Annotated in this window: 47 protein-coding genes and 1 pseudogene; 13 read left to right on the forward strand and 35 right to left on the reverse strand. The window is 72.8% G+C overall.

Annotated elements, in window-relative coordinates; genetic code table 11:
• The 8 genes and pseudogenes from AC1DQC_RS16360 to AC1DQC_RS16395 form a co-directional block, all read right to left on the reverse strand.
• Positions 1-259, reverse strand: a pseudogene (locus tag AC1DQC_RS16360) (anti-sigma factor); the annotation flags it as partial.
• The gene (gene sigK / locus AC1DQC_RS16365) at positions 256-831 is read right to left on the reverse strand and encodes an ECF RNA polymerase sigma factor SigK (RefSeq protein WP_477052297.1); all 576 of its coding nucleotides are present in this window, start codon (positions 829-831) and stop codon (positions 256-258) included. The pseudogene AC1DQC_RS16360 and the gene sigK, both read right to left, overlap by 4 nt.
• A gap of 196 nt (positions 832-1,027) precedes the next feature.
• Entirely contained in the window at positions 1,028-1,216 is a 189-nt protein-coding gene (locus AC1DQC_RS16370; RefSeq protein WP_477052298.1) for a hypothetical protein, read from the reverse strand.
• 1 nt (position 1,217) lies between these two features.
• A complete protein-coding gene (locus AC1DQC_RS16375) occupies positions 1,218-1,877 on the reverse strand; it encodes an ArsR/SmtB family transcription factor (protein WP_477052299.1) in 660 nt (219 codons plus the stop codon).
• Positions 1,878-1,996: 119 nt separating this feature from the next.
• Positions 1,997-2,167 (reverse strand): CsbD family protein, encoded by a 171-nt coding sequence (locus tag AC1DQC_RS16380; RefSeq protein ID WP_477052300.1) that lies wholly within the window; start codon positions 2,165-2,167, stop codon positions 1,997-1,999.
• 36 nt (positions 2,168-2,203) lie between these two features.
• Positions 2,204-2,650, reverse strand: a complete 447-nt coding sequence (locus tag AC1DQC_RS16385; protein ID WP_477052301.1) for an SRPBCC family protein — start codon at positions 2,648-2,650, stop codon at positions 2,204-2,206.
• Positions 2,643-3,233, reverse strand: a complete 591-nt coding sequence (locus AC1DQC_RS16390; RefSeq protein WP_477052302.1) for a DinB family protein — start codon at positions 3,231-3,233, stop codon at positions 2,643-2,645. The genes AC1DQC_RS16385 and AC1DQC_RS16390 overlap by 8 nt, the downstream gene beginning before the upstream one ends.
• 69 nt (positions 3,234-3,302) lie before the next feature.
• Positions 3,303-3,896 (reverse strand): 1-acyl-sn-glycerol-3-phosphate acyltransferase, encoded by a 594-nt coding sequence (locus AC1DQC_RS16395; protein WP_477052303.1) that lies wholly within the window; start codon positions 3,894-3,896, stop codon positions 3,303-3,305.
• 345 nt (positions 3,897-4,241) lie between these two features.
• Between AC1DQC_RS16395 and AC1DQC_RS16400 the strand changes: the two genes are divergently transcribed.
• Positions 4,242-7,583 (forward strand): discoidin domain-containing protein, encoded by a 3,342-nt coding sequence (locus AC1DQC_RS16400; protein ID WP_477052304.1) that lies wholly within the window; start codon positions 4,242-4,244, stop codon positions 7,581-7,583.
• On the opposite strand, the gene AC1DQC_RS16405 is transcribed toward AC1DQC_RS16400, so the two are convergent.
• The 4 genes from AC1DQC_RS16405 to AC1DQC_RS16420 all read right to left on the reverse strand — a co-directional run bounded on the left by AC1DQC_RS16405 (position 7,570) and on the right by AC1DQC_RS16420 (position 11,737).
• Positions 7,570-8,802, reverse strand: coding sequence for an NAD(P)/FAD-dependent oxidoreductase (locus AC1DQC_RS16405; RefSeq protein WP_477052305.1), 1,233 nt, complete (start codon positions 8,800-8,802; stop codon positions 7,570-7,572). The two genes, AC1DQC_RS16400 and AC1DQC_RS16405, sit on opposite strands and share 14 nt — an antisense overlap.
• Positions 8,799-9,830: a semialdehyde dehydrogenase gene (locus AC1DQC_RS16410; RefSeq protein ID WP_477052306.1), complete on the reverse strand. Its 1,032-nt coding sequence runs from the start codon at positions 9,828-9,830 to the stop codon at positions 8,799-8,801. The genes AC1DQC_RS16405 and AC1DQC_RS16410 overlap by 4 nt, the downstream gene beginning before the upstream one ends.
• A gap of 81 nt (positions 9,831-9,911) precedes the next feature.
• A complete protein-coding gene (locus tag AC1DQC_RS16415; RefSeq protein ID WP_477052307.1) occupies positions 9,912-10,769 on the reverse strand; it encodes an NAD-dependent epimerase/dehydratase family protein in 858 nt (285 codons plus the stop codon).
• Complete coding sequence (locus AC1DQC_RS16420; protein ID WP_477052308.1) at positions 10,766-11,737, reverse strand: aldo/keto reductase; 972 nt, start codon at positions 11,735-11,737, stop codon at positions 10,766-10,768. The genes AC1DQC_RS16415 and AC1DQC_RS16420 overlap by 4 nt, the downstream gene beginning before the upstream one ends.
• An 84-nt stretch (positions 11,738-11,821) precedes the next feature.
• Here AC1DQC_RS16420 and AC1DQC_RS16425 point away from each other — a divergent pair, with 84 nt between their 5' ends.
• Both AC1DQC_RS16425 and AC1DQC_RS16430 read left to right on the forward strand, forming a co-directional pair.
• Complete coding sequence (locus AC1DQC_RS16425) at positions 11,822-13,390, forward strand: AbgT family transporter (protein ID WP_477052309.1); 1,569 nt, start codon at positions 11,822-11,824, stop codon at positions 13,388-13,390.
• Between the two features lie 7 nt (positions 13,391-13,397).
• Entirely contained in the window at positions 13,398-14,144 is a 747-nt protein-coding gene (locus AC1DQC_RS16430; protein WP_477052310.1) for a potassium channel family protein, read from the forward strand.
• Here AC1DQC_RS16430 and AC1DQC_RS16435 read toward each other — a convergent pair.
• From AC1DQC_RS16435 to AC1DQC_RS16470, 8 genes are read right to left on the reverse strand one after another with little or no spacing between them, the layout of a single operon-like run.
• Complete coding sequence (locus tag AC1DQC_RS16435) at positions 14,104-15,627, reverse strand: outer membrane protein assembly factor BamB family protein (protein ID WP_477052311.1); 1,524 nt, start codon at positions 15,625-15,627, stop codon at positions 14,104-14,106. The two genes, AC1DQC_RS16430 and AC1DQC_RS16435, sit on opposite strands and share 41 nt — an antisense overlap.
• A 9-nt stretch (positions 15,628-15,636) precedes the next feature.
• Positions 15,637-16,554, reverse strand: coding sequence for a cation efflux transmembrane domain-containing protein (locus AC1DQC_RS16440; RefSeq protein ID WP_477052312.1), 918 nt, complete (start codon positions 16,552-16,554; stop codon positions 15,637-15,639).
• Positions 16,555-16,561: 7 nt separating this feature from the next.
• Positions 16,562-18,043: a leucyl aminopeptidase gene (locus AC1DQC_RS16445; protein WP_477052313.1), complete on the reverse strand. Its 1,482-nt coding sequence runs from the start codon at positions 18,041-18,043 to the stop codon at positions 16,562-16,564.
• 11 nt (positions 18,044-18,054) lie between these two features.
• Positions 18,055-19,854, reverse strand: coding sequence for an SLC13 family permease (locus AC1DQC_RS16450; RefSeq protein WP_477052314.1), 1,800 nt, complete (start codon positions 19,852-19,854; stop codon positions 18,055-18,057).
• Between the two features lie 9 nt (positions 19,855-19,863).
• Positions 19,864-20,514: a DUF4386 domain-containing protein gene (locus tag AC1DQC_RS16455; RefSeq protein WP_477052315.1), complete on the reverse strand. Its 651-nt coding sequence runs from the start codon at positions 20,512-20,514 to the stop codon at positions 19,864-19,866.
• Positions 20,515-20,554: 40 nt separating this feature from the next.
• On the reverse strand, positions 20,555-20,770 hold the full coding sequence (locus AC1DQC_RS16460) for a helix-turn-helix transcriptional regulator (protein ID WP_477052316.1): 216 nt from the start codon (positions 20,768-20,770) through the stop codon (positions 20,555-20,557).
• Complete coding sequence (locus tag AC1DQC_RS16465) at positions 20,764-21,192, reverse strand: hypothetical protein (protein WP_477052317.1); 429 nt, start codon at positions 21,190-21,192, stop codon at positions 20,764-20,766. Before AC1DQC_RS16465 ends, AC1DQC_RS16460 begins: the two co-directional genes overlap by 7 nt.
• Positions 21,193-21,200: 8 nt before the next feature.
• Entirely contained in the window at positions 21,201-22,193 is a 993-nt protein-coding gene (locus AC1DQC_RS16470) for an NAD(P)-dependent alcohol dehydrogenase (protein WP_477052318.1), read from the reverse strand.
• Between the two features lie 92 nt (positions 22,194-22,285).
• Between AC1DQC_RS16470 and AC1DQC_RS16475 the strand changes: the two genes are divergently transcribed.
• Positions 22,286-22,792, forward strand: a complete 507-nt coding sequence (locus tag AC1DQC_RS16475) for a P-loop nucleotide/nucleoside kinase family protein (RefSeq protein WP_477052319.1) — start codon at positions 22,286-22,288, stop codon at positions 22,790-22,792.
• Here the strand turns inward: AC1DQC_RS16475 and AC1DQC_RS16480 are convergent, their stop codons facing one another.
• The 5 genes from AC1DQC_RS16480 to AC1DQC_RS16500 form a co-directional block, all read right to left on the reverse strand.
• The gene (locus AC1DQC_RS16480; protein WP_477052320.1) at positions 22,793-23,743 is read right to left on the reverse strand and encodes an LLM class flavin-dependent oxidoreductase; all 951 of its coding nucleotides are present in this window, start codon (positions 23,741-23,743) and stop codon (positions 22,793-22,795) included.
• 37 nt (positions 23,744-23,780) lie between these two features.
• Entirely contained in the window at positions 23,781-25,763 is a 1,983-nt protein-coding gene (locus AC1DQC_RS16485) for a penicillin-binding transpeptidase domain-containing protein (RefSeq protein ID WP_477052321.1), read from the reverse strand.
• 124 nt (positions 25,764-25,887) lie between these two features.
• Positions 25,888-27,204, reverse strand: coding sequence for an FAD-binding oxidoreductase (locus AC1DQC_RS16490; RefSeq protein ID WP_477052322.1), 1,317 nt, complete (start codon positions 27,202-27,204; stop codon positions 25,888-25,890).
• 92 nt (positions 27,205-27,296) lie between these two features.
• Positions 27,297-27,818 (reverse strand): TetR/AcrR family transcriptional regulator, encoded by a 522-nt coding sequence (locus AC1DQC_RS16495; protein ID WP_477052323.1) that lies wholly within the window; start codon positions 27,816-27,818, stop codon positions 27,297-27,299.
• Entirely contained in the window at positions 27,815-28,732 is a 918-nt protein-coding gene (locus AC1DQC_RS16500) for an SDR family oxidoreductase (RefSeq protein ID WP_477052324.1), read from the reverse strand. The genes AC1DQC_RS16495 and AC1DQC_RS16500 overlap by 4 nt, the downstream gene beginning before the upstream one ends.
• 86 nt (positions 28,733-28,818) lie before the next feature.
• Here AC1DQC_RS16500 and AC1DQC_RS16505 point away from each other — a divergent pair, with 86 nt between their 5' ends.
• Genes AC1DQC_RS16505 through AC1DQC_RS16525 form a run of 5 tightly spaced genes read left to right on the forward strand, consistent with a single transcriptional unit; the run spans position 28,819 to position 32,157 of the window.
• On the forward strand, positions 28,819-29,655 hold the full coding sequence (locus tag AC1DQC_RS16505; RefSeq protein WP_477052325.1) for an aldo/keto reductase: 837 nt from the start codon (positions 28,819-28,821) through the stop codon (positions 29,653-29,655).
• Between the two features lie 45 nt (positions 29,656-29,700).
• On the forward strand, positions 29,701-30,093 hold the full coding sequence (locus AC1DQC_RS16510) for a YciI family protein (protein ID WP_477052326.1): 393 nt from the start codon (positions 29,701-29,703) through the stop codon (positions 30,091-30,093).
• Positions 30,090-31,286, forward strand: a complete 1,197-nt coding sequence (locus tag AC1DQC_RS16515; RefSeq protein ID WP_477052327.1) for an RNA polymerase sigma factor — start codon at positions 30,090-30,092, stop codon at positions 31,284-31,286. Before AC1DQC_RS16510 ends, AC1DQC_RS16515 begins: the two co-directional genes overlap by 4 nt.
• A 41-nt stretch (positions 31,287-31,327) precedes the next feature.
• Positions 31,328-31,645, forward strand: coding sequence for an ArsR/SmtB family transcription factor (locus AC1DQC_RS16520; protein WP_477052328.1), 318 nt, complete (start codon positions 31,328-31,330; stop codon positions 31,643-31,645).
• Entirely contained in the window at positions 31,642-32,157 is a 516-nt protein-coding gene (locus AC1DQC_RS16525) for an SRPBCC family protein (protein ID WP_477052329.1), read from the forward strand. Before AC1DQC_RS16520 ends, AC1DQC_RS16525 begins: the two co-directional genes overlap by 4 nt.
• On the opposite strand, the gene AC1DQC_RS16530 is transcribed toward AC1DQC_RS16525, so the two are convergent.
• Entirely contained in the window at positions 32,120-32,761 is a 642-nt protein-coding gene (locus AC1DQC_RS16530; RefSeq protein ID WP_477052330.1) for a GNAT family N-acetyltransferase, read from the reverse strand. The two genes, AC1DQC_RS16525 and AC1DQC_RS16530, sit on opposite strands and share 38 nt — an antisense overlap.
• Positions 32,762-32,789: 28 nt before the next feature.
• Here AC1DQC_RS16530 and AC1DQC_RS16535 point away from each other — a divergent pair, with 28 nt between their 5' ends.
• A complete protein-coding gene (locus AC1DQC_RS16535) occupies positions 32,790-33,164 on the forward strand; it encodes a DUF5655 domain-containing protein (protein WP_477052331.1) in 375 nt (124 codons plus the stop codon).
• A gap of 3 nt (positions 33,165-33,167) precedes the next feature.
• On the opposite strand, the gene AC1DQC_RS16540 is transcribed toward AC1DQC_RS16535, so the two are convergent.
• Both AC1DQC_RS16540 and AC1DQC_RS16545 read right to left on the reverse strand, forming a co-directional pair.
• Positions 33,168-34,409, reverse strand: a complete 1,242-nt coding sequence (locus AC1DQC_RS16540; protein ID WP_477052332.1) for an RNA polymerase sigma factor — start codon at positions 34,407-34,409, stop codon at positions 33,168-33,170.
• 15 nt (positions 34,410-34,424) lie between these two features.
• The gene (locus tag AC1DQC_RS16545) at positions 34,425-34,856 is read right to left on the reverse strand and encodes a YciI family protein (protein ID WP_477052333.1); all 432 of its coding nucleotides are present in this window, start codon (positions 34,854-34,856) and stop codon (positions 34,425-34,427) included.
• 134 nt (positions 34,857-34,990) lie between these two features.
• Here AC1DQC_RS16545 and AC1DQC_RS16550 point away from each other — a divergent pair, with 134 nt between their 5' ends.
• On the forward strand, positions 34,991-35,641 hold the full coding sequence (locus AC1DQC_RS16550; protein WP_477052334.1) for a class I SAM-dependent methyltransferase: 651 nt from the start codon (positions 34,991-34,993) through the stop codon (positions 35,639-35,641).
• Positions 35,642-35,697: 56 nt separating this feature from the next.
• Here the strand turns inward: AC1DQC_RS16550 and AC1DQC_RS16555 are convergent, their stop codons facing one another.
• The 4 genes from AC1DQC_RS16555 to AC1DQC_RS16570 form a co-directional block, all read right to left on the reverse strand.
• Positions 35,698-37,578, reverse strand: a complete 1,881-nt coding sequence (locus AC1DQC_RS16555; protein ID WP_477052335.1) for an adenylyl cyclase — start codon at positions 37,576-37,578, stop codon at positions 35,698-35,700.
• 160 nt (positions 37,579-37,738) lie between these two features.
• The gene (locus tag AC1DQC_RS16560) at positions 37,739-38,236 is read right to left on the reverse strand and encodes a hypothetical protein (protein ID WP_477052336.1); all 498 of its coding nucleotides are present in this window, start codon (positions 38,234-38,236) and stop codon (positions 37,739-37,741) included.
• A gap of 61 nt (positions 38,237-38,297) precedes the next feature.
• Positions 38,298-38,789 (reverse strand): SRPBCC family protein, encoded by a 492-nt coding sequence (locus tag AC1DQC_RS16565; protein WP_477052337.1) that lies wholly within the window; start codon positions 38,787-38,789, stop codon positions 38,298-38,300.
• Complete coding sequence (locus AC1DQC_RS16570) at positions 38,782-39,153, reverse strand: ArsR/SmtB family transcription factor (RefSeq protein WP_477052338.1); 372 nt, start codon at positions 39,151-39,153, stop codon at positions 38,782-38,784. The genes AC1DQC_RS16565 and AC1DQC_RS16570 overlap by 8 nt, the downstream gene beginning before the upstream one ends.
• A gap of 112 nt (positions 39,154-39,265) precedes the next feature.
• Between AC1DQC_RS16570 and AC1DQC_RS16575 the strand changes: the two genes are divergently transcribed.
• A complete protein-coding gene (locus AC1DQC_RS16575) occupies positions 39,266-39,676 on the forward strand; it encodes a DUF6855 family protein (RefSeq protein WP_477052339.1) in 411 nt (136 codons plus the stop codon).
• 4 nt (positions 39,677-39,680) lie between these two features.
• Here AC1DQC_RS16575 and AC1DQC_RS16580 read toward each other — a convergent pair whose 3' ends face one another.
• The gene (locus AC1DQC_RS16580) at positions 39,681-40,967 is read right to left on the reverse strand and encodes an MFS transporter (protein WP_477052340.1); all 1,287 of its coding nucleotides are present in this window, start codon (positions 40,965-40,967) and stop codon (positions 39,681-39,683) included.
• A 139-nt stretch (positions 40,968-41,106) separates the two neighbouring features.
• Between AC1DQC_RS16580 and AC1DQC_RS16585 the strand changes: the two genes are divergently transcribed.
• Positions 41,107-41,583: a hypothetical protein gene (locus AC1DQC_RS16585; protein ID WP_477052341.1), complete on the forward strand. Its 477-nt coding sequence runs from the start codon at positions 41,107-41,109 to the stop codon at positions 41,581-41,583.
• Between the two features lie 78 nt (positions 41,584-41,661).
• On the opposite strand, the gene AC1DQC_RS16590 is transcribed toward AC1DQC_RS16585, so the two are convergent.
• Complete coding sequence (locus tag AC1DQC_RS16590; protein WP_477052342.1) at positions 41,662-42,075, reverse strand: DUF3224 domain-containing protein; 414 nt, start codon at positions 42,073-42,075, stop codon at positions 41,662-41,664.
• A 206-nt stretch (positions 42,076-42,281) separates the two neighbouring features.
• Positions 42,282-42,944: HNH endonuclease signature motif containing protein (locus tag AC1DQC_RS16595; protein WP_477052343.1), on the reverse strand; the 663-nt coding region annotated here is incomplete at its 5' end.

Raw genomic sequence — 42,944 nt, forward strand, 5'->3', positions numbered from 1 at the left:
GCAGGGCGTGGCGAGGGCCGACCTGCGGGGTCACGGCCGCCGCGGCGAGCACGGAGGCGCGCAGCGCGGCGGGCGGCTCGCCCGCGACGGCGTCGCCGAGGGTGGCCGCCACGGCGGTGAGCTGAGCCAGCTCGGCGGCGGCGGACGGATCGGTCGCCACCAGCTGCTCGACGAGCACGCGCTCGTCGGGGTCGACCGCGTCGAGCGCGTACGCGCCGAGGAGCGCGCGGACGTCGTCGTCGGGGGACGGCGTGGTCATGCGATCACCCCCAAGCAGTCGCGCAGGCGGAGCAGGCCGTCACGGATCCGCGACTTCACGGTCGGCAGCGGCGCGGCGAGCTGGTCGGCCACCTCACGGTAGGTCCGGCCGCCGTAGTAGGCGAGGACCACGGCCTGCTTCTGGGTAGGGGTCAGGGAGCCGAGGCAGTCGCGGACGCGCACCTGCTCGAGGGCGGCCTCGACCTCGTCGGCGACGACGTCGAACTCGCGCTCCGTGCTCTCGTCGAGCACGCGCTGGTCGCGGTCCCGCTGGGCCTGGACGGCGCGGACGCGGTCGATGGCGCGTCGGTGGGCGAGCGTCAGGGCCCAGGTGCGCGCGGACCCGCGGCTCGCGTCGAACCGGGCGGCGGTGCGCCAGACCTCGACCCAGACCTCCTGCGCGACCTCGGCGGCGTGGTCCGGGTCGCGCAGCACGCCGAGGCAGGTGCCGAAGACGCCGCGGCCGAGGAGGTCGTAGAGCTGCGCGAACGCGGAGTCGTCGCCCTGCGCGACCTCGCCCAGGAGCAACTCGGCGGAGCGGGGCGCGTCGGCCTGGTCCGGTCGTCGCTCCACGCGGGCCAGTGTGCCCCACCGGACCGCCGCCCGCCGCTCGGCGGGCACGCGTCGGGTCGGCGCGGGGTGCCTGGGCAGGCGCGCCGGGTGCGTCGACAGCAGTACCGGGGACATCGGGTCCGTCGTCCGTCGTGGGGATGGGGCACCCAGGGTTCGACGCCGCCGCCCGAGCGGATGGCTCGGACGGCGGACCGGATCAGCGACGCAGCGCGGCGGCGGCGTCCAGGTGCGCGTCGCGGCGGTGCTCGTGCGCACGGCGCTCGGCGTGCTGCCAGGCCTCGACCGGTGCGACCACCGGGCGGGCGAAGCGGGCGCGGGACGAGCGGAGCACGAGTCGGGGGACGGGGATGCGCACGGTGCGCACGTCGTACGTCAGCGCGACCATGTCACGCCTCCTCGGATGCGATGGGAGAGCTCGGGTGGGGGGCGCCGTCAGGCGCCTCCGGACCTGGTGCGGGATCGACGTGCAGATCGGGGTGCGAGGTGGCGAACCAGCGCATGAGGAGCGCGCCGGCCGGGCGCGACGCGGCGTCACGGGTCCGGGCGACGAAGGGCATGAGGAGCGCGCCGACGGCGTCGAGCAGGTGTTCCGTCTCCTGGGGCGTGGCCCAGAAGGTGTCCTTGGTCATCGACGTCGGCAGCGGGGTGCCCGCCAGCTCGTCGGCGCGCTCGGCCCGCTCGCGCAGGTACCGCACGAAGCCGTCGGCCTCCTGGCGGACCGTCACCTCGGCGAGCTCGACGACCGCACGCACCGACCCCGGCACCGACTCGTCGGGGACGAACTGGGTGCGGTCGGCGCTCGGCCGCCACGGCCGCTCGCGTCCGCGGGGCTCGCCAGGCTCGATGAACCCGTAGCGCGCCAGCAGGCGCAGGTGGAACGAGCAGTTGGCCACCGACTCGCCGGTGTGCTTGGCGCACTGCGTGGCGGTGGCCTCGCCGACGTCCTCCAGGTAGTCGAGCAACGCGAGCCGCAGCGGGTGGGCCAGCGCGCGGATGCGCTCCGGGTCGCTACGGCCCGTGCGGCTGGTGTCCTCCTGCGTGCTCATGACTCGACTGTAGGACACGCAACGACCGTTGCGCAAGAGTTGTTGCGAAAGAGGTGTTGCGAACGACGAAGGCCCCCACCGCCATGGTGGGGGCCTTCGTGTCGTACGGAGGGGCTAGATCACTTGAATGCGTCCTTCACGTTCTCGCCGGCCTGCTTGATGTTCGCGCTGGCCTGATCTGCCTTGCCCTCTGCTTCGAGACGCTCGTCGTCGGAAACCTTGCCGGCCGATTCCTTGACCTTGCCCTTGGCTTCTTCCGCAGCGTTGCTGATCTTGTCGTCGAGACCCATCAGAATCACTCCTCTCGGGTTGGCAACACCTCGACGCTATGACGACGAGCCCTGCTCCGCATCCGGAGCGACCGCGTCGCGGAGTGCGCCGAGCACCTGCTCCCAGTTCGCCGTCGCGTGCGACGCCTCCTCCGCCGAGCCGTTGCCGTCCTGCTCGAGCGTCACGGTGGTCGACCCGTCGCGCTCGTCGAACGTGAAGGTCAGGTGGTGGTAGTTCTCGGGCACGTCCGGCTGCCCGCTCAGCGGCGAGTAGTGGGTGTACCGCAGCCGGCGCGGGCGGTCGACCTCGAGGATCTCGCCGTGGTCCTGGAACGGCTTGCCGTCCCACTCCCCGTCGAAGGTGATCGGCACGCCGACCACGTACGTGCTGGTCACGCGCGCGCCCATCATCCAGGTGGCCTCGGGGTCGACCAGCGTGTCCCAGACGGTCTCGGCAGCGGCCGGGATCTCGACGGACGCACGGGCGACGTGGTTCTCAGACATGAGCGCCTCCTCGGACGCGGTAGAGGTCGGTGAGCGTGAAGATCTCCGACCCGTGGTGGATGAGCTCTCGGTTGACGTGCTGGACCAGGTGCGCGAACGGCGCCTGCGCGTCGATCTCGGTCGCCTGGCTGAACCCGACGGTGAAGATGTCGTCGTCGGACATCTCGGCGAGGCCCTGCCGCCACCGGTCGGCGCTGCGCGCCAGCTCCGCGACGGCTGGGCCGACCTCGCCCGAGTACGTGAGCGTCGGCCTCCGGGCCCGGTGCTCGCCGAACGTCCAGTCCCACCGCTCCGTCAGCACCTCGGTCAGGTGCGCGACCAGCCACGCGATGGTGCGCGGGCCGGGGAAGTCACCCGACGGGGGCCACTCGACCACCCACTCGCCCGCGCCGAACGTGCGAGCCGCGGTCGACTCGGACCGCCGCCGGACGGTGAGCGCACCGGGCCCCGGCTCCCACGCGAACTCCTCCTGGGTCACGGTGTCGAGCCGCCGTCGCAGCTCCCACCAGGAGAACTCGAGCTGCCCGCGCACCACCGCACGCGGCGTCGGGACGCTCAGGAGCGACCAGTCGAACTCGTCCATCGGGCTCCTCCGGTGCGGGGGGCGTGCCGGTCCCTCCGACCGTAGCCACGACCGCACACGGCCGCCCGGTCAGGCGGCCGGGCGCTCCGCCTCGGGCATCTCCTCGCGCAGCCGGGGCTCCGTGCGCCGCGCGGGCGCGAACCCGGCCTTGTCGGCGTAGAAGGCGCGCACCACGTCCATGTCGGCCGCGACGTCGCCGGTCAGGCGCAGGGTCGGTCCGAGGCCCGTCGTCATGGTGGTGCGGTCGACGTACCCCAGCGTGACCGGCAGGTCCGTGGCGCGCGCGATGCGGTAGAAGCCCGACTTCCAGCCGGCGCCGCTGCGCGTGCCCTCAGGCGTCACGACGAGGTAGAAGCGGTCGCCGCCGTGGATGCGCGCGACGATCTCGTCGACCAGCCCGGCCGGGTCGCGACGGTCGACAGGGATGCCGCCGAGCGCCCGCATCACCGGGCCGGCCGGCCCCGTGAACAGCTGGTGCTTGCCGAGCCAGCGGATCTTCAGGTCGGCCTCGCCGGAGATCGCCAGCATCAGGATGAAGTCCCAGTTGGACGTGTGGGGGGCGCCGATGAGCAGCCCGGCGCCGTCCACGGGCACGCGCTCCGTCTGCAGGGTCCAGCGGCTCAGGCGCCAGTAGGCGCGGGCCAGCGTGCGTCGGAGGCTCACCCGTGGACGGTACCCGACCGCCGACCTCAGCCCCGTGCGCGGTCCCAGTCATACCCGGCTGTGCCGCTTTGTCGCCTGCTCTTGACTCTGCCCGCAACGGTTCGTAATGTCTCGTTTTGCACTCGCAAGAACTCGACACAGATACGCACAAAGACGTGTGTCTAGTCGCAAACACTCGAACGTCCCCGCTGCACCGCGGCAGCGGAACTGCTGTTCGCCGCGCTCGCGCCGGCGGGGCACCGACGCCCCGCGGCCGGTCCGGTTCCCGTGCGTCCAGCGTCGGGCGCGCAGGTCCCCCGGTCCGAGCACCGACCCCGCCTCCGGGTGGGAGAACGAGGACGACCCATGAGAAGGAACGCCAGGCTCGCCGTCGTGGCACTCGCCACGACGGCGCTCGTCGCACCGCTCGGCCTCGCGCTCGTCGCGCAGGGTGCCGCGGCCGCGGCGCCGAACCTCGCCGCGGGCAAGCCCGCCACCGCCAGCAGCACCGCCGACGTCTACGGCGCCGGCAACATCACGGACGGCAACTCCTCGACGTACTGGGAGTCCACCAACAACCAGTTCCCGCAGTGGGTCCAGGTCGATCTCGGCAGCGCCGCCACGGTCACCGACCTCACGCTCAAGCTGCCGACGGGCGCGTGGGGCGCCCGGACCGAGACACTCACGGTGCAGGGCTCGACCAACGGCTCGACCTTCACGACGCTCAAGGCCTCCGCGGGGTACACGTTCGACCCGGCGAGCGCGAACACCGTGAACGTCGACGTCACCGACACCTCGGTGCGCTACGTCCGCCTGAGCGTCACCGCGAACACCGGCTGGCCCGCCGGGCAGCTCTCGGAGCTCGAGGTGCACGGCAGCACCACGCCCGACCCCACACCGACCACCACGACGCCGCCCCCGGTCAGCGGCCAGAACCTCGCGCTGTCCCGTCCGATCGTGGCGTCGTCGACCGAGTGGACCTACGCGGCGACCAACGCCGTCGACGGGTCGCTGACCAGCTACTGGGAGGGCGCCGGCGGTCAGTACCCGAGCAACCTCACGGTCACGCTGGCGTCGGCGAGCCAGCTGTCGGCGGTGACGGTCAAGCTCAACCCCGACCCGGCGTGGGGCAACCGCACGCAGACGTTCGAGGTGCAGGGCCGCACGGGCACGGGCGCGTTCACCACGCTCGCGTCGTCGGCGGCCCGCGCCTTCAGCCCGTCCACCGGCAACAGCGTCACCGTCCCCGTGAGCGGCACCGCGAGCGACGTCCGCGTCGTCTTCACGGGCAACACCGGCGCCGGCAACGGGCAGGTCGCCGAGCTCCAGGTGTTCGGCACGCCCGCGCCGAACCCCGACCTCACGGTCACGGGGGTCACCGGCACGGCGAACGCCACGGAGTCCACCGCGATCACGCTCACCGCCACCGTGAAGAACATCGGCACCTCCGCGTCGGCCGCCACGTCGGTCGCGTTCCAGGTCGACGGCCAGACCGCCGTCAACGCGTCGGTCGGTGCCCTCGGCGCCGGCGCCACCACCACGGTGACCGCGAGCATCGGCGCGAAGGCCGCCGGCTCGTACACCATCGGCGCGACGGCCGACCCCGCCAACACCGTGGTCGAGCAGAGCGAGTCGAACAACGCGTACAGCAACCCGACCAAGCTGGTCGTCACGCCGGTCGCGTCCTCCGACCTGGTTCCGGTGGTCAGCTGGAGCCCGGGCAACCCGGCCGCCGGCGCGGTCGTCACCTTCACCGGCGCGGTCGCCAACAACGGCAACATCGCGACGTCGACGGCGGCCCACGGCCTGACGGTCACGGTCAAGGACTCGACCACCGGCACCGTGGTGAAGACCTTCACCGGCTCGGTGAGCGGCGCGATCGCCGCGGGCGCCACCAGCGCCTCCGTGACCCTGGGCACCTGGACGGCCGGCAACGGCACGTACGACGTGTCGAGCGCGGTCGGCGCGGACTCCACCGAGGTGCCAGGCAAGCAGGCCAACAACGTGGTGACCGGCGGGATCTTCGTCGGCCGCGGCGCGCACCTGCCGTTCGACATGTACGAGGCCGAGGACGGTCGGACCGGTGGCGGAGCCACGTTGATCGGCCCGAACCGGACGGTCGGCGACCTCGCCGGCGAGGCGTCCGGCCGCCGCGCCGCCACGCTGAGCGCCACGGGCTCCTACGTCGAGTGGACGACGAAGAACCCGACGAACACGCTGGTCACGCGCTTCTCCATCCCGGACAGCGCGGCGGGCACGGGACAGTCGGGCAGCATCGACGTCTTCGTCAACGGCACCTACCTCAAGCGCCTCGACCTGACGTCGAAGTTCGCGTGGCTGTACGGAAACGAGACCAACCCCGGCAACCAGCCGGACAGCTCGCCGCGGCACATCTACGACGAGGCGAACACGCTGCTGGGCACCACGGTGCCGGCGGGCGCGACGATCCGTCTGCAGCGCACGGCCAGCAACCCCCAGCCGGTGACGATCGACTTCATCAACACCGAGCTGGCCACGGCCAACCCGAATCCCAACCCGGCCCAGTACGTGCAGCCCGCCGGCTTCACGCACCAGGACGTGCAGAACGCGCTCGACAAGGCGCGCATGGACGCCACGGGCACGATCAAGGGCGTCTACCTGCCCGCAGGTGAGTACTCCACGTCGAGCAAGTTCCAGGTGTACGGCAAGGCGGTCGACATCGTCGGCGCCGGGCCGTGGTTCACGCGCTTCTCCGCCCCGTCCGGGCAGGAGAACACCGACGTCGGGTTCCGCGCGGAGGCGTCGGCCAACGGCTCCAAGTTCCGTGGGTTCGCGTACTTCGGCAACTACACCAGCCGCATCGACGGTCCGGGCAAGGTGCTCGACTTCACCAACGTCTCGAACATGACGGTGGACGACCTCTGGGTCGAGCACATGATCTGCATGTTCTGGGCGTCCAACATGGACAACAGCACCATCACCAACTCGCGCATCCGGAACACGTTCGCCGACGGCATCAACATGACCAACGGCAGCGCCAACAACCGGGTGGCCAACATCGAGGCGCGCGGCACGGGTGACGACTCGTTCGCCCTGTTCGCGGCCACCGACGCAGGCGGCACCGGCCAGACCGGCAACGTCTACGAGAACCTGACGTCGCTGGTCACCTGGCGCGCCGCGGGCCTGGCGGTCTACGGCGGGTACGGGAACACGTTCCGCAACATCTACATCGCGGACACCCTCGTGTACTCCGGCATCACGATCAGCTCGCTCGACTTCGGCTATCCGATGGACGAGTTCGGCTCGGCCTCGCCGACGGTGTTCCAGAACATCTCGATCGTGCGGGCCGGCGGGCACTTCTGGGGCAACCAGACGTTCCCCGCGATCTGGGTGTTCTCCGCGTCGAAGAAGTTCCAGGGCATCCGGGTGAGCGACGTCGACATCGTCGACCCGACCTACTCGGGAATCATGTTCCAGACGAACTACGTCGGCAGCCAGCCGCAGAACCCCATCACCGACACGACCTTCACCAACGTGTCGATCAGCGGAGCCCGCAAGAGCGGCGACGCCTGGGACGCGAAGTCCGGGTTCGGCATCTGGGTCAACGAGCAGCCCGAGTCGGGTCAGGGACCCGCCGTGGGCTCGGCGACCTTCACCAACCTGCGCCTGAGCAACAACGCGCAGGACATCAAGAACACCACGTCCACCTTCACCATCAACCGGAGCTAGCGGGCTCCCCCAGTCGCCCGGGCCTTCCCTCGAGGCCCGGGCCGACGACGGCGGGCGGTCGGTGTGCGGTCCCGACCGTCCGTCGTCGTGCCCCCTGCCGGGAACGCCGGACCAGCTCCCCGGGCACCCGCAGGGCGCGAGCCCGTGACGGCATGAAGCGCACGAAGAACCCGACCCGCATGAGCCACGCGACCCACCCCGTGAGCGGGATCCCGTACAGGTCCGCGACGCCCCGGCCCACGCCGAACGACGCCGCCTGACCCAGCCCGAGGTACCGGAAGGGCCGACCCGCCCGCCCCGAGAGGGAGCGAGCGACGTTGCGTCCGACGTGGTCGCCCGCCTTGATCGCCCAGAGCGCGTTGGCCGTGACCGTCAGGCCGGTGCGCGGGTGCGCGACGCGGGCCGCGTCGCCGGCGGACCACACGTCGGGCGCGACGAGCAGGGCGCGGGTGGTGACCAGCCGACCGCGGTCGTCGCGCGGGAGGGTCTCCAGGCCGGGCAGGGCGACCGCGCGCTGCCCGGTGGTCGCGAGGACTACCCGGGTACCGACCACGGACCCGTCCGAGAGGGTCACCGACTCGTCGTCGGCCGCGACCACCCGCAGGCCCGTGCGGACGTCGACCCCGAGCCGCTCGAGCTCGGCGACGCACCGCGCCGCCAGCCGCGAGGGCAGCGCGGGGACGACCCGGTCGGCCGACTGGACCAGGACGACGTGCGGCGTGCGGGCCGCGAGCGCGGCGGCCAGCTCGACGCCCGCGAGGCCGCCGCCGACCACCACCACCGGACCGTCGACCACGCGCACGTGCTGGAGCAGGTCCGCCAGGTCGCCCGGCCCTCGCAGGGTGAGGGCGCGGCCGTCCAGGCCATCGAGCGGTTCGCGCGCGCCGGTGCCCACGACGAGCGCGTCGTAGCCGATCCGGTGCTCGGCGTCGTCCGTCGCGTAGTGCACCCGGCGCGCCGCCAGGTCGACCCGCGTGACCCGGGCGTGCACCACGCGGGCACGCGGCAGGGCCTCGGTCAGCGGCGTCTGCATCAGCTCCAGGGGCAGCAGCCCGGCCACGACCTCGCCGGTGAACCCGTGGAAGTTGTGCACGGTGTCGGCGCTGAGCACGACGATCTCGACCTCGCCCCGGTCCAGCTCGCCGCGGAGCCGCCGGGCCAGCGCGCCGTACGCGTGCAGCGTGACGTACCCGCCGCCGAGCAGGACGACGCGCTTCACCGCGCGCCGACCAGCGGCCGGCCGAAGCTCGCGGGGAGCGCCGCCCCGAACCCGTGCGCGGCGAACCGCCGCGCGAGCCCGCGCACGTGCTCCACCTGGTCGAGCGTCGGCACGCCGATCGAGAAGTGCCCCGTGTGACCGGCGAGCCCGAGCAGGAAGGTCTCCGCGAAGCACGCGTACGCCTGGCCGCGCGGCAGACCGATGTCGGCACCCTTCAGCGTCATGCCCGGGATCGAGACGACGCCGCCGTCGACCAGCGTGACGTCGGGCCGCGCGTCCGCCAGGTCGGGCGAGGTGTTGCGCGGCTGGGTCGCGTCGAGCACCAGCGCCCCGGGGGCCAGGTGCTCGGCGCCCAGGAGCGCGTCGCTCGACGCCGTCAGCAGCACCACGGCGTCGCAGCCGCGCACGTCGTGCAGGTCCGTCGACGTGCTCGTCCGAACCCGTCCCCCCACCTCCGCCGCGAGGGCGGCCAGCCGCGGGGCGCCGCGCGCGACGAGCAGCAGCGAGTCCACCGACCCGGCCCGGGCGAGCAGGCGGACCAGCGTGGTCCCGACGGACCCTGTCGCTCCCACGATCGCCACGCGCCGCTCGGGGGCGTCGTCGAGCAGCGCCAGCAGCTGGTCCTCGACGATCGCCGCCGTGTACGCGTTGCCGTTGGTGACGCCGATGTCCGTGCGGCCCCGCAGCGTCGCGCCGCCGGCCGTGACGGTCGCCGTCAGCGCGCCGAGCCCCACGACCCCCGCGCCGAKCCGCGCCGCGTGGTCGATCGCCTGCCCGACCCGGGCGCGGCCCTCGTGCGGCAGCCCGAGCAGGTGCTTCGCCCCGAACGGCACGAGCACCACGTGGCCCACGGGCTCGCGGTCCAGGTCGACGCGCGACATCGCGTACGGCCGCAGCGGCAGCTTCCGGACGGCCGCGTCGACGAGCCCCTCCGGCACGTGCCCGAGCGGGCGCCAGATGCGGGCGAGGTCGTCGGCGATCCGGGAGCGCGGGTGGACGAGGAACGCGAACGGTGCGGCGGTGCTCATCGGTGGCTCCCTGGCTCGTGGTCTGCCCCGAAGGGGCGCCGGGGGAGCCGGGAGATACCGCGCGTGCCGGGTGAGGTGGGGTTATACCTCGTCGCGCCAGCTGTGCTGCGGGTCGTAGCCGAGCAGGCGACGGGCCTTGTCGATGGACAGGAGCGTCTCGCGGCCCTCGATCGGACGGCGGACCGGGACGTCCGGGAAGTACTCGGCGACGAGCTCGGCCGACGGGCGCTCCAGGACGGTGTCGGGGGACGCGACGATGAACGCCTCGAACCCGGTCAGGTCGCTCTCGAGCGCGAGCCGGACCGCCAGGGCGCCGTCGCGCGCGTCGATGTAGCCCCAGAGGTTCCAGATCCGGCTGCGCGGGTCGTCCGCGAAGCCCGGGAAGGCGACGTAGTCGGCGACGTCCATGACGTTGGAGAACCGCAGCCCGATGAGCTTGAGCGACGGGTCCCAGCGCGTGAAGTGCCGCGCCATCTCCTCCTCGACCGCCTTGCCCAGCGAGTAGGTGCTCTCCGGGCGGACCGCGTACTCCTCGTCGACCGGCACGTACGGCGGGGGCGTCTCGAACGGCAGCCCGAGGACCGTCTCGCTCGACGCCCAGACGACGTTCGTGATGCCCGCCCGGCGCGCCGCGCTGAACACGTGGTGGGTGGACACGACGTTGTTGGCGAACGTCGCGCCGCTCGGGCGCAGGCCCGGCGCGGGGATCGCCGCGAGGTGGACCACCGCGTCGACGCCGTCGTACCGGTCGTCGATGCCCGTCAGCGCCTCTGTCACCTGGCCCAGGTCGGTGAGGTCGACGCGGCTGAACACCGCCCGCTGCCCGGCCGGGGGCAGCGCGGTGTCGACGTTCACGACGTCGTACCCGTGCTCGGCGAGGTCCTGCACGACCGCGCGCCCGAGCTTGCCGGAACCGCCGGTGACCACCACGCGGCTCATGACGCGTCCACCCAGGTGTGCTCCGGGGGAAGCAGCGCTTCCAGCGCCGGCCAGATCGCGTCCGGCAGGGGCTCCGACGCGAGATCGAGGGTGCGGGCCACGCGCCCCGGGCGGCTCATGCCGACGATGGTCGACGCGATCCGCGGGTCCCGCAGCGAGAACTGCAGGGCCGCGGTGCCCAGGTCGGTGTGGAAGTCGGAGCACACCCGGCGCATGGCCTCGACCGCGGCCAGGGTCTCGGGCGGCGCCGGGCGGTACCCGTACGTCGTCGGCCCGCCGGCCTGGAACGCCAGGATCCCGCCGCCGTAGACGGCTGCGTTGAGGATGCCCATCCCCTGCCGGACGGCCTCGTCGAGCAGCGGACCGGCGCTGCGGTCCACCAGCGTCCAGCGGTTGTGCACCAGCAGGACGTCGAAGACGCCGAGGTCGAGGTACTTCGCGATCTCCTGCACCTGTCCGCCGGCCAGGCCGATCGCACCGACCTCACCCGCCTCCTTGAGCCGGACCAGCGCCTCGACGGGTCCGCCGGGCGCGGACATCTCGGCGAAGTCGAACGACTCGGGATCGTGCAGGTGGACGAGCGGGAGGTGGTCGATGCCGAGCCGCTCGCGGCTCTCGGCCACCGACGCCCGCACGCGGTCGGCCGAGTAGTCGCGCCCCGACGGGTCGACCTTCGTCGCGATGACGACGTCCTCGGGCACCCCGCCGGCCTCCGCGAGCGCCGCGCCGATGCGCCGCTCGCTCTCGCCGTCGCTGTAGCCGTTCGAGGTGTCGATGAACCGGATCGGGCTGTCCAGCGCGGCCAGGACCGTCGCGACGCCCTCGTCGGCGGGGACGTCGCGGCCGAACAGGGCCGGCATGCTGCCGAGCGGTCCCCCGCCGAGACAGACCGCGGAGACCCGCAGGCCCGTCGGGCCGAGGTCGCGGAGCCAACCGGGCTGGCCTGGTGCGTAGTCGGGCTGCTTCATCTCGCCATCCCACCACGGGTGCGCCCGAGATGTCGGCTCGTTCGCTAGCGTCGAGCCAGGAGCGGTTCGAGCCAGGGAGCGCGCATGAGTCAGGCCGAGGTCGTCGCCAAGCCGTCACCGCTGCAGCGGGTGCTCGACGGGATCGAGCGGGTGGGCAACAAGGTGCCGCACCCGGTGATCATCTTCCTGATCCTCATCGCGTTCATCATGGTGCTCTCCGCCCTCTTCCAGGCGGCCGGCAGCACGGTGACGTTCGAGCAGGCGCAGATCGGGGCCGAGGAGCCGGTCACCGTCACGGTCGCCGCGCAGAGCCTCCTCGACGCCGACGGGCTCCGGTTCGTGTTCACCTCGCCGGTGGCCAACTTCAACAACTTCGGCGTCGTCGGCGTCATCGTCGTCGCCATGATCGGCGTGGGCATGGCCGAGGAGGTCGGCCTGATCGCGTCGTTCATCAAGCGGCTGGTCAAGGTCACGCCGCCGCGCGCGATCACGTTCATCATCGTGCTGCTGGGCGTCCTGTCCTCCATCGCCACCGACGCCGGCTACCTCGTGCTCATCCCGCTGTCCGCCGCGGTGTTCCTCTCCCTCGGCCGGCACCCCCTGGCGGGCCTCGCGGCGGCGTTCGCCGGCGTCGGCGGCGGGTTCGCAGTGAACATGCTGATCACGCCCGTCGACGGGATGCTCGCGGAGATCACCAACGAGGCGATCGCCGACCCGTCGCAGCACGTCTCGATCACCGGCAACCTCTACTTCGGCATCGTCTCGACCTTGCTGGTCACCGTCGTGGTCACGCTGCTCACGGAGAAGTTCGTCGAGCCCCGGCTGGGCGCCTACCACCCGTCGGAGGGGCCGGAGACTGCCGACGAACCGCCGTCGGGCGAGCTCAGCGCCGAKGAGAAGAACGKCCTGCGGTGGGCGTTCTGGGGATTCCTCGGCACCACCGCCGTGGTCCTCGCGCTCTCGCTGCCGCCGAACGCCCTGCTGCGCAACCCCGAGACCGGCAGCCTGATCGAGGACTCCCCGCTGCTGAACTCGATCATCTTCCTGATCCTCGTGTACTTCTTCGTGATGGGGGTCTGCTACGGCAAGGGCGCCGGCACCGTGAAGGGCTCGATGGACGTCATCAACCCGATGGTCAAGACCATCTCCGGGCTGTCCGGCCTGATCTTCCTGCTGCTGGTGATCAGCCAGTTCATCGCCTACTTCAACTACTCGAACCTGGGCACCATCGCCGCGGTCAACATGGCCGACGCCCTCGAGGCCGCCAACCTGAGCACCGTCTGGCTCATCCTCGGGCTCATCGCGATGACCGCCGTCATCGACATCTTCATCGGCGGCGTCGTGCCCAAGTGGGCCATCTTCGCGCCCGTGTTCGTGCCCCTGTTCATCCAGCTCGGCATCTCCCCCGACCTGGCCATGGCCGCCTACCGCGTCGGCGACTCGCCGGTGAACGTGGCCACCCCGCTCATGCCGTACTTCGCGCTCATCGTCATCTTCGCCGAGCGCTACCGGCGCAAGGTCGGCGTCGGGTCCGTCATCTCGCTGATGCTCCCGTACACCGTCGTGCTGCTCATCACCTGGAGCGCGCTGCTCGTGGTCTGGTACCTGCTCGGCCTGCCGCTCGGGCCGGGCGCGTCGATCTACCTGAACTGACGCCATCATGAGTCGCGTCCAGCGGTGGGAACACCGCAGCGAGTGGCCGCTGTCGATCGCGGCCGTGATCTTTCTCGTCGCCTACGGCCTCCCGATCGCCATCCCGACGATGAGTACTGACAGCCGCGTGCTCTGCGAGATCGCCGTCCGCGCGACGTGGCTGGTGTTCGCGGTGGACTACTTCGCGCGGTTGTACCTCGCCGAGCAGCGGTGGACCTTCGTCAAGCGTCATCTGCTCGACCTGGCCGTCATCGCGCTGCCGATCCTGCGCCCCTTGCGGCTGCTGCGTCTGGTCGCTCTCTTCGGGGTGCTCAACCGGATCGGGTCGCACACCCTGCGCGGCAGGGTCGTGACCTACGTGATCGGTGCGACGGCACTGCTCATCACGGTCGGTGCGCTCGCCGTGACAGACGCCGAACGCGGCAAGCCAGACACGAACATCACCAATCTCGGTGACGGCTTCTGGTGGGCCATCACGACGATGACCACCGTCGGGTACGGCGATCGCTATCCGACGACGACGACCGGCCGTTTCATCGCGGTAGCCCTCATGGTCGCCGGGATCGCTCTTCTGGGTGTCGTCACGGCGACGCTGGCCTCGTGGCTGGTGGAGCGCGTCGCGGAGGCGACCGAGGTGGAGCAGTCGGTGACGAGGGTGGAGGTCGAACAGCTCACGGCCGAGGTGCGGCGTCTCGCCGACGAGCTCGCGGCGATCAAGGTTGCCCCGTCTGGCGGCCCGAGCCGCTCGGCGTGAACGCGACGATCCCCGCGGCGCTGACCCCGAACAGCCGGTGGTCCACGACGGCGATCGTGTCGAGGCCCGCGGGCGCGGCCATGGTCCACGCGCGGCGGCCGTCGCGCAGGTCGTACGCCGCGAGGGTGGTGCGCTGCTGGTCGCCGCCGAGGACGATCGCGTGGCTGCCGTCGGTGACCAGGTTGCGGTTGCCCTGGCCGGCCGCCCGGACGCGCCACGCCTCGACCCCGCTGCGCAGGTCGTGCACCTGGAGCGTGCCGTCGACGAGCACGGCCACCCTGCCGTTCGCGACGAGCGTCGTCGTCGTCGCGCCCGGGGTCCGCATCGGGATGGTCCACGGGGTCCGGCCCGTGGTCACGTCCAGGGCTCGCAGGCCGTCGTCGGTCTGGAGGAGCAGGAGGTCGGGTGACGAGCCGTCGTCGGTGGCGATGAAGGCGAGGAAGGAGTCCCCGGTCGCGAGGCGCCGTCCGGTGTCGAGGTCGAGCAGCGTCGAGGGCTCGTCGAGGCCGGGCGTCAGGCTGTGCCCTCGCTGCCGCCGGACCTGGTCGGTGTCGTAGACCACCGAGGGCGCCCCGTCGGCCGTGAAGAGGTGCGTCGCGCCGAGCCACCCGACGGCGACCCGGGCCCCGTACAGCCGGACGTCCGCGAACGCCGACCCGACCGAGCCCGGGTCGCGCGGGACGGTGACGTTCCAGCGCGCGGCCCCGGTGGTCGGGTCGCGGCGCGACAGGCTCGAGCTGCGCGCCGCCGCCCCCGAGGTCTCGGCGAGCACGACGTCACCGCCGAGCGCCACGAGCGAGGCGTGGCGGGCGACCTCCACATCGCGCAGGACCTCGCCGGTCGCGACGTCGAAGGTGCGCAGGCGCAGGGCGGTGGGCTGCACCGTCGTCGCGTCACCCAGGACGTCCTCGCCCGCGCCGAGCATCCACGCCTCCGGCACCAGGCACACGACGACCGTGTCTCCCGGCGCCGTGCAGGCCGTCGGGTCGTCGACGGAGAGGTAGGGCGGGTCCCCGAGGTTCGGGGCCGTGGTCAGCGCCGTCCTCCACAGCTGCTCCCCGGTGTCGGCGTCGAGCGCCCGCAGCGACTGGCGCAGGTTGGCCGCCTGGTCCCAGAGGACGAGGACACCGTCGCGCACCCACGCCCGCTCCGGGGTCGCGACCACGTAGTCCCCCGGGGCCGACCGCGACGCCCACGCCACGCGTGGCGGGCCCGCCATTGCCGCGACCACCGAGGGGAGGGCCGCGAGAGCCGCCGCCCGTTCGCGGTCGGCCTGCGCCGAGCGGGCGATCGGCACGGCGACCGCGACGGCGAGCGCGATCGCCACCGCAGCGGCGACAAGGCGGTGCCGCCCGACCCATCCCAGCCCCCGCCGGACCGTGCCGCGGACCGCGGAACGGGCGCGGTCGACCCCGTCCTCGGCCGCGGACGGGCCGCCGGGCTCGACGAGCTCGACCTCCGCCATGCCGCGGCGATGCGCCATGCGGGGACGCTATCTCGCCAGAGCCGGGTCCGCCGTGAGCTCGACGTTGGCCCACAGCTCGTAGCCGAGCGGCTCGAGGTGGCCGATGAGCGCGCGCCGCACGCGGTCCTCGCCGGCGACGTCCCAGGCGCCCTCCGGCACGACGAAGTCCACCTCCACGTAGAGCCGGTTGCCCAGCTTGGTCGAGCGGACGAAGGGCTGGTCGAGGCCGAAGTCGGCGCGGACCGAGGCGACGGCGTCGTCGAGCGTGGCCTGCACGAGCGCGGGCGGCGCGCCCTCCAGCAGCTCGAGTCCCGCGGCCCGCAGCAGCCGCAGGGGGATGGGCAGCAGCACCGCGCACGCGACGAGCACGAGGACCGGGTCCACGTACCGCACCAGGTCGCCGAACGACGACAGGGCCAGCGCCAGACCGGCGCCGACGGCGAACACGAGGCTGAGCAGGGCACCGGCCCGCCACTGCGCCACCTCGGCGTGTACGAGCTCCGAGTCCGGCGCGCGGCGCCTCAGCAGGGCGGCGATCAGGTAGCTGCACACCATGGTGATCAGCCCGTACGCGGCGACGGTGCCGGGGGCGACGTCCGACCCGCCCGCCGCGATGATCGCCACGGCGTCGACGGCGGCGTACACGAGGGTGCCCAGCAGCGCCACGCCCTGCACCCCGATGGCCAACGGCGTGACCGCCGACTTGCCGAAAGGGAACCGTGCGGTCGGCGCCTCCGCCGCGGCGCGGGACGCCATCAGAGAGATCGCGGCGAGCACGATGCCGAGCAGGATGAACGCTCCGTCGAACAGCAGCACGCGCGACTGGGCGGCGACGCCCCAGACGACGGCGAACGCGCCCAGGACGACCGACCCGGCGATCGACCACCAGAGCGCGCGCCGCTCGGCCGCGTCCCCGGTCACCGAACCGGCCGCCGGGCCGGTCATCCTCGCGTCACCGACCCGGTGCGACGAACGTGGACGCGACCTCGACCAGCAGGCGCGCCCCGAAGCCGGTGGCGCCCTTGGTCCGCCAGGCGTCGTCCGCGTCGGACCGCATGGTCCCGGCGATGTCGAGGTGCGCCCACGGCGTCTCGCCCACCCACTCGGCGAGGAACAAGGCGGCCGTGATCGCCCCGGCGTACTCGCCGCCGAGGTTCTTGATGTCCGCCACCTCGGAGTCGAGCTGCTTGCGGTACCGCCGGTCGAGCGGCAGCCGCCAGACCTGCTCGTCGGTCCTTTCCGCGGCGGCCTCGACGAGGTCGAGCATCCGGTCGTCGTTACCGATGACGGCCGCGGTCAGCATGCCGAGCGCGGCGAGTGCGGCGCCGGTGAGCGTGGCGATGTCGACGATTGCGTCGACGCCGTCCTCCCGCGCCAGCGCGATCGCGTCGGCCATGACCAGCCGCCCCTCGGCGTCGGTGTTGACCACCTCGATCGTGCGGCCGCTGCGGCTGGTCAGCACGTCGCCGAGCTTCGTCGCGGAGCCCGACGGCATGTTGTCGGTGCAGGCGAGGTACGCGCTGACGGCGATCGGCACCTCGAGGTCGGCCAGCGCAGTCATGGCCGCAAGCACCGCGCCGGCGCCGCTCATGTCCATCTTCATCGCGGCGTGCATCGCGTTGGACGGCTTGAGGCTGATGCCGCCGGAGTCGTAGGTGATGCCCTTGCCGACGAAGCCGAGGTGGCCCGTCGGCTCGGCCGCCGGCGTGTACCGGATCACGATCATCCGCGGCTCGACCACGGACCCGGCGTTGACGCCGAGCAGCCCGCCGCAGCCCATCTCGACCAGGGCCTCCTCGTCGAACACCTCGATGTCGAGGCCGTGCTCACCGGCGAGCCAGACGGCGATGTCCGCCAGGTCGGGTGCGGTGAGGTGGCCCGCCGGGGTGCTGGCGAGGTCCCGCGAGAGGGACGCGGCGCGCGCGAGCACGTACCCGCGCTGGCCACCGAGCCGGGCGTCGTCGGCGGACGCGTCATCCACGAGCAGCACGATCTCGCGCACCGGGACGGTGCCGGGGTCGGTCTTGAGCGCGTCGTAGCGGTACCGGCCGAGCAGGATGCCCTCCACGACGGCCTGGGCGGCGGCCTCGACCGAGACGCCGGCGGTCACCAGGTCGGTGGTCAGCACGTCGTCGCGGCCCGCCGCCCGGGCGAAGGCCGCCGCGGCGTCGCGCAGGGCGGCCTCGGACGGGTCGTCGCCGACGCCCGTCGCGATCACCGCGCCACCCTCCCGCGGCAGGACGAGGACCTCGCCGACGGTGCCGCGGAACCCCCACTCGGTGAGCGCGGCCCGGTCGAGCGGGATCCCCGACGGCACCTCACCGGTGGCGGTCACGGCCAGCCCGAGGGCGCGACCGGCTCCCGCGCCGAGCGAGTCCACCCGGACCGACACCTCCTCGAACAGTGCGCGGGACGGGATCGGGTCGAAGGTCATCGTCGTTCTCCTCACGTGGGCCAGATGACAGGGATCAGCGCGACGGCGACGACGAACCACGCCAGGGTGGTCGCGAGGCCGAGCTTCCAGTAGTCCGCGAACGCGTAGCCGCCGGGTCCCATGACCATCATGTTCGCGGGCGTCGCGATCGGCGTGAGGAACGAGGCCGCGCCCGCCACCGCGACGAGCATGAGGACGGGTGCCAGTGCGACGCCGGACTCGCCCGCGATCGCGACGGCGATGGGGGCGACGATCAGCACGGTGGCGGTGTTGCTGACCACCTGGCCGAGCACGAGCGTGAGGACGAACAGCGCCGCGAGGACCACGCGCGGTCCGCCGTCGCCGATGGCGCCGAGCACCCAGCCGGCGATGAGGTCGGCGGCGCCGCTGGACGCGATGGCGACCGACAGCGGGATCAGCCCGCCCACGAGGACGACGGTCTCCCACGAGACCGCGCGGTAGGCGTGCGAGACGCTCACCACGCCGGTCATCACCATCGCGGCGGCACCGACGAGCCCGGCGATCGCGGGCGGCACCGCCCCGGAGGCCAGCAGGGCGACCGTGGCGACCAGCACGATGATCGCCCGCCACGCCTTCGGCCCCAGCGCGACCGTCTGCCGACGGACCAGCTCGGGGTTGTCGACGATGAGCACGTCGTCGTCCGCCGCCAGGGCCTCCACCACCGGCCACGGCCCGTGCACCAGCAGCGAGTCGCCCTCGGCGAGCGTGAGGTGGTCGCCGCCGCGGTCCTTGCCCAGACGCCGCACGCCGAGCACGGTGACGCCGCCGCGCACCACGCCCGCGAACACGACCTCGCCGATCAGCCGCGAGCGCGGGCGCACGACGACCTCTCCGACGCCGACCTCGCGACTGAGCAAGGCCTCGCGGGTGCTCCGGCTGAGCGGGGTCGTCGCGACCGTGAGCCCGTGCCGCTCGACCAGGCTCGCGATGCCGCCGCTGTCCCCGGTGACCACGACGACGTCGCCCGCGGCCAGCGCCTCCGCCTCCCCCGCCGGGCCCCCGGAGGCACGCTGCACGCCGATGAGGACCACGCCGTCGGGCACGGCGACCTCGTCGCGACGCTGGCCGACCACGTCCGAGCCGGGGTCGACCGACAGGCGGAAGAACCCCGCGTCCAGGCTGTAGTGGTCGACCAGCGTGTCGATGTGCGCGGAGTAGTCCGCCGGCAGGGACGTCGGCGACCGGTCGGGCAGCAGGCGGCGACCCGCGACGAGCGAGACACCGATCGTCACGAGCACCAGCGGCAGGCCGATCAGCCCGAACTCGAAGAACCCGAACTTCTCGCCGGTCACCTGCTCGAGCGCGTCCGACACGATCACGTTCACCGTGCTGCCGCTGAGCACCAGGAGCGCGCCCGCGCTCGCGGCGAACGCCAGCGGCATGAGCATCTGCGACGTCGACTGCTTCGAGCGCCGGGCCGCGACCACCACGATCGGGATCAGCGCCGCCGCGGCGCCGTTCGGCGTCACGAGCGCGGCCATGATCGCCGACAACGTCATGAGCGCCACGAGCAGCCGACCGCGCTGCGTCCCGGCGCGGGCGATGAGCTGCTGCCCGGCCCACGCCGTGACGCCCGACGACTCGAGGCCCTCGCTGAGCACGAACAGCGTGGCGATGAACACCACGACCGGGTCACCGAACCCGCTCACCGCCTCGGCCGCCGTCACGAGGCCCGTGAAGTAGAGGGCGAGGGCGGTCAGCAGCGCCACCACGCTGACGCTCAGGCGGTTCCAGATGAACAGCCCGACGCACCCCACGAGCACGAGCAGGCTGAGGGCGGCATCGGACACATCGCCAAACTAGGGCACCGGGACCGGCTCGCGGACCTGGCGGTGCGCGCCCTTCACCAGCAGCCAGACCAGGAACGCCACCTCGGAGAGGCCGCCCACCATCCCGAGCGTCGTCGACAGCGCATCGGCGTCCGGGGCCACCAGCTCGATCGCGAACCCGGCCAGGTACCCGATGCCTCCGGCCACGAGCGCGTACCCGAACCCGCGCGGCTCGGCGCCGGACCGGACCACGAGGTAGCCGAGCGGGACCAGCCACGCGCCGAAGAAGATCTGCGCCACCAGGTAGCCGACCCCGTGCAGGTCGAGGAACAGCACGGCGACCTCGTCGGCGCCCCGCTGCGCGGCCAGCACCGCGCCGGCCTGGTTGACCATGTTGAGGGACTGGATGGCCACGCTGACGGCGTTCAGGGTGAGCATCGCGACCGCCGCGGTCCGGTCGACGTCCCGGAACAGCGCGTACAGCGCGATCCCGACGAGCAGGAAGCAGGTGAATGCCACGAGGTCGGCGGCGAACGCGACCTTCAGGAGCCCGGAGTTCTCCCGGATCGCGGCGGCGACGTCGTCGGCACCACGGACCGTGGCCCGGGCGAACAGCTCGGCGAACCCGCCGAGGACGGCGACGACGAGGTAGAGCAGACCGGCGAGACGTGCTGTGCGCATGGCTGTGCCCTTCGAGTGGCGTGCCTGGGATCGAGCGGGGTCAGCCCGGGTACTGGAAGACGTCGTCCAGCGGGACGCCGAAGACCCGGGCGATCTGGAACGCCATCTCGAGCGACGGGGAGTAGCGGCCCTGCTCGATGGCGATGACGGTCTGGCGGGTGACGCCGATGCGCTCCGCCAGCTCGGCCTGCGTCATCTCCCCGTGCGTGAACCGCAGCGTGCGGATGGCGTTGGTGACCTGGGTGGGCTTCACCATGTGGAGAAGTCCCGGCGGTAGGCCGCGAGCTTGGTGACGGAGCCGAGGATCGCCGACAGCACGAAGCAGAGGTAGACGACGTTGGCGATCCAGAACCAGTCGACCTCGAGCATGGCCAGCGCCATGGCCGCGAGCGCCCCGATGACGACGAACGACTGGCCGGTGTACTCGCCGAGCCGGTTGATCTCCCGGTCGCGCTGGTCCTTGACGTGACCGTCGCGCCGGTTGGCCAGCGAGACCAGGATGGTGCCGACGATGGACGCGACGATCGCGCCGCCGATCGACCACAGCAGCGGACCCTCGTAGGCGACCTCGACCAGCGGCACGTCGCGCGCGCGGCTCAGGATGACGGCGAGGTACGTCCCGTACGCGAGCACCGCGACGACCGCGAACACCCAGACGTTCCGCTCTTCGTACGACATCGGTGCTCCTAGGCGACGGTGAGGACGGTCTTGCCGCGGGCGTGCTCGTCCTGCAGGCGACGCAGCGCCTCGGCCGCGTCGCTCAGAGGGTAGGTGCGCTCGACGACCGGCGTGACGTGACCCGCCTCGATCAGCTCGCGCAGCTCGTCGAGGCTCGCCCGGCTGCGGGTGACCGCGAGCGGGCGCAGGTGCTGGCTGACGAACAGGTTCACGACGACGGCACGCATGATCCGACCCATCGGTCCGATCACCCGACCGCCCCCGCCCGAGGACAGGACGAGGGTGCCCGTCGGGGTGAGCGCCCGGCGGCACGCGCCGAGCGTCCGGTTGCCGACGAGATCGACGACGACGTCGTAGCGCTGGCCGTTGCTGGTGAAGTCGGACCGGTCGTAGTCGATGACGTGGTCCGCCCCGAGCGCCCTCGCGGCCTCCGCGTTCCGCCCGCTGCACACGGCCGTCACCTCGGCGCCGCGCGCCTTGGCCAGCTGCACCGCGAACGTGCCGACGCCGCCCGACGCGCCGTTGACCACCACGCGCTGCCCCGGCTGCACGGTCTCGACGCACCGCAGCGCCGTCCCGCCGGCGAGCGGCACGGCGGCGGCCTCGGCGAACGAGAGCGTCGCGGGCTTGCGCGCGACGACCGCGGCCGGGACGCGGACGTACTGCGCCCACCCGCCATGGTCGGCCTCCGCGTAGACCTCGTCGCCGACCGCGACGTCGGTCACGTCGGCCCCGACCGCCTCGACCGTGCCGGCGACGTCCTTGCCGGGCAGCGCGTGCCGCGGCCGGAGCAGGCCGGTGATCATCCGGATCAGCGACGGCCGGCCGGTCACCACGGCGACGTCGGCGAAGTTGAGGGACGACGCGCGGACGCGGACCAGCACCTCGTCCGCCGTCGGCACGGGGCGCGGGGCGGTGCCCCACGTCAGCACGTCGCCGGGGGCTCCGTAGCCGCTCTGGACGATCGCCGGCATCGTGCAGGTCTCGGTCGTGGCGGCCATCAGGATCTCCCATGTAAAGAATTGTTGACACGCTGAACGTAAGACAGACCGGACATCATGTCAAGAGTTCTTGACATGACAGGATCGCCGCCATGGATGTCGTCGTGCTCTCGGGAACCGTCGGTGCGGGCAAGACCACCGTCGCGGCCGCACTCCGCACGGTGCTCCACGCCCGTGGGCACGAAGCGTGCGACCTGGACGTCGACGAGCTGGCGCACCGCACTCCACCCGCGGCCGACGACCCCTTCAACGAGCGGGCGGTCGTCCGCCACCTGCGCGCGATGGGCGCGCACTGGCGCGAGGCCGGCATCGAGGTGCTGATCCTGCCGCGGGTCGTCGAGGACACCGCGCAGCGCGACGACTACGCCGACGCCCTCGGCGTCCCGGTGCGCCTCGTGCGGCTGGACGCCCCGGCCTCCATCCGCAAGGACCGGCTGCTGGCGAGGCACGAGCCGGGGCCGGACCTCGACTGGCACCTCGCCCGCACCGACGTGCTCGCGGCACTGATGGAGCGGGTGGACGTCGACCTGGTCGTGGTCAACCACGGCCGGGCAGCCTCGGAGGTCGCCGCGGAGGTCGCGGACCTGCTCGGCTACTGACTACAGCACCCGTGCCAGGTCCTCCAGCGCGGCCAACGGGTCCGCGCCCACCGGCATCAGCACCGCCGTGGTCACGCCGGCGTCGTGCAGCTGCCCGATCCGCCTGCGGGCGCCGTCCACCGTCCCGACGACGGCGAGCTGGTCGATCCACTCGTCGGGCATCGCGGCCGCGAAGCCGGCACGGTCGCTCGCCGCGGCCCGCAGGGCGCGGAACTCGTCGGCGAACGGGAGCGGCGCGATGTGCACGTCCCAGTCCGGGTCGCCGATCCACTCGAGGGCGGGCCGCGCGGCCGCGCGGGCGGCGGCCGCATCGTCGTCGACCGCGGTCACGCAGTAAGCGACGATCCGGTGCTCGCGCGTCGGGGCGATGTGCCGGAGCGCCGCCGCGACGTACTCGGGGGTGACCGGCTCGGCGAGGATCGTGCCGTCGGCGCACCGGCCCGCGACCGCGAGCGACTTCGGCCCGCGCACCCCGGCAAGCACGCGCGGCACGGTCACCGGCGGTGAGGCCAGCTCCACACCGCGCAGCTCCACGTACCGGCCGTCGGCGTCGACGGACCCCCCGCGCAGGACCGCCCGCACGGCCGACAGGTGCTCCTCGAGCATGGTCAGCGGGCTCGCGGGCCACGCGCCCACCTGCCGCATCCAGCCGGGCATCCCGTGCCCGATGCCGATGTCGACCCGCCCGGGGAACAGCTCCGCGAGCGTCGCGGCCTCCATCGCGGTGAACGCCGCGTTCCGCACGGCGGCCGGCAGGATCCCGATGCCGACCCGGATGCGCTCGGTCATCGCCAGCGCGGCTGCGGCCTGCGCGACCCCGCCGCGGAAGAAGCAGTCCTCGACCAACCAGAGCTCGTCGAACCCGAGCGCCTCGGCGCGCTGCGCGTACGTGCGGAACTGGTGGGCCGGCAGGTCCCGCGGCAGCATCACGGCGACGGCGCGCTCGGTCATCAGATCTCCCTCAGCACCGGTCATGTCCCCGACGGTCTCACCCCTGCGCGGCGCGCAGGAACTGCTCGAGCAGCGGTCCGGCGGTGGTCGAGCCGTAGTCGCCGACGTCGACGAACACCGCCACGGCGAGGTCTCCCTGGATGGCGATCATCCACACGTGGTTCTGCAGGTTGGCCGCGTCGCCGAACTGCGCGGTGCCGGTCTTCGCGGCGACCTCGTCGCCGGGCACGTCCTGCAGGAAGGTCGCGCCGCCCTCGGTCACCACGCCGCGCATGAGCTCGTGCAGCGTGGTCGCCTCGCCTGCGGTCAGCGGCACCAGCGCCCGCGGGGCCTCGGTCGGGGCTGCACTGGCGGTGGTCTCGCCGTCCGACGGCTCCGGCGTCGCGGCCCCGTCCTGCGGTACGACGAGCCGCGGAACGACAGTGGACCCGTGGGCGACCGACGCGGCGACCGTCGCCATGCCGAGCGGGGACGCGAGCACGCGCCCCTGCCCGATCATCGAGGCCGCGTGGTCGGTGCCGTCCGAGTCGCCGGGCACGTCGCCCAGGAACGCCGGGAACCCGAGGGTCGCGTGCGGGTCGAGGCCGAGCGACCCGGCTGCGTCGATGAGCGCGTCCTGGTCGGCCGAGTCGCGCGCCGAGATGAAGGCGGTGTTGCAGGAGTTGGCGAAGGCGGTCCGCAGCGGGATGGTGCCMAGCTTGTCCGTCGGGTACTCGGGGAAGTTGGCGAAGCTCCGGCCGTCGACGGAGACGGTCGCCGGGCAGGTGACGTCGCTGTCCGGCGTCAGCCCCGAGCGCAGCAGGGCCAGCGTCGTGGCCACCTTGAAGGTGGACCCGGGCGCGAACTGCCCGAGCGTCGCCGTCGACATGCCCTCGCCGCCGGCCCCGCTGGCGGCGGCGAGCACGTCGCCCGTCGACGGCCGGATCGCGACGATCGCGCTGGCCGGACCGACGTTCGCCAGCACGTCCTCGGCCGCGTTCTGCAGCGGCACGTCGAGCGTCGTGGTCAGCGGCGTCCCGGGCGTGGGCGCCACCTCGTAGAGCTGCCGCGCCGCGCTGCCGTCGGCCTGGGCGGCCGTGATGGTCAGGCCCGGCAGCCCGCGCAGCTGCGCGTCGTACTGGCGCTGGAGGCCGGACAGCCCCGCCAGGTCGCCGGCGGCCACGGCGCCGTCCGACTTCTCGACGATCTCCGCGGTCGCCTCGCCCACCGACCCGAGGATCGGCCGGGCGAACCGCCGGCTGGGCGCCAGCGGGAGCGTCCCGACGACGTCGTTGACGCCCTCCATGCCGGCCAGGTGCGGCACGTCGTAGGCCGGGTCACCGTCGCGCACCGTGATCGCCTCGACGAAAGCCTTCTCGCCGGCCGCCGCCACCTTGGCCGCGTACGCGTCCTGGTCGATCTTCAGCTCCCAGGCGAGCGCCCGTGCGGCGGTGTCCTGGTTCTCGGCCGCCACCCGCGTCTTGTCGATCCCGAGCCGGTGCACGGTGCGGGGCTCGACGATGACGGCGCCGTCCGCGCCGAGGACGTTCGCGCGGTCGGCGCGCGTGCGCTTCACCGAGAGCGCCTCGCCGCCCGTGAGGTCCGGCGCCAGGAGCGCGGGCGCCCACGCGACGTGCCAGACGTCCTCGTCGTCGCGCGTCAGCCGAGCGTGCGTCTCGTACGTCCAGTCGTTGTCGCTCTCGTCGAGATCCCACGTGTACCCGAGGGTCGCGGTGGCGACGTCCTCGTCCTTCTCGTCCACCGTCGTCGAGACGACCCTCACCGTGGGCTTCCACGGCGCGAGCCCCTCGTACGCGGTCTTCCGAAGAGCGGTCGCGGCGGTGACGTCGGCTGCGCCGCCCTCGAAGGGCGCCTTGGAGAAGTTCCCCGACGCGAGCGCGGCCGCGAGCGCCTTGGTGGCCGACTCGGGTCCGGGCGGGTCCGCCGAGCACGCGGTCAGGCCGGCCCCCGCCAGGAGCAGCGCGAGCGCCCCGCCCGCCAGGCGGCGCCGCGCCACGCTCCGTCCACCCGCGAACCTCATGCTGTCCCCTCGTCGTTCGGCACCTGTGCCGACCTCTGCTCGATCAACGCTCGGAGAGCGTGTCATCACCCGGTGCTGGCGCGTGGGTGAACGACCCAGCCTTCACCACTCCTCCCCAGTTGCCTCAGGCGAACACGCCGGTGGGGTCGTACGCCTGCCGCACCCGGGCCAGCCGCTCGGCCGTCGCACGGTCCCACACCGGGGTGCCGGTGCCCGCGAAGTTCGGGTTCACCTCGGTCGCGGTCCACGGCGCGACGGCCTCCGCGACGGTCGAGGCGGCGGCCGGCATGGTTGTCGCGAACTGTCCGGGGTCGACGCCGATCAGCCCGAGCGTGAACGCGGCGCCGCGGCCCGACACCGCCGAGCCACCAGGGACGTCGACGCCGGTCGCGCCGGCGACGTGCCGCAGCTCGGCGGCGACGAACGGGTGCTGCGCGCCCGACCCGACCAGCCCGAGCCACGCCGTCGCGAAGTCGTCGTCGACGTGGCTGAGCATGATCCCGCGCACCCAGCTGGGGCCGGGGTCGGTGGGGTCGTTGTGGATCTCGGCGGCGCGCGCGACGGGCAGCACGCCGACCGTGTCCGCGAGGGTGGGCGCCAGGGCGCGCAGGCGCGCCGCGACGGCCTCGCCCGCGGCCTCGTCGCCGGGTCGGGCGAACCGGAGCACCAGCACGGTCCGGCCCCGCAGGAACGGCGGGACGGCGTCGAACGGTGGGAAGCCGATGATCGCGGCGCTCGTCGTGGTGCCCGGGTCCGCGGACGCCGTCCACGCCAGCCAGCCGCGCAGGGCGGTCTCGATGTGCTCGGCGTCGAAGAACAGCGAGCCGGCGTACAGCTCGGGCATGGCGACGAGCCGCAGGCGCACCTCGGTCACCACGCCGAACCCGGCGCCGCCGCCGCGGAGCGCCCAGAAGAGGTCCGGGTTCTGGTCGGCCGACKCCACGACCACCTYTCCCGTCCCGGTGACGACCGTCAGCGACTCGATCCGGTCGGAGCTGAACCCGTGGCTGCGCGCGAACGGGCCGAGCCCACCGCCGAGCAGGTACCCGACCACGCCCACGCCGGTCGACGAGCCCGCGACCGGCGTGAGCCCGTGGGCGTCGGCCACCGGCACCACGTCGGTCCAGTGCGCGCCTGCGCCGATCGTCGCGACGCTCGTAGCCGGATCGACCGTGACCCCGCCAAGCCGACCCGTGGTGAGCAGCACCCCGGACGTGACGGGCGTGCGCGCGCCGTGCCCGGTGGCGAGCACCGTGACCGGGACGCGGTTCTCGGTCGCCCAGCGCACCGTCTCGACGACGTCCTGCGCGGTCGTGGCCCCGACCGCGACCTCCGGCGCGTGGACGACCGCGCGGTTGTGCGCGGCGACCTCGTCGGCGAAGCCGTCGTCGTCGGGGAGCAGGACGGGGCCGGTGACGCGGGAGGCGAGGGGATGGGGCATGCCGACTGCTCCTTGCGGATCGGGGTCACGGGCAGGGTGCCACGCGGACGGTTCCGGGAGCACGACCTTTCCACCGACCACCGACAGACAGGTCAGCCCACCAGCAGGCTGACGGCCCGGTGCAGGTCCGCGCGCACGCGCTCCGGGTCGCCCGACGTCTGCAGGGTCACGCCGTGCACGAGCCCGAGCACCTGGTCGAGCAGCCGGTCCGCCGCCCAGCCGTCCTCCCCACGCACCTCGCGCAGCGCGGCGACCTTCCGCTCGTGCGACGACACGGACTGCGGCAGACCCGTGAGCACCCCGGGCCGCTCGAGGCTGTGCCAGAGCAGCAGCCGGACCAGCGACGGGTGCGCGCGGTTGAAGTCGAGCACGCGCACGGCGTAGCCGGGCAGGTCCGCGGCATCGAAGGGCACGGCGTCGAGCAGCTGCTCGATCCGGTCCTCCACCACCCGGTCGAACAGCTGGTCCTTGCTGCCGAAGTACGCGTAGATCCGCTGCTTGTTCGCGCCGGCGCGCTCCGCGACCCGGTCCACGCGCGCGCCCGCCAGGCCCCGCTCGGCGAACTCGTCGGCCGCCGCGTCGAGGATCCGGCGCGGGGTGTCGGCGGCCATCATGCGGGCAGGGCCGTGCCGGTGAGGTCCTGCGCCACGGCCCACAGCCGCGCGGCCGTGTCGTCGTCGCGCATGCGGCGGTTGAGCTTGGCCGGACCCGTGGGTCCGACCATCCCGAAGCGGCCCGACGGTCCGTAGTAGCCGCCCTCGACCGCGAGCGGGTCGGCCGCCGCGAACAGCATCGGCTCGGCACCCTCGGGCGGCAGCTGGGACGGCACCAAGGGCAGGTTGCCGATCGGCGACCGGTGGGTCCCGTCGCGGCCGAGCGACGCGCCGGCGGTCTGGAGGTTGGTGCGCGTGAAACCGGGGTGCGCGGCGTTGCTCATCAGGGGCCAGCCGCGCTGCCCGGACACCCGGGCCAGGTGCCGGGCGAGCAGCAGGTCGGCCAGCTTCGACTGCGCGTACGACCGGAAAGGGCTGTACCGGCGGCGCGTCCACTGCAGGTCGTCGAACCGGATGCGGCCGACGTTCGCCACGCCGCTGCTCATGGTGGTGACGCGGGGCGTCGGGGCGGCGAGCAGGAGCGGGAGCAGGCGGTTGGTGAGCGCGAAGGGGCCCAGGTAGTTGCTGCCCATCTGCAGCTCGAACCCGTCCTCGGTCTCGAACCGGGTGGGCGGAGCCATGACGCCGGCGTTGTTGACCAGGGTGTCGAGGTGCGGCAGGTCGCGGCCCAGGGCGTCGGCGAACGCCTGCACGGACGCCAGGGACGCAAGGTCGACGACCCGCACCTCGGCCGACGCATCGGGGTGGGCCGCACGGATCTCGGCCAGCGCCTTCTCGCCCTTCTCGGCGTTGCGCACCGCGAGCACCACGTGCGCGCCGGCGGCGGCGAGGCGCTCGGCGGCCTCACGCCCGGTGCCGCTGTTGGCGCCGGTGACGACGACGGTGCGGCCGGTCTGGTCGGGCACGGCGTACATGTGAGGCTCCTCGCTTCGGTACAACCAACTGGTTAGTTGGCGACTATAACAGGCGATCCACGCCGTCGCGGGGTCGAATGGACGCCATGAGCACAGTCCCCAACATCACCCTGAACAACGGCGTCGAGATTCCGCAGCTGGGCTTCGGCGTCTTCCAGATCGACCCGGCGGAGACCAAGGACGCGGTCCTGCAGGCCTTCGAGGTGGGCTACCGGCACATCGACACGGCGCAGATGTACAAGAACGAGAAGGGCGTCGGCGAGGCGGTCGCCGAGTCCGGCCTCGCGCGCGACGAGGTCTTCATCACCAGCAAGCTGAACAACGACGCGCACGACCCGCAGGACGCGGCGATCGCGTTCGACCTGACGCTCGACACCCTCGGGCTCGACTACGTGGACCTCTTCCTCATCCACTGGCCGCTCCCGACGGTGAGCAACTTCGTCGAGACGTGGAAGGCGATGGAGGACTTCTACCGGTCCGGCCGCGCCAAGGCGATCGGCGTCTCCAACTTCCAGCCGCACCACCTGCGTCGGCTGAACGCCGAGACCACGATCACGCCCGCCGTGAACCAGATCGAGGTGCACCCCTACCTGACCCAGGAGGACGTGCGCGCGTTCGACGCCGAGCACGGCATCGCTACCGAGGCGTGGAGCCCGATCGCCCAGGGCAAGGTGCTGGACGACCCGACGATCGTCCGGATCGCCGAGTCGCTCGGCAGGACCCCGGCGCAGGTCACGCTGCGCTGGCACCTGCAGCGCGGCGACATCGTGTTCCCCAAGTCGGTGACCCGCAGCCGCATCGAGGAGAACTTCGACCTGTTCGACTTCGAGCTGAGCGACGTGGACCTCGCGGACATCTCGGGGCTCAACCGGGACGAGCGCACCGGCCCCGACCCGGACACGTTCGACTACGTTCCCCGGTAGGGGCCGGCCGGCTGTCGATCCGGCTGCTCCCCGTTCGTACAGACGGTGAGCAGCCGGCCCGACGCCGGCGCCGCACCCACCGAGGAGGACGTGATGAGCCACTACCTGCTGAGCGTGATGGAGCCCGCGGGGCCGATGCCGGACCCCGAGTTCCTCGACCCGATCATCAAGGCCGTGGGGGTCGTCGACCAGGCCATGAAGGACGCCGGCATCTGGGTCTACGCGGGCGGCCTGCACGACCCGAGCACCGCGACCGTGCTGCGCGCCAAGGACGGTGACGTGGTGACCACCGACGGCCCGTTCGTCGAGGCCAAGGAGCACCTGGGCGGCTTCACCATCGTGGACGTCGACGACCTCGACGCCGCCCTCGACTGGGGCGGCAAGCTCGCGGTCGCGACGACGCTGCCCATCGAGGTGCGGCCGTTCCGGTACCAGTGACGGCTGCCGACGACGATGCCGTCGCGCGCGTCTTCCGCGCGGAGCACGGCCGCGCCGTCGCCGTCCTGACCCGCACCTTCGGCGACCTCGACGTCGCCGAAGAGGCGGTGCAGGAGGCGTTCGTCGCGGCCGTGCAGCGCTGGCCGGCCGAGGGGCTCCCGGCGAGCCCGGCCGGCTGGATCATCACCACGGCCAAGCGCAAGGCGATCGACCGGCTGCGCCGGGAGGCGTCGCGCGACGACCGGCACGCGCAGGCCGCGCTGCTGCACGCGCGCGACGAACCGGTGGAGGTGGGGCCCGTGCGCGACGACCGCCTCCGCCTCGTGTTCACCTGCTGCCACCCGGCCCTGTCGGTGGAGGCACAGGTGGCGCTGACGCTGCGGCTGCTGGGCGGGCTCACCACCGAGGAGATCGCGCGCGCGTTCCTGGTCCCGGAGCCGACGATGGCCCAGCGGCTCGTGCGGGCCAAGGGCAAGATCCGCGACGCCCGCATCCCGTACCGGGTGCCGCGCGACGCCGACCTGCCGGACCGGCTCCGCGCCGTGCTGGCGGTCGTGTACCTGGTGTTCACGACCGGGTCCGGGGCCCTCACCCGCCAGGACCTCTGCGCCGAGGCCATCCGGCTCGGTCGCCTGCTGGTGGAGCTCATGCCCGACGAGCCCGAGGCGCTCGGGCTCCTGGCGCTCATGGTGCTCACCGACGCCCGTCGGGACGCGCGCGTCGCTGCCGACGGGTCGCTCGTCCTGCTCAGGGACCAGGACCACGCGCTCTGGGACGCCGCCGAGCTCGAGGAGGGCCGCGCGCTCGTGCGCCGGTGCCTGCGGCGCGACCACCTCGGTCCGTACCAGCTGCAGGCCGCGATGCAGGCCGTGCACAGCGAGCCGGCCGGGACCGACTGGCGCCAGGTGGTGATCCTCTACGACCAGCTGATGTCGATCGCGCCCAGCCCCGTCGTGGCGCTGAACCGTGCGGTCGCGGTCGCGGAGCTCGAGGGCCCGGCCGCGGGTCTCGCCCTCGTCGACAGCCTGCCGCTGGACCGCTACTACCTGTTCCACGCGGTGCGCGCGGACCTCTTGAAGCGCCTGGACCGGCTCTCGGAGGCGGCCGACGCCTACGACCAGGCGCTCACCCTCACGACCAACGCCGCCGAGCGCGACTTCCTGGCACGCGCCCGGGATGGTCTCTGGGCTTAGGTACCCTTGCGGTTACGTAACCGTGACGGTACGTTCGTTGCATGGAAGCCGTCCTGCACGCCGTCGCCGACCCGAGCCGCCGCATCGTGCTCGAGATCCTCCGCCAGCACCCCGCCACGGCCGGAGAGCTGGCGGCGGCCCTGCCCATCGCGCGGCCCGGGGTGTCCCGGCACCTCCGGGTGCTGCGCGAGGCCGGGCTCGTCGACGTGCGGCAGGAGTCGCAGCGCCGGATCTACACCCTGCGCCCCGAGCCACTCGCCGAGGTGGACGAGTGGCTGGACGGGTACCGCGCGCTCTGGCAGAACCGGCTCGACGCGCTGCACACCGAGATCGCCCGAGGGAAGAAGGCAGCACGATGAAGCTCGTCGCCACCTTGCACGCACTGGACGACGCGCGCGGCGCGGTCCGGGTCGAGGACGTCTTCGACACCGACATCGACGACCTCTGGGACGCGTGCACCGCGCCCGAACGGCTCGCGCGCTGGATCGCCGAGGTGTCCGGCGACCTGACCGTCGGCGGCGAGTTCGCGGCTCGGTTCACCAGCGGCTGGGAGGGCACCGGCCGGGTCGAGGTGTGCGAGCCGCCGCGGCGGCTCGTGGTGCGGACCAGGGAGCAGGACGACGAGGTCGACACCGTCGTCGAGGCGACGCTGACGTCGGTGGGCGACTCGACGGTGCTGGTGGTCGAGGAACGCGGGCTCCCGGTCGGCGACCTCGCGGCCTACGGCGCCGGATGGCAGGTGCACCTCGAGGACCTCTCGGCGGACCTCGACGGCCGGGGTCGGTGCGACCTCAAGGCGCGCTGGGACGAGCTGGTGCMCGCCTACCGGGAGCTCAGCCCAGCCGGGCCACCAGCGCCGCGCGCACCGTGAACCACTCGGCGGCGACGATCGAGAAGTAGGCGGTGTCCCGCAGGCTGCCGTCCGTCGCGACCGTGTGCACGCGCCGCACGCCCTCGAAGCGGCCGCCGATCCGCTCGATCGCCCGGCGCGACGCCGCGTTGCGCGCATCCGTCTTCAGCGTCACCCGCAGCGACCGCCACGTCTCGAAGGCGTGCGTGAGCAGCAGCAGCTTGCACTCGGTGTTGATCGCCGTGCGCTGCGCCGACGCCGCGTACCAGGTGCTCCCGATCTCCGCGACGGACGGCGGGTTCTCGTCGGTCGGCGCCCCGCCGACCCCGATCCCGGGCGGCCACGGCGCCGGGTCCTGGAACACCTCGAGGTCGAGGAACCGGGTGCTCCCGACGAGCACGCCGTCGGCCAGCCGCCGCACCGCGAAGGGCACCGCGCGGCCCGCCGACGCGTGCTCGAGCGCCGCCTCGACGTACCGCGCCGTCTCGTCGGGACCGTCCGGCACCCACGTGTAGCCGTAGCTCCCGCGCTCCTCGGCGGCCGCGGCGGCCAGGCCGTCGACGTGCGCCGCGGCGAGCGGTTCCAGCCGGACGTGCCGACCGGTCAGCGTGAAGGGCTCGATCATGCGGTCATCCTGGCGCAGCATGAGGTCCATGGACGAGCACGTCTGGACCGTGGACGACCACCTGCGCGGCGCCGACCCCGCGCACGTCGAGCTCTGGCGGGCGTTCGCCGCGCTGGTCGAGTCGTTCGGCCCGGTCACCTACGCCGTGTCGAAGACGACGATCACGTTCAAGGGCCCGCGCCGCGGGTTCGCCGGCGCGCGGCCCACCCGGCAGGGCGTCGAGGGCTACCTCGACACCATGCGGCCGCTCGACGGCGATCCGCGGATCCTGCGGTCCTCGCCCTACCTGCGCACCCTGTACGTCAACCGCTACCGCATCCGCACGCTCGCCGATCTCGACGACACGTTCGCCGGCTGGGTCCGCGAGGCGTACGCGGTCGGCGGCGGCGCGCACCTGCGCTGAGGGTCAGGCGTGCCCGGCCTCCGCGACGGTGGCCGAACGCGCCATGAGCAGGTTCCGCTCCCGCTGGGTCGGCGCCAGGGCCGCGGCCCGCTCGAGCTCGTCGGCGGCCTCGTCGGCACGCCCCAGCCGGACCAGCACGTCCGCGCGGACCGCGCCGAGCAGGTGGTACCGGGCGAGGCGCGGGTCGTGGCGGATCAGCTCGAGGGCGGCGAGGGCCGCCTCCGGCCCGTCCGCGTGCAGGACCGCCACCGCCCGGTTGAGCTCCACGACCGGCGACGGCGCCAGCTGGGCGAGGGCGTCGTACAGGGCGACGATCGCCTCCCAGTCGGTGTCCTCGAAGGTCCGGGCGCGGCTGTGGCACGCCGCGATCGCCGCCTGCACCGTGTACGGACCGAGGGGTCGGCCCAGCGTCGTGGCGCGCTCCAGCGACCGGAGCCCGTGCTCGATGAGTGCGCTGTCCCACCGCGTCCGGTCCTGGTCCTGGAGCAGGACGCCGTCGCCGCGGGCGTCGAACCGCGACGCCTGCAGCTCCATGAGGGCGACCAAGCCGTGCACCTCGGGCTCGCGCGGCAGGAGCCCGGCGAGCACCCGGCCCAGGCGCATTGCCTCGTCGGCCAGGTCCCGACGAACCCACGTGGTGCCCGTCGTCGCGGAGTGCCCCTCGGTGAAGATCAGGTAGACCACCTCGAGCACGGAGCTCAGCCGCGCCGGCATCTGGTCCGCCTGCGGCACCTCGAACGGGACCTTCGCCTCGGCCAACGTGCGCTTGGCGCGGGAGATCCGCTGGCCGATGGTTGGCGACGGCACCAGGTAGGCGCGGGCGATCTCGTCGGTGGTCAGGCCGCCGAAGAGCCGCAGCGTCAGCGCGATCCGCGACTCCCTGGGGAGCACCGGGTGGCAGGTGAGGAACACGAGCGAGAGCAGGTCGTCGCCGATGGGCTCGTCGACGATCCGGTCCGCCGCCGCCTCGTCGCCGAGCGCGTTCGCCAGGACCGCGTACTTGGCGCCCCGGTTCTGCTCGCGACGGATCAGGTCGATGCCCCGGTGCCGGGCGGTCACCATCAGCCAGGCGCCGGGCTGGTCCGGGACGCCCGACTCCGGCCACTGCTCGAGCGCCGCGACGAACGCGTCCTGCGCGAGCTCCTCGGCCAGCCCGACGTCCCGGACGAGGCGGGTGAGCGAGGCGATGAGCCGCGGCGACTCGATCCGCCAGACGACCTCGACGGTGCGCCGCGCGTCGGCCATCGCCCCGCGCCCTCCTCAGGCCTGCTGCGTCTTCAGCCGGTCGACGATGGCCTGCTCCTTCTCGAGGACCTCCGGCGAGACCACCTGGGCGAAGTCCTCCATCTCGAAGAACGGGCGGATCTCGAGCACCGAGCGCAGCCCCGGCGTCGACGGGCAGCGCTTGGCCCACTCGATCGCCTCGTCCAGCGAGCTCACCTGCCAGATCCAGTAGCCGGCGATGATCTCCTTGGCCTCGGCGAACGGGCCGTCGACCACCGACGTCTCCCCGGACGCATCCCAGACCACCTTCGCGCCGGCCTTGCTGGGCTGCAGGCCCTCGCCGCCGAGCATGATCCCGGCGTTCACCAGCTGCTCGTTGTACGCGTTCATGACGCGGAACATCTCGTCGGTGGGTGCGACCTTGTCCTCGTCCGCACCGTCACCCTTGATCATGACCAGGACCTTCATGGCTGTCTCCTTCGACTGTGTGCCCGCCCGACGCTAGTGCCGGGCCGGTGCCTTCACCAGGTCGTCGAACGGGCGTGGGCACCTTTCGACATGGTGCTCCGACGAGTTTCACAGGACCGCTCTACCGTGGTCGGATGACGGCACCCGACGGGCTCCGTGGCATCGCGCGGTTCTGGGACGACGCGGCGGCGGGCTTCGACGACGAGCCCGACCACGGCCTGCGTGATCCGCGCACCCGCGCGGCGTGGTCGGCCCGGCTCGCCGGCTGGATCCCTGCCGGGCCGTGGGACGTGCTCGACCTCGGGTGCGGCACCGGGTCGCTCGCCGCGCTCCTCGCTGGGGCCGGCCACCGCGTCACCGGCGTCGACCTCGCGCCGCAGATGGTCGCGCAGGCCCGCGCCAAGCTGGCCGGCGCCCGGCTGCCGGCGACGTTCGTCGTGGGTGACGCGGCTGACCCACCCGTCGCCGAGGTCGACGTCGTGCTCGCCCGCCACCTGCTCTGGACCCTCCCGGACCCCCACGCGGCCCTGGCCCGCTGGGTCGCCCTCCTGCGCCCGGGCGGCTCGCTCGTCCTGGTCGAGGGCCGATGGTCGATGCCGGGCGATGCGCCCTACACGCCCGACGCACCTGCCCTCCCGTGGGACGGAGGCGTGGCGGCCGCCCAGCTGGTCGACGCCGTGCGGCCCCTCGTGGCCGGTCTGCGGGTCGAGGACCTCACCGGCGACGACGCCCTCTGGGGCCGGTCGGTCACCGACGAGCGCTACGCGCTGGTCGCACGGGTCTGAGACGCGACGAGGGGCCCGACCGTCGGCCGGGCCCCTCGTCCGTCTGTCCTGTCAGGTCACGGCGCCGGGTACTCCAGCACCACGCTCGGACCCTGGATGGTCGGCGTCACGGGGTCGCCCGTGTCGTTGACCACGTGGTCGATGGTGCCCGCCGCGTTCAGCGAGACCGTCAGGATGTTGTGCAGCCGCACGCCCGGCGTGACCGGCACCTCGTACGCCCGGGTGGCGTGCAGGTCGGGGTTCACGTTGGTGTAGATGTAGCTGCCCATGCCCCACGCCTCGTGGGTCGTGACCTTGTCGCCCACCTTGTAGGCGGCCCAGCCGTTGACCCCGTCGTGCTGCCAGGACGCCTGGTCGGGCGCGTCGTAGGGCAGCTCGTTCTGGAACATGATCGTCTTGCCGCGCTCGCCGTTCCAGATGACGTTGTACTTCTGGTAGTGCTCGGCGAACAGGCCCGTGGCGGTGACGTCGTTGCCGTTGACCAGCACGCCGGTGTCCGCCGTGTTGACGGTCCACCCGACGCCCGTGCCGTGGTCGGCGCGCCAGGCCCAGGTGTGGTCGACGATCGTCTGGTTCGTGTTGACCACCAGGCTGTTGGTGGCCTTGCCCACGTGCTCGCCACCGATCCGGAAGAACACGTCCTGCACGGCGGTCGGGTTGCTCGCGCTGCTCAGGATCGGCTTCCTGAGCCTGCCGTCCAGCGTCGAGATCTTGGTGCCCAGCTGCAGGAGCGCCGGTGAATTCACCGGGCCCGCGTCGAACATGATCCCGGCGATGTCGATGCCGGGGACGTCCAGGGTCTGCATCGCGACGACGCCGTTGTCCGGGACGATCGTCGCCAGGCCGAGGCCCAGCACGACGGCGTTGGGCCACAGCACGTTGAGCGTCTTGTTGACGTGGTAGACGCCCGGCGTGAACAGCAGGTTCTTGCCGAGGGCGAGCGCGGTGTTGATCTTCGACGCGCTGTCACCGGGCTTGGCGACGAAGAAGCTGCTCAGCGGCAGCGACCGGCCCGGCGTGCTGCCCGCGGCCCACGTCGTGCCCGTGCTGTTGGTCTGCGCCGACGGGACGAAGACGTTGTACTTCCCCTTCGCGTCGAGGTAGAGGTACGGCTTCTCGCGCGAGGCGGGGGTGGTGTCGAGCGTCGTGTACTTGTTGGTGCCCGGCGCGGCGCCGAAGTCGGTCGCGGGGGCGCCCTGGACGCCCGCGAACACCTGGTTCCAGACGCTGTTGCTCCAGCCGGCGACCGAGCCGTTCCGGACCAGGAACTGCTGCTGGCTGCCGCTGACGACGAACGGCAGGGCCGAGTCGGCGATGAACCCGCCCGACGCGTACTGCGGGCCGGCCGTGCAGTAGTCCATGAGGCTGACGTTGGCGCCGGTGACGCTCACCCGGCGCATCGGCGCGGCCTGCGAGATGGCCCAGAAGTTGGCCGAGCCGCGGCAGCCGTCGGCGTTGCCGGCCTGGAACTGGATGCTCAGGTTGGACAGCGATCGCCAGAAGTTGACGAGCGCGGTGCAGTCGGTGGGAGCGCCCTCGGGCGTCGGGAAGCACTGGTTGTAGACCTCGATGGCGCCGTTGATGACGACGTCGCCGGGGTTCTGTCCGAGCCCGGCGACCTCGGTGAAGTAGCCCACCTGGAAGCGCAGCGGCTGCTCGGCGGTGCCGTACGTGCCGGGCTTGAACAGGAGCGCGTACCGCCCGTCGCCGAACTGCGCCGGCACCTGCTGCGCCGCGATCGCGTCGACCTTCGCCTGGATCTCGGCGATCGGCTGGCTCGGGTCGAACACGATGACGTTGGGGCCCAGGTCGGCGGACGGCGCCGACGCCTGAGCCGGTGCCGCGAGCAGGGGCACGAGGGCGAGGCTCACGGCGGCGACGACCGCGGCGGTCGCGCCTCTGCGGTCGGGTGCGTGCTGACGCCTACGAAGGAGCATGGGGAGGGACCTTTCTCCGCACAGGGCACGTCGTCGGACGGAGCCCTCGCGCTGGAGGAGGCACCGTCGTTGGCGCCGCGCACCGGACTTTTTGTTGCCGGCCAGGACAAAAGGTACAGGTCGGGTGACTCGTGTCAACCCTGACAGTTCTGTAAGTGTTCTAGCCGGCAGGTGTCTCAGCGAGGCGGACCACCCACGCGGGCGGCGTCGCGCCCCGGCCCCGGTCCGTGACCACCCGCAGGCGTGCGGCCGCCACCTCCGCCCGCGTCACCTCGAGCACGCGACCCGCCGCTGAGGGCCGGACCACGGGGGCACCGTCCGCCGCCACGAACTCGGCGTCGTCGCCGGCCCCCCGGTCCTCGACCTCCCGCAGCGGGTCGAGCGACAGGCCCGCGAGGAACGCGTCGTCATCGGGACCGGCGAGCGGTGACGACGCGAGCAGCGTGAGGGCCTCGAACCCCACTGACCGCTTCGCGTCGTCGTCGGCGAACGCGAGATCGACGGCCCACTGCACGCGGGCCCACCACTGCGCCCGCGCGTCCGCTGYGGTGCGCTGCCGGACCGTGAGGATGCCGACGATGAGGGCGCCGATCGCACCGATGGCCGCGACGAGCGGTCCCAGGGTCGCCACCACCACGTACCAGGGCTCGTCCGTCATCCCCACACCCTCCGTCGACGCCGGTCGCGAGCGTAGCGGGAGCGACCGACGACCGCCCGGATCAGTCGAGGCCGGCCAGCACCTCCGACAGCCGTCGGAAGACCATGCTCCGCCAGCCGCCGCCCATGATCCGGCGGGACAGCTGGGCGATCGGGTCGTCGGGGTCGAACCCCGCGTGCTCCAGGAAGATCCGCGTGCCGCGGCCCTCGGGCTCGAGCGTCCACGTCACGGTCGTCGGCACCAGGTCCGGATTCGCCGCGTCGGTCCACGTCACCTTCAGCAGGCGCCCCGGCTCGATCGCGAGGACGGTGCTCGCGACGGTGCCCGAGAAGCCCGTCGCCTCGACCCGGCGGCCGGCCATGGTGAACCGGTGGCCCACCTCGGGCAGGAAGTCGTCGGTGTTCAGCCACTGGGCCACCAGCGTCGGCGTGGTGAACGCCCGCCAGACACGCTCGGGCGGGTGCGGGAGGTACTCGTCGACGCGGATCGTCGTCGGGTCGGCGGTCTCGTCCTCGGCCGGGAGCTCCCAGCTCGTCGTCCCCGGATCAGTCATGGTGGGTCCCTCTCGTGTCGTGTCGTTCGTCGTGCTCCATCAGGTCCAGCACGCCCCCGAGGGCCGTGAGCCGGCCCCGCCAGAAGCGTTCGTACGGGGACATCCAGTCGGCCAGGTCGACCAACGGCTCCCCGGTCACGGAGTAGTAGCGGTGCCGACCCTCGGACCGCTCGGTCACCAGGCCGCTCTCCCGCAGCGCGGCCAGGTGCTCGGAGACGCTCGGCCGCGCCATGTCGAACGTCGCCGCGAGCTGGCCGACGCTCTTCTCCCCGGTGAGCAGCGCGTCGAGGATGTCGCGGCGCGTGGGGTTGGCGAGCGCGGAGAGCAGCCGGTCGAGCGCCGATTCCTTCAGTCGTCGAGGCACGGGCCGAATATAGGTAGGGTTTTTCCTACGCGTCAACTCGACGGTGTCGCGCGGTCCACTCCGGGGCGATAGTGGTCGTGCACTCCCGCCGCGACGCTCGAAGGAGAGACCGATGGCCGGCACCGGCACCAAGGACGACCCGTGGCAGCTCACGACCGCGCCCGGCTCGTCGGCCTACACGATGTACCGGGACGAGTCCGCCGACCCTCCCGCCCTGATGTGCCAGGTCGGGTCGACCACCCTGAAGTACCACCTGCGCGCGATCGACGACCTCCATGCGTGGCTGCTCGAGCAGGGCGACTGGGTGCCGCTGGGTGCCGCCGACGAGCAGAAGCCCGCCCCGGCCGGGAGCGTCGAGGCGTGGGGGCGCGACGAGGCCAACCCCGTCGGCGGCTGGTACGGGCTGCGCAAGGGCTACCGCGGCCGGTTCGGCATGTACCTGCCGCCGCTCCTCGAGGCCCTCGGGCTCGTCGAGCTGACCCACGACGTACGCAACAACTCGGTCCGCGCGGTCCGCGCCTGACTGCTCAGGAGCCCACCGGCGCCTGGGTGTACTCGTCGCCGAGCCGGGCCCGACTGACGGCCGACGCCGCGGTGACGGCTGCCGCGACGACCAGCGCGACGCCGGCGGCAAGCAGGGCGACGCCGTACCCCAGCGCGTCACCGAGCAACCCGCCCAGCGGCGCCGCGATCACGATCATCGCCCGGTTCACCGAGCGCATCGTCGCGGTCGTCCGCCCCTGCAGCCGGTCGGGCGTCACGGTCTGGCCATAGGCCATCTCGTTCGCGTTCTCCGCGCCCATGCACAGCCCGAGCAGCAGCTGCCCCGACGCGAGCAGCACCCACGCGGGGCCGCCGCCCCACACCCCGTCGACCGTGCCGGTGGGCACCGCGAGGGCCGCCGACGCCATCACCGCCCAGGCCGTGCCCGTGCCGACCCGCGCCACGACGATCACCCGGCCCGCACCCCACCGGCGGCCCAGCTGCACCGCGAACGAGGAGCCGACGAGCGCGCCCACCCCCGCGGCGGCGAGGGCCAGACCCAGGGTGGCGGCGCTCAGGTGCAGGGTCCGCAGCGCGAACGGCGTCATCACCGCTCCGGCCACGGCCGAGCAGATGAACCAGGCGTGCGTCGACAGCGCCAGCGGACGCAGTGTCGGGTGCCGGTAGATCCAGCGCAGCCCCTCGCCGATCTCGGCGCCGACGGCGCGCACGGGATGACCGACCGCGCCTCGCGGTTCGCGGGGCTCGTCGACCTTCAGGGTCGCCAGCAGGACGGCCGAGGCCAGGTAGCTCACCGCGTCGACGAGCACCGCCAGCGGCGCACCCAGCAGCGAGACCAGACCACCCGCCAGGGCCGGGCCGCTCGCCTGGGCGACCGCGTCCGACTGGTCCAGCCGGGCGTGCGCCGGCCCGAGCAGCGCGGTGGGGACGAGCCGCGGGATGAACGACCGGAACGCCGCGTCGCCCAGCAGCCTGCAGAGCCCGAACGCGGCCATCAGCACGACCAGCCAGCCCACGCCGAGGTGTCCCGTCGCCGCCAGCACGGGGATGGCCGCGAGCACCACGGCACTCAGCACGTCCGTGACCACCAGCACCGGGCGCCGTCGTACCCGGTCCACCAGCACGCCGGCGAGCAGACCGAACAGCAGGTACGGGGCCCAGCGCGCGGAGTTGACCAGGCCCACGTCGACGGCGTCGCCACCCAGGACATCGACGATGATCACCTGTACCGCGAGGACCGTCACATACGTGCCGAACGCCGACGTGGTCGAGGCGACCCACAGCCGCGCGAAGCCTCGACTGCGGCTCAACGACTCCGGCGGAGCTCCCCCACTGGTCACGGCTGCTGTCTAGCACCCCGCGGGGGCGCGCGGTGCTGAGCGCGCGCTGAGAGCTCGAGGCGCCGACGCCGACGCGGCTCTAGCGTCGGCTCTGACGGCGGGAGAAGCCATGAGCCTGGCGACCGAGTGGGGAGTGACCGCGGACGAGCGGCAGCGCCAGTACCCGTGCGACCTCCTGATGCCGTCGCCCGCCGGCCGCCTGCTCCGGGGAGTCGACGTCAACGCGACCGCCGACGTCGTCTTCCGGTGGCTCTGCCAGCTCCGCGCCGCCCCGTACAGCTACGACTGGATCGACAACGCCGGGCGACGCAGCCCGCGTGTCCCGCTGCCGTGGTGCTGGCAGCTGGAGGTCGGCCAGACGGTCTGCCGGATCTTCACCCTCGACTCGTTCGTGCCCGACCAGCACCTCACCCTCCGCATGGCGCCCGGGACCGGCACACGGCTGTTCGGCGACGTCGCGCTCACCTACGCCGTCCTCCCGACGGGTTCGACCACCTCGCGGATCGTCGCCGCCCTCCGTGTCAGCCCGCCGACCACCCGGCTTCGGCCCTGCGCTCCTGGCTGCTGTCCTGGGGCGACCTCGTGATGATGCGCAAGCAGCTCCGCACCCTCGCCGCCCTGGCCGAGGCCGACCACGCCGCGGCCGGGCAATAGCCCGGGTCGGTCATTCCTCGCGGAGCGTGTACTCGAGCCGCAACCGGTGGATGCCATCTGCGTCGACGGTGATCGCGCCGCTGCCCGCGATCCCCGCGAGGTCCCCCGTGCCGCTCGACGGCACGATCGCGAGGAGCTCGTCGAACCGGTCGGTGCCGCGTGTCGACGCCGCGTGCACGTAGTTGAACGACCCCGGGCGACCGTCCAGCGCGCCCTCGAACGACTCCATCGCGACGTACGTGCCCACCCCGAGCTCCGGGTCGAACGCCGACGTGAACAGCGTCGTCGACCGGCCCGCGATCCTGCCCGCGTACTCCTTGGCCATCGTCGCGATGCCGACCGCCAGAGCGGTGGTCACCGGCTGGTCCTGCTCGACCGGCACCCCGGCGAACCCGCTGACTGTGAACGTTCCCTCGCTGATCATCCCCGCACGCTAGCGACGGGCGCCCACACGCTCGCGACCGGGACGCTCCCGCGTTCCGCCCACCAGGTGACACCAGGAGTGGAAGGCACGGGTCACGCGGGGCGGAACTCGGCCGAAGTATCGAACGCCGCTCCGGCGGCGGATAGCTCGCGAACCAGCTCCGGCAGCTGGGTCAGGAGGATCGGAGGCGTCCGGGAACTCGGTCGCTAGAAGGGTGGGGCGCCCAGGTCGGGCCGTGGTGGTGTGGCTGGCCGGTGTTTGTAGGCGGAGGGGTCGACGTAGATGGGGACGGGGTGGCGGGCGTAGGTCAGTCCGTGTCGGTCGGTCCAGGTGGAGACGCCGGTGGTGCGGTTGTAGGTGACGTTCCACCAGCCGTCGGTCTTGGCTTGGTGGTGGTGCTTGCACAACGCGTGCAGGTTCGCCTCGCAGGTCTGCGGGTCATGCCCACCGGGTGGTCTGTGCTGGTCGTAGGGGATGCGGTGGTCGATCTCGCAGCGGGTGGCGGGTTGGCGGCAGCCGGGGAAGGTGCAGGTCACGTCGCGGGCTTGGATGGTGCGGGTCAGGTCCGCTCCGGGCCGGTAAGCATCGGTGCCCACGGCGCAGACCTGTCCGGTGGGGTCGGTCAGCACGCGGCGCCAGGTGCCGTCCTGGGCGAGCTCGCGGGCCAGTTGGGCGGGGATCGGCCCGTAGGAGCCGAGGTAGCCGGGGGCGTCGTCCAGGCCGAGCAGGGTGGAGGCGGCCACGTTCACCTGCAGGGCGACCCGCTGCCCGTGCTTGGTGGGTAGCGGGGTGCCGTCCGGGGTGGACTGCCGGTCCAGGATGCCCAGGAACACGTCGCTGAACGCGTCCGCGCGCCGCTGATCGATGGT

This window comes from Cellulomonas sp. P4_H12 (assembly GCF_056400905.1).

Coding starts and splice junctions, on each gene's coding strand:
- AC1DQC_RS16505 (WP_477052325.1), top strand. CDS start 28,819: ATGAGCACAGTCCCCAACATCACCCTGAACAACGGCGTCGAGATTCCG.
- AC1DQC_RS16445 (WP_477052313.1), bottom strand. CDS start 18,043: ATGACCTTCGACCCGATCCCGTCCCGCGCACTGTTCGAGGAGGTGTCG.
- AC1DQC_RS16575 (WP_477052339.1), top strand. CDS start 39,266: ATGGCCGGCACCGGCACCAAGGACGACCCGTGGCAGCTCACGACCGCG.
- AC1DQC_RS16470 (WP_477052318.1), bottom strand. CDS start 22,193: ATGGCCGCCACGACCGAGACCTGCACGATGCCGGCGATCGTCCAGAGC.
- AC1DQC_RS16420 (WP_477052308.1), bottom strand. CDS start 11,737: ATGAAGCAGCCCGACTACGCACCAGGCCAGCCCGGTTGGCTCCGCGAC.
- AC1DQC_RS16565 (WP_477052337.1), bottom strand. CDS start 38,789: ATGACTGATCCGGGGACGACGAGCTGGGAGCTCCCGGCCGAGGACGAG.
- AC1DQC_RS16545 (WP_477052333.1), bottom strand. CDS start 34,856: ATGAAGGTCCTGGTCATGATCAAGGGTGACGGTGCGGACGAGGACAAG.
- AC1DQC_RS16375 (WP_477052299.1), bottom strand. CDS start 1,877: ATGAGCACGCAGGAGGACACCAGCCGCACGGGCCGTAGCGACCCGGAG.
- AC1DQC_RS16390 (WP_477052302.1), bottom strand. CDS start 3,233: ATGGACGAGTTCGACTGGTCGCTCCTGAGCGTCCCGACGCCGCGTGCG.
- AC1DQC_RS16430 (WP_477052310.1), top strand. CDS start 13,398: ATGAGTCGCGTCCAGCGGTGGGAACACCGCAGCGAGTGGCCGCTGTCG.
- AC1DQC_RS16475 (WP_477052319.1), top strand. CDS start 22,286: ATGGATGTCGTCGTGCTCTCGGGAACCGTCGGTGCGGGCAAGACCACC.
- AC1DQC_RS16415 (WP_477052307.1), bottom strand. CDS start 10,769: ATGAGCCGCGTGGTGGTCACCGGCGGTTCCGGCAAGCTCGGGCGCGCG.
- AC1DQC_RS16530 (WP_477052330.1), bottom strand. CDS start 32,761: ATGATCGAGCCCTTCACGCTGACCGGTCGGCACGTCCGGCTGGAACCG.
- AC1DQC_RS16585 (WP_477052341.1), top strand. CDS start 41,107: ATGAGCCTGGCGACCGAGTGGGGAGTGACCGCGGACGAGCGGCAGCGC.
- AC1DQC_RS16435 (WP_477052311.1), bottom strand. CDS start 15,627: ATGGCGCATCGCCGCGGCATGGCGGAGGTCGAGCTCGTCGAGCCCGGC.
- AC1DQC_RS16370 (WP_477052298.1), bottom strand. CDS start 1,216: ATGGTCGCGCTGACGTACGACGTGCGCACCGTGCGCATCCCCGTCCCC.
- AC1DQC_RS16495 (WP_477052323.1), bottom strand. CDS start 27,818: ATGATGGCCGCCGACACCCCGCGCCGGATCCTCGACGCGGCGGCCGAC.
- AC1DQC_RS16455 (WP_477052315.1), bottom strand. CDS start 20,514: ATGCGCACAGCACGTCTCGCCGGTCTGCTCTACCTCGTCGTCGCCGTC.
- AC1DQC_RS16540 (WP_477052332.1), bottom strand. CDS start 34,409: ATGGCCGACGCGCGGCGCACCGTCGAGGTCGTCTGGCGGATCGAGTCG.
- AC1DQC_RS16480 (WP_477052320.1), bottom strand. CDS start 23,743: ATGACCGAGCGCGCCGTCGCCGTGATGCTGCCGCGGGACCTGCCGGCC.
- AC1DQC_RS16400 (WP_477052304.1), top strand. CDS start 4,242: ATGAGAAGGAACGCCAGGCTCGCCGTCGTGGCACTCGCCACGACGGCG.
- AC1DQC_RS16385 (WP_477052301.1), bottom strand. CDS start 2,650: ATGTCTGAGAACCACGTCGCCCGTGCGTCCGTCGAGATCCCGGCCGCT.
- AC1DQC_RS16590 (WP_477052342.1), bottom strand. CDS start 42,075: ATGATCAGCGAGGGAACGTTCACAGTCAGCGGGTTCGCCGGGGTGCCG.
- AC1DQC_RS16460 (WP_477052316.1), bottom strand. CDS start 20,770: ATGGTGAAGCCCACCCAGGTCACCAACGCCATCCGCACGCTGCGGTTC.
- AC1DQC_RS16550 (WP_477052334.1), top strand. CDS start 34,991: ATGACGGCACCCGACGGGCTCCGTGGCATCGCGCGGTTCTGGGACGAC.
- AC1DQC_RS16440 (WP_477052312.1), bottom strand. CDS start 16,554: ATGACCGGCCCGGCGGCCGGTTCGGTGACCGGGGACGCGGCCGAGCGG.
- AC1DQC_RS16520 (WP_477052328.1), top strand. CDS start 31,328: ATGGAAGCCGTCCTGCACGCCGTCGCCGACCCGAGCCGCCGCATCGTG.
- AC1DQC_RS16555 (WP_477052335.1), bottom strand. CDS start 37,578: ATGCTCCTTCGTAGGCGTCAGCACGCACCCGACCGCAGAGGCGCGACC.
- AC1DQC_RS16535 (WP_477052331.1), top strand. CDS start 32,790: ATGGACGAGCACGTCTGGACCGTGGACGACCACCTGCGCGGCGCCGAC.
- AC1DQC_RS16500 (WP_477052324.1), bottom strand. CDS start 28,732: ATGTACGCCGTGCCCGACCAGACCGGCCGCACCGTCGTCGTCACCGGC.
- AC1DQC_RS16380 (WP_477052300.1), bottom strand. CDS start 2,167: ATGGGTCTCGACGACAAGATCAGCAACGCTGCGGAAGAAGCCAAGGGC.
- AC1DQC_RS16465 (WP_477052317.1), bottom strand. CDS start 21,192: ATGTCGTACGAAGAGCGGAACGTCTGGGTGTTCGCGGTCGTCGCGGTG.